Origin of the sequence: Dactylosporangium sp. NPDC050688, assembly GCF_040654515.1 — a bacterium.
In the GTDB taxonomy this organism is placed as follows: domain Bacteria; phylum Actinomycetota; class Actinomycetes; order Mycobacteriales; family Micromonosporaceae; genus Dactylosporangium.
Genome location: NZ_JBFAIC010000072.1, coordinates 1 through 56,792, shown reverse-complemented (window position 1 = coordinate 56,792; position 56,792 = coordinate 1). Strand labels below are relative to the sequence as shown.

Here is a 56,792-nt window from a genome sequence, read left to right as displayed (position 1 = left end):
CACCACCTGGCACACCCAGATCGACGTCCAACGAATCACCTTCACCGGCCACCCCCGCGCCAAAACCACCATCACCATCAACATCCCACCCGGCGGGGCCGCCACCATGCCACTCCCGGCCGACATCACCACACCCGACGACCCCCGGCAGGAACTCATCACCGCCGACGGCGCCTACCACTACTTCGCCGAGGACATCGACCTCACCTACCCACCCGCGGCTGTGGACATCGTCGTCCGCCCCACCACCAACGGCGCCGACGTCGACATCACCGCCCACACCTTCGTGCGGGACCTGACCCTCTTCGCCGACCGGCTCGACCCCACCGCCGACACCGACCGGCAACTCGTCACGCTCCTGCCCGGCGAGACCGTCACGTTGCACGTCACCGGCGGCACCAGCCTGCCCGCCCCCGCCGACCCCGCCTGGCGCACCGCCCCCGCACTGCGTACCGCGAACGACCTCATCACGCCCTGACCCCCGCAGGAAGGCGAACGATGATCAGACGCATCCTCGCCGTGTGCACCGGGCTCGCCGTCATGGCGAGCGCCGGCGCCGCGTCGGCAAGCCCTCGGCACGACAGCTTCGTCGTGCGCCACGGCGACGACCTGACCCTCGACGGCAAGACGTTCCGCTTCGCCGGATCCAACAACTACTACCTCATGTACCGCTCCCCGGCGATGATCGACGACGTGTTCGCCGACGCCGCCGGGGCCGGCTTCACCGTCATACGCACCTGGGGGTTCCTCGACATCGGCGCCCAGGACGACACCGGATCCGTGCACCACAAGGAGAACGGCGTCTACTTCCAGTACTGGGACGGCACGCGACCCGCGTACAACGACGGCGCCGACGGGCTGCAGCACCTCGACCAGGTCGTCAAGTCCGCCCGCGACAAGGGCATCAAGCTCGTCATCCCGCTCACCAACAACTGGAGCGCTTTCGGCGGCATGGACCAGTACGTGCGCTGGCGCGGCGGCACCCACCACGACGACTTCTACACCGACCCGGTCATCCGCGGCTGGTACAAGGACTGGATCAGCCACGTGCTGAACCGCACGAACAGCCTCACCGGCGTCAAGTACAAGGACGACCCCACCATCATGGCGTGGGAGCTGGCGAACGAGCCCCGCTGCGGCGGATCCGGCGTCTACCCGCGCTCGGCGACCTGCACGGACACCACGATCACCGCCTGGGCCGCGGACATCAGCGCGCACCTCGACAGCGTGGACCGCCGGCACCTCATCAGCCCCGGCGACGAGGGTTTCCTGTGTACGGACCGCGCCGGCACCGACTTCACGCTCAACTGCGCCGACGGCGTCGACTCGGCCGCCCTGGCCGCCCTGCCCGCGGTCGACTTCATGTCGTTCCACCTGTACCCGGACCACTGGAACAAGGACCCGGCATGGGGGACCGGCTGGATCAGCAACCACGCGCGGCTCGCCGACCGGCTGCGCAAACCCGTCATGCTCGGCGAGTTCGGGCTGCTGGACAAGGCCACCCGCAACGTCGTGTACCAGCAGTGGACCGACGCGGCGGTGCGCGCCGGCATCGACGGCTTCCTCTACTGGATCCTGTCCGGCGTCCAGGACGACGGCACCGACTACCCCGACTACGACGGCTTCACCGTCTACTGCCCGAGCCCGGTGTGCACCACGATCGCGAACGGCGGCGACGAACTGCGCCGCGGGCAGCGGTCCCGGCCGCCGGTCGCCGACCACGACACCGCCCAGACCCTGCGCGACGAGCCGGTGACGCTGATCCCCGCGGCCAACGACATCGCCTACCGCACCAAGATCAAGCCGTCCACGATCGACCTGGACCCGGCCGCCGCCGGCCAGCAGACCGCGGTGACGGTGCCCGGCGGCGCGTTCACCCTCGACCGGGGGGTGGTCACGTTCACCCCGGCGGCCGGGTTCGTGGGGCGGGCCGCGGCGCCGTACACCATCCGCGACCAGGCAGGGCGCACCTCGAACGTGGCGGAGCTGCGGGTCACCGTGAAGAACCGGCCCGGTGACGCGCTGGTCCTCGCGTCGTTCGAGACCGGCACCGAGGGCTGGGCTCCGGCGAGCTGGCAGGCAGGCGCGGGCACGGTCGCGCGGACCACCGAGTTCCACCCCGAGGGCGCGGCGGGGTTGCGGGTCACCACCGCCGACGGCGGCTGGTTCGGCGTGGCGGGCCTGCCCGAGCCCGTCGACCTGTCCGGCAGGTCCGTGCTGCGGTACGAGCTGCGCACCGGCTCGACCGGCACCTCGTACAGCATCGCGGTGCAGACCGGCGACGCCTGGACCTGGTGCCAGTCGACCTGGGGCTACGCCGGCGCGGGGAGCACCACCACCGTCGAGGCCGACCTGAGCACCGCGATGTCGTGCGACGCGGCCGCCCTGGCCGACGTCCGCGCCCTCTACGTCTGGTTCGACGGCAACGGTGTGCACGACATCGACCACCTGCGCGCCCAGTAACGGGGGCCACCGGCGGCGGCACCCCCCGGGGTACCGCCGCCGGACGGCTAAACTGAGCACAATGGACGGTCAGCTCGTCGCCGCGGTCACCTCGCTCGCCGGCGTCGTGCTCGGCGGCGGCCTGTCCTACCTGGTGCAGCACGCCGCGCAGCGGATGAGCGAGCGCGCCGAGCGGCAGCGGCAGGAGCAGGCCAGGCTCGAGGGCCGGCGCGCCGAACGCCTCAGCCACCTGGAGCACTTCATCACGGTGGCCGCCGCGGCGGACCGGGTCGCCTTCGAGCGCCCCGGCGACTGGACCACCGGCGAGCCCTGGCCCACCACCGCGCAGGAGACGATGCAGCGGCTGTGGGTCGCCGAGAGCATGCTGCAGGTGCTGTACCCGGCCGAGGTGCACGCCGCCGCCCGGGCGTACGTGCGCCGCCTCAACGCCGCCGTCTGGCAGGGCGTGCCGTCGCTGGAGGACCTGTACCCGGAGCTCGACGAGCTGCGCGACGCGTTCCTCGCCGCCGCCCGCGGCGCGCTGGACTGACCCGGCCTACGCAGATCTGCGTAGGCCGGGCCCGGACGGTCGCGCTTCCCGGCGTAGCCGGAGCCCCGGGCGCGGCGGCTAAGCTCGCGGCATGAGCGGGCCGTAGCGCAGCGGAGGGCCGCGAATCATGGGCTCAGGGTTGGTTCAGGCCGGCGCCGGAGCGCAGCGGAGGTGATGGCATGAGACGCCTGCCGGTCCTGGCGCAGGACGTGCTGCTCGGGGTCGCGGTCGCCGTGATGCAGGTCCAGGGGACCCTCGCCAAGCCCGCCGACATCGGATCCCGGCCGCTGGGCGAGCTCGGCCACCTCGGCTACGCGCTGCTCATCGGCAGCGGGCTGGTCCTCGTCGCGCGGCGGCGGTGGCCGGTGCCGGTGTTCGCCGCCGCCGCCCTGGCGAGCCTCGCGTACTACGCCGCCGGGTTCACCGACGGGCCCGGCTGGATCGGGCTGTTCGTCGCCCTGTACACGCTGACTGCGTACGGCGACGGGCGCCGGTCGCTGCTCGTGGCGGGGACCGGCATCGCCGTGCTCGGCACCTGCTGGCTCGTCCTGGCCGCCGGCATCGAGCCGGCCGCCGCGATCGGGTGGGTGTTCTTCCGCATCGCCGCGTCCGTCATGGCCGCCGCGCTCGGCGAGTCCGTCCGGTCGCGGCGGGTGGCCGCCGCCGACGCGCTGGAGCGGGCGCTGCAGGCCGAACGCACCAGGGAGGACGAGGCCCGGGCGAGGGTCGGCGCGGAACGGCTGCGGATCGCCCGCGAGGTCCACGACACCGTCGCGCACGCGATCGCCATCATCAACGTGCAGGCGGGCGTCACCGCGTACATGCTGGACCGGCGGCCGGACCGGGCCCGCGAGGCGCTGGTGACGATCGAGCAGACCAGCGCCCAGGCGCTGCACGAGATGCGGGCCGTCCTCGGCGTGCTGCGCGACAGTGACAACGGGCGGGTGCCGCACCCCGGCCTCGGCCAGGTCCACGAGCTCGCCGTGATCGCCCGCGACGCCGGCCTCGACGTCACGCTCGAGCTGGACCCCGCCGTGCCGCGGCTGCCGGGCGCCGTGGACACCACCGCGTACCGCATCGTGCAGGAGTCGCTCACCAACGTGATCCGCCACGTCGGGCCGGCCGCGGTGACGATCGCCCTCGACCACGGCGCCGACGCGCTGCGGGTCCGCGTCGCCGACGACGGCGGGCCGGACCCCGCGCCCGCCTCCTCGCCTGCCCTGTCGCACGAGCCGGGGCGCGGGATCACCGGGATGCGCGAGCGCTGCGAGCTGCTCGGCGGCGAACTGGTCGCCGGCCCGCGCCCCGGCGGCGGGTTCGAGGTCACCGCGCGACTACCGCTGGCGCACCGGTGAACGCCCCCGTCAAGGTGCTCCTCGCCGACGACCAGGCGCTGGTCCGGTCCGGCTTCCGGATGCTGCTCGACGCCGAGGACGACATCACCGTGGTGGGCGAGGCCGCCAACGGCGCCGAGGCGGTCTCCCGCGCCCGGGTCACCCGCCCCGACGTCGTGCTCATGGACATCCGCATGCCGGAGCTGGACGGCATCAAGGCCACCCGCCAGATCGCCGGCACCCGTGGCCTGGAAGCCGTGCGGGTGCTGATCCTGACCACGTACGACACCGACGACTACGTCTTCGAGGCGCTGGAAGCCGGCGCGAGCGGCTTCCTGCTCAAGGACGCCGGCCCGGCCGAGCTGCTGCACGCCGTCCGGGTGATCGCCGCCGGCGAGGCGCTGCTCGCCCCGCGGATCACCCGGCGGCTCATCGCGCAGTTCACCGCGGGCCGTGTCGCCGCGCAGCTCGCCGAGGACCGGCTCGCCGTGCTCACCGCGCGCGAGCATGAGGTGCTCGCCCTCGTCGGCCAGGGCCTGAGCAACGACGAGATCGGCGCCGCCCTGTTCCTCAGCCCGGCCACCGCCCGCACCCACGTCAGCCACGCCATGGTCAAGCTCGGCGCCCGCGACCGGGCCCAACTGGTCGTCGTCGCGTACCAGACCGGCCTCGTCACCCGCCGCCCGTGACGGCGAAGACTCCGGCACGGGCGCGTGTGCCGGAGTCCGCGGCGTCATGCCGGTGGGCAGGTGTTGGTCAGACCTCGGTCTGCTGGTGGAAGACGCTGCGCCACTCGTCGTCCTCGCGGGCGTAGACGCTGGTGGCGAGGACCTGGAACTTCTGCTGCTCGTCGTCGATCAGGGCGGTCACCGTCGCCTTGTACGTGACCAGGGCGCTGTCCTCGCCGATCTGCACGACCTTCAGGTGGCTCAGGTCCGTCTTGAGGAACGGGTTCTCGTTCTTGGTCACGTTCGGCACGATGTCGGCCTTGCTGGCGACGCCGTGTTTACTGACGGTCAGGGCGTCCTTGCGTACGACCCGATCGTAGAAGTCGCCGTCGCCTTCGCGGTTGGCGCGCCACATTTCCTTCTCGAGTTGCTTGAGCTCGCTGGCGATTGTCATGTTGGCCCCCTTCCGTTGCTGGTCGGGATACCCGCAGGTGTACCGGCTAAACTGGTTACGTGATCCCCGGCATCCACATGCTGGCCAGCGCGGGCGGGCAGCGCTTCTCGTTCGATCCGGGCAGCCTGAGCATCGAGCTGCTCGCCACCGGCGGTCCGGGTGAGGGCCGGCGCTGGGAGATCCTGCACCGCCCGGCCGACCTGGCGGACTGGCTCACCCGCACCCGGCTCGCGGCCGCGGCGCCGCTGTCGGCCGGCGACGTGCTGGTGCGGCCCGCGGAGCTGGCGCGGATCCGGCAGCTGCGGGACACGCTGTGGGCCGTCGCGCCGGCCCTCGCGCACGGGGAGCGGCCCGACCCGGCCGACATCGAGGTCGTCAACGGCTGCGCGGTGGATCCGCCCCGGCTCCGCGTCGACCCGGCGGACCTGGGCCGGCGGTGGGTCACGCCGGTCACCGGCGCGCAGGTGCTCGGCGCCTTCGCGAGGGACGCGCTGCACGTGATCGGCACGCCGGCGCTGCGGGAACGGGTGCGGGAGTGCGCCGACGACCGCTGCCGGCTCATCTTCCTGGACACGTCACGGCCGGGGAACCGCCGCTGGTGCTCGATGGAGCGCTGCGGCAACCGCAACAAGGCCCGCAGCCACCGCAACCGCCACACCACCCCGTCCAGCGCCACCCCGTCCGGCGCCGCCGCCGGCTGAGCCGTCACCCGGCGGCGGCCGGCGCACGTCGGCGGTGGGGCGCCGGCCGCCGGGCTCAGGTGGTGATGCGGAAGGTGGCGTCGGCCCGGTCGGTGGCGGTGCTGACGGGGTCCAGGCGCAGCAGGTAGCTGTAGTGGCGCAGGTACCGGTCGGGGAAGTTGTACGACTGGAAGGACGTCCACGACGCGTCGGCGAGGCCGGCCACCTGACGGAACGTGGCGTCGGCGGCGAACGTGCCCGTGCCGTCGTTGGCGGCCAGGACGAAGTCGTAGTTGTAGTGGCGCAGGTAGTAGCCGGGGAAGTTGACGGACTGGATGGAGACGGTGCCGGTGCCCGCCAGGCCGGGAACGAGGCGGAACTGGGCGTCCTGCGCGGGGGACACGTTGGCGTCGATGCGGACGTCGTAGTTGGCGTGCCGCACGTAGCGGTCCTGGAAGTTGTACGACTGGAGCCGGTTGACCGTGGTGGTGCTGGGCCAGCGGGCCAGCACGCGGCTCTCCTCGGCGGCGGTGAGGTTGAGCACGGCGCCGTGGCGCTTCTTGGTGCCGCCCATGGCGTACGAGCCGGACGCCGGGAGCTGGTAGGCGGAAGGGCTGGACGGGTTGGCGGTGAGCACCGGCAGGTAGCCGCGGCCCGACGCGTACTGGTCGAGGTACAGCGCCCACGAGTTGCCGGTGTTGAACTTCACCCACATGGGGCCCTCGACCTGCGAGCCGGTGAGGCCGATGCCGGACAGGTTGCCCAGCGTGGTCCACGTGCCGAGGATCGAGTTGCTGCCCTCGATGGTGATCTGGCCGTCGCGGGACGTGCGGACGTAGCGGTAGTTGCCGACGCCGGACGGGACCTCGACGATCTGGGTGTCGATGATCTCCTGTGCGCCGGGGCGGGTGATGTACGGCTGCGGCGTGGTGATCGAGCGGAAGTTCGAGGTGCGGGCGGAGTAGATGCGGTGCTTCGTCGCGCCGTTCAGCGGGACGTTCGTGGCCCAGTAGAGGACGTAGTCGCCGGTTGCCGGGTTCCAGATCGCCTCGGGGGCCCAGGCGTTGCGGCCGTCGGGGATGGCGCCGGCGACGTTGAGCAGCCACGGCGCGGACCAGTTCACCAGATCCGTGGACTCCCACACGACGAGGTTGCGGCTGCCGTTGTTGATGGCCGCCGGCCAGTCCTGGCCGCAGCCGATGCACAGGTCGGTGGCGATGATCCAGTACCGGTCCCCGGCGGGCGACCGGACCAGTGCGGGGTCACGCACCCCGCGGGTGCCGAGGTTGGAGCTGAGCACCAGACCGCCGTTGTTCAGGTCGGTCCAGTGCAGGCCATCCTTGCTGTGCGCGAGGTAGATCTGCTGGGCGGTGGACGACTCGCCGGTGAAGTGGGCCATGAGGTAGCCGGTGAACGGGTCCAGCGCGGCGGCGGGTTTCGGGACGGCGAGCAGCAGGCCCGCGGTGAACAGGGCCGCGACCGCCCGGATGAAGAGTTTGCGCATCGGAGTCCAGTCAGAGCGTAGGAGTGACGGGGTGGATGGTGCTCTCATGCGACGAGCCGGAACGTCGCGTCGGCGCGGGCGGTCGCCGTACTGATGGGGTCCAGGCGCAGCAGGTCATTGGCACCCGTCTCACGAGGTGACCTTGAAGGTCGCGTCCTGCCTGTCGGTGGCGCTCGACGAGGCGCTGAGCGGGTCGATGCGCAGCAGGTAGTTGTAGTGGCGCAGGTAGCGGTCGGGGAAGTTGTACGAGCGGAACGACGACCACGTCGAGTCGGCGAGGCCGGCGGTGCGGTAGAAGGTGGCGTCGGCGTGGAACGCGGCGGTGTTGTCGTTCGCGTCCAGGCGCAGCTCGTAGTTGTAGTGGCGCAGGTAGCGGGCCGGGTAGTTGACCGACTGGAACGACACGCCCGTGCTGTCGGCGAGGCCCGGCACCAGCTTCCACAGCTGGTCCTGATACGGGTCGAACGGGTACGGGTCGATCCGCGCCACGTTGTTGGCGTGCCGCACGTAGCGGTCGGGGAAGTTCGACGACTTGAGCCGCGCCCAGCCCGGCAGCCCCCACCGGGTGACGGCCGCGGTGTACTCGGCGGAGGTGATGCCGGCGATCGAGCCGTGCTTGGCGTTCAGCGGCGGGGTGTAGTCGCGCTGGTTGAGCACCGTCCACGCGCCGCCGCCGACGTTGCTGGTCGACCAGGCGTAGTAGTCGTTGTTGACGGGGCTGAACGAGTCGCCCCACAGCCACCAGCCGGTGCCGCTGTTGGCCTTCACCAGCATGGGCGCCTCCATGGCATTGCCCTGCTTCAGCCCGGCGGTGTACGTGGTGAAGCTGTTCGGCGCGCCGGTGGACGAGCGGGCGCCGTAGGTCAGACCGTTGGCGAGGTTCTTGTAGTACAGGTAGAACGTCGAGCCGTCCACGACCACGTCGCCGTCGAGCACCGCGAACCCGGGGCTGAAGTACACCTGGTTGGCGCTCACCGTGCGGAAGTCCGACGTGTAGTTGACCATGAACACGTCGCTGCCGTTGTTGGCGGAGTAGACGATGCCGTACTGGCCGCGCGCGGCGTCCCAGAAGGCGGTCGGCGCCCAGGTGTGGGTCGCCAGGTTGTGCATCTTGATCCGCCGGTAGCCGGTGAAGCTGGTCAGGTCCGTCGAGTCCCACACGTGCAGGTACTGGTTGTTCTGCCCGAAGTCGGTGCCGTTGAGGTCGGTGGCCAGGATGACGAACGTGCCGTCCTGCCTGCGCAGGATGAACGGGTCGCGCAGGCCGAGCGTGCCGGCGGTCGGGGTGACGACCGGGTTGTTCTGGTTCAGCGGCGTCCAGTTGAGCCCGTCGGTGCTCACCGCGACGTGCAGCCCGTAGTTGGCGCCGCTCTGGTTCGGCGTCTCGGTGAAGTACACGAAGACGTAGGCGCTGTTGGCCGCGAGCGCCTGCCCCGGTGTGGCGGTGACCCCGATCGCGGCAGCCGCGGCCGACAACCCGGTGAGCTGGACGAAGGTACGACGACGAAGGTGCACGATGGCAGACCTCTCTGCAGGAGTGCGTGTGAGCGCTCACATGGCGCATCGCGAGAGCCGCGCTGCGACTACGGCGCGGGCGGCGTGGTGCTGCGGAACGACGATGATGCATGCACCGGCGGGCGGGTGGCGGACGCCCGTCGATGCGTGACCTTTCGAAAATGTTAGCGATAACACCTCTGGTGTCAAGAGCGTCGATGGGTGCGCCCGTGCGGCTCGCCCATCGACGGCGTCAGGCCGCGATGGTGGCGGCCAGGGCGCGTACGGTGGGCGACTCGTACAGCGAGCCGACCGTCACCGGCGCGCCGAGGCGTTCACTGAGCGCCTCGGCCAGCTGCAATGCCCGGACCGAGTCGCAGCCCATGCTGAAGAACGAGTCCTCCCGCCCGATGCGGGGCACCGCCAGCACGTCCGCAGCGGCGCCCGCCACGAGCTCCTCCAGCCGGCCCTCGGGCGCCGCGTACCCGGCACCGCCGGACACGATCGCGGCGAGGAGTGCCGCCGGATCCGGGGCGCCGCTGCGGTCGCGCTCGATGCGGGACGTGACCGCGATCCGCGCGAAGATGCCTTCGCCGGCGAGCCGGGCGGCGACGGCGGAGCGGACCCGCTGCGGGTCCTCGCCCGGGCCGGGCACCACCGCGACGGCGATCGTGCCGCCGCGCAGCTGGTCCGCCGCCAGGAACGGCTTGATCTGCTCGTTCTCCGGGTCGGCGCCGATCAGCAGGTGCACCGCGCCGGCGTGCAGGGCGCCCAGCAGCGCGACCGTGCCGCGGGCCGGGTCGATGAGCGAGAGGCCGCGGTGCCGGGCGGCGGCCACCAGGGGGCTGCCCTGGTTCATGCCGGGCCCGTCCCACATGCTCCAGCCGATGCTCTGTGCCCGGCGGCCGGTCGCCGCCCAGCGCTGCGCCCAGCCGTCGAGGACCGCGTTCGCCGCGGCGTACGCGCCGAAGCCGGTGCCGCCGAAGACGCCGTTCACGGACGAGAACAGCACGACCGCGGTGTCCGGACGGGTGGTGAGGAGCCGGTCCAGGGCGGCGCAGCCGCCGGCCTTCGGCCGCAGCATCCGCGCCAGCCAGCCGGTGGACTCGGCGCGCAGCTCGTGCTCCGGCAGCCGCTGCCACTGCGGCGCGACCGGCGCGCCGGCGAGGTGCAGCACCAGGTCCAGCCCGCGGCCCCAGGCCCGCTCGGCCTCGGTCACCTCGCGGGCGAGGGCGTCGGGGTCGGCGACGTCGGCGGTGCGGTACCGGACCTCGCCGATCGTGGCGAGGACCTCCAGGGCCTCCCGGGAGCCGCCGGACAGCTGCGACGCCGGGGTCCGCCCGACGATCAGCAGCCGCGCCCCGTGCGCGACCACCAGGTGCTCGGCGACGGTCCGGCCGAGGCCGCCGAGGCCACCGGTGAGCAGGACCGTGCCGCCGCGCGGCAGCACCTGCGCCGGGACGTCGAACGCCTCCGGCAGCGCCAGGGTGCGCAGCCGCTGCTGCAGCGGGGCGCCGTCGCGGACCGCGACCACGTCACCGTCGTGCCGCAGCCCGGCCAGCATCGCCAGCTCGTCGTCGCCGGCGCCGGGCGGCGCGTCGATCAGCGCGGTGCGGGCCACCAGGCGCTCCGAGGCGGCGGTGCGCACCAGCGCGGTCAGCCCGGCCCGGCCCGGCACGATCCGGTCCCCGGGGGCGGCCTGGGCGGCACCGCGGGTGAGCACGGTCAGCTCCGCGTCGGGCCGCACGCGCGCCAGCTCGGCGGCGACCGCGACGAACCGGGCGAGCACGCCGGTGTCGCCGTCGGCAGGCGCCGCGGCCGGGTCCCCGCAGGCGACGAACAGCACCTGGGGCACCTCCCCGGAGTCCGCCGCGGGCAGCGCCGCCGCCAGCCGCGACGGGTCGGTGACCTGCGCGTCGGCGACCCGGTCCAGCCAGCCGCCGGTGGGGCCGCCGACGTAGGCGACCAGCGGGCCGGCGGGGCGGGGGCGCAGCGGCGTACCGGCGGGATCCCAGCCGACGGCGAGCGCCGGCAGGTCGGTGGCCGCGGTGCCCGCCGCCGCGTCGTCGGTGCCGCCGTAGCAGCGGTCGTCGAACACGCCGGCGCGCCACCCCTCCAGCAGCCGCTCCCGCTGCACCTTCCCGCCGTTCTGCCGGGGGAACTCCTGCTCGGTCACCGGCACCAGGTACGTGGGGCGCAGCGCCAGGTCGCGCGACAGGGCGGTGCGGATGGCGTCGACCACGGCCGGCACGTCGTCGGTGCCGGGCACGAAGAAGACCACGAGGGCGTCGGTGCCGGTGTCCTCGTCGGGCACCCCGGCGACCGCCGAGCACGCCGGGAGCACGCCCGTGACCTGCTCGACCACCGCCTCGATCTCGTGCGCGGGGAAGTTCGCCCCGTTGACGATGACCATGTTCTTCTGCCGCCCGGTGAGGAACAGCCGGCCGTCGCGCAGGAAGCCGAGGTCGCCGGTGTCGAACCAGCCGTCGGCGGTGAAACTTTCCGCGTTGGCCTGGTCGTTGTGCGCGTAGCCGTTCTGGACGGTGGTGCCGGACACGTGCAGCCGGCCGACCCGCCCCTCGGGCAGCACCGCCCCCGACGGGTCGACGATGCGCAGCGCGACGCCGGGGATGGGCGCGCCGACCTCGGTGACGACCACCGCGCCCGGCGTGCCGGCCGGCAGCTCGCGCAGGTGGCCGTCGAGCGACGCGGGCACCAGCGCGATCGTGCCGGCGCCCGGGTCGTCGCGGTGCATGTGGGTGTACGTGACGCCGGAGGAGGTCTCCGACATCCCCCAGCACGGCACCATGGCGTCTGCCGGCAGGCCGTGCGGGGCGAGCAGCTCCAGGAAGCGCCGGGCGGTGCGGGCGACCACGGCCTCGCCGGCGTTGCAGATGTTGGTGAGGCTGCGCAGGTCCCAGGACCCGGCGGCGATCTCGTCGGCGCGCTGGCAGACCAGCGAGAACGCGAAGTTCGGCGCCCAGGTGCAGGTGGCCTTGAACCGGTCCGCGCAGTCCAGCCACAGCAGCGGCCGGCGGATCACCGACTCGGTGCGCACGTTGACGTGCTCGCAGGTGAGGAACACGTCGCGCAGGTTGAACATGATCATGCCGCCGACGTGGTCGAGGGGCATCCAGTTGAGCGACACGTCGCGGTCGGTGAACCCGTTGGCGGCGATCGTCGCGTACGTGCGGGCCACGATCGTGCGGTGCCGGTGCTGCACGCACTTCGGGGTGCCGGTGCTGCCGGAGGTGAGCAGGTTGACGATGAGCGCCTCGGGGTCGGGCACGGTCCACTCGGCGGGCGCCGGGTCCGGCAGGGTCGCGGCGTCCAGCACGCGCAGCGCCTCGCCGCCGGGCAGCCGGCCGGCGAGGGAACGCACCCCGTCGAGCAGCTCCGGGTCGGCGATCACCGGCGGGCTGCCGAGCAGCTGCCACGCGGAGGCGAGCTTGCGCACGGCGGCGTTGTCGGTGCCGTACTCCGGCGCCGGGGCCACCGCGGTCGGCATGAACCCGCCCAGGACGCAGGCCCACCAGGCGGTGACGAACGTGCGGCTGTCGGCGCACTGCAGCAGCACCGCGTCGCCGGGGGTGAGGCCGTGCCGGCGCAGGCCGCCGAGCATGCGGCGGGCCTCGTCGTACAGCTCGGCGTAGGTCTGCCGGTCGGTGCCGCCGTCGGGCAGCACGTAGGTGGTGCCGCGGCCGGGGGCGATGCGGGCGGCCCGTTCCAGGGCCTCCGGCAGGGTCGCGACGGCGTCCGGCGGCAGCACCGGGTCGGGCCCGCGGACCAGGGCCGGGCGGTCGGCGGGGATCTCGACGCCGTCGGGGAGGCCGGTGGCGTCCGGCCCGGCCGACCGGCGGGTGCCCACGGCGCGCAACTTGCGGTCATAGACGGCGGCGGCGTCCTGGACGCCGGCCGCTCCGGCGGCGATGCGGGCGATGCTGTCCGACGGCAGGCGGGTGGCGGTGGCGGTGCTCACGGTGCGGTCCTTCCGTCCAGCGCGGCGGGGGGTCCGGCGCCGGGGTCGCCGGGCAGCTGCCCGGCGATCTCCCGGGCCGCCGCCGCGGTCAGTCCGACGATGAAGTAGTGGCCGCCCTCCACGGTGATGCCGGTGCGCCCGGCGCTGGTCTGCTCGTCCCAGCCGGCCAGGTCGGCCGCGCCGACCGAGCCGGTGGTGCCGCGGACGGTGGTGATCGGCACCGGCAGCGGCGGGCGGGGCCGGTGCCGGTAGTTCTCCCAGAGCTCGAACTGGCTGCGCAGCACCGGCAGCAGGAACTCCAGCAGTTGCGGGTTGGCGGCCACCGCGCCGGGCAGCCCGCCGCGGTCGCGGATCGAGGCGACGAGCTGCTCGTCGGGCAGCCGGTGCAGCGGCCGCGCCGGGGGCGGGGCCTGCGGTGCCGGCTGCTCGCCGGCGATGAGCCGCCGGGGCCAGGTGCCGAACCGGCCACCCATCTCGTGGGCCAGCTCGTACGCCAGCAGCGCGCCGGCGCAGTGGCCGTACAGCGCGTAGGGCATCGTCGTGTACGGCCGCAGCGCGATCGCGCACGCCGTGACCAGCCCCGGGACGCTGGCCGGCAGCGGCTCGCGGGAGCGGTCCTCGTGCCCGGGCGGCTGCACCGCCAGGACCTCGACCCAGGGCGGCAGCAGCGCCGCCATCGCCTGGTAGACCGACGCCCCGCCGCCGGCGAACGGCAGGCAGACCAGCCGGAGCCGGGCGCCCTCGCGGGGCACCCGGCGCACCCACTGCGAGTCCGCGGTGAAGGTGACGGTGCCGGTGCTCATCGGGCGTCCAGCTCGGCGGCGAGCTCGGCGATCTCCTCCTCGCTGCGCCCCTCGACCAGCTGCAGCGCCTCGGCGAGGGCGTCGCGCTGCGTGCCCTGGGTCGAGCTCGCCGCGTCGACGAGCGCGGACAGCCCGGAGACCGTCGGGGTGGCGAAGAACTCGGCGATCGGCACGGAGACGCCGAAGACCGCGTTGACCCGCGACGACAGCTGGATGGCCTGCAGGCTGGTGCCGCCGGCGGCGAAGAAGTTCACGTCGTTGCCGATGCGGGCGCCCAGCAGCGGGGCGAAGACCTCCTCGCGCATGGTGCGCTCGGTGGGGGTGCTGTTCTCCTCGTCGGCCTCGGTCAGCTCGTCCACGGCGGCGAACTCCACCGCCGGCAGGCGCCGCCGGTCGATCTTGCCGCTGGGGGTGAGCGGTACCGCGTCCAACGGCACCAGCACCGAGGGAACCATGGCGGCCGGCAGCCGGCCGGCGACCGCGGACCGTACGGTGTCCAGCTGCAGCTCGCCGGGGCGCTCGGGGACCACGTAGGCCATCAGCAGCGCGCCGGTGCGCGGGTCGTTGGCGACCTCGGCGACGGCCTGGGCGACGCCGTCGACGGCCTGCAGCGCGGCCTCCACCTCGCCGAGCTCGATCCGCACGCCGCGGACCTTCACCTGGCGGTCGGCACGGCCGACGAAGACCAGGTCCCCGGCGTCGTCCCAGACGGCGAGGTCGCCGGTGAGGTACCGGCGGGAGCCGGGCGGCCCGTCCGGGTCGGGGCGGAACCGGTCGGCGGTCAGGTCGGGCCGGCCCAGGTAGCCGCGGGCCACGCCGAGCCCGGCGACGGCGAGCTCGCCGATCGCGCCGGCCGGCAGGACCTGCGCGCCGGCGCCGTCGACCACGTACGCGCGGTGGTTGGCCATCGCCCGCCCGATCGGCGGCGACGCGGTCCACTCGCCCTCGCACAGCTTGGCCACGACGGTCACGGTGGTCTCGGTCGGGCCGTAGCCGTTCCAGAACGCGCGGCCGCGGGCCCACCGGGTGGTCAGCTCGCCGGTGAACGCCTCGCCGCCGACGAACGCGACCCGCAGCTGCGGGTAGTTCGACGGGTCGAGCAGCTCCATGACGGCCGGCGGCAGGTCGACCACGGTGATGCGCTCCTCGCGCAGCACCGCGTCGAGGGCGTCGATCGAGCGGCGCTGGTCCTCGTCCACCACGTACAGCTCGGTGCCGTTGAGCAGGGATCCGAAGATCTCGAACACGGACACGTCGAAGCCGGGGGAGGCGAAGTGCAGCACCCGGTCCTTCGGGGTGAGGTCGAACATGTCGCGCACGGTGCGCACGAAGTTGGCCGCGTTGCGGTGCTCGACGATGACGCCCTTCGGCCGGCCGGTGGAGCCCGAGGTGTAGATGACGTACGCGGCGGAGGCGGGCGGCACGACCGCCGGGGCGCACCGGTGGCAGGCCTCCTCCTCGTCCGGCGCCACGTCCGCCGGGTCGGTGCCGACGATCAGCCGCAGCGGCTCCGGCACCCGCCCGGCGGTCCCGGGGGAGACCACGACGGTGTCGGCCGCGGTGTCCTCCAGGATCATCGCGAGCCGCTCGTCGGGCTGGCCGATGTCCAGCGGCACGTAGGCGGCGCCGGCCCGCATGACGCCGAGCACGGCGGCGATGAGCGCCGGGCCGCGCTCCATCACGACCGGCACCAGGTCGCCGAGGCCGACGCCGGCGCCGGCGAGCTGGTCGGCGATGCGGCAGGACCAGCTGTCCAGGGCGCGGTAGGTCAGGCTGCCGCCCTGCCACACGAGCGCGGTGCGGCCCGGGCCGGCGGCGACCACCTCGGCGAACAGCTCGTGCAGCGTGGTGTCGGCCGGCTCGCCGATCGGCGCGTTCCAGCGCTCCAGCACGTCGGCGCGCTCCTGCGGGGTGCCCAGCGGCGCGTCGCCCACGGGGCGGCCCGGCTGGGCGGTGAGGGCGCCCAGGGTGTGCAGGAAGCGCTCCAGGATGCGGGTGGCGGTGGCGCGGCCGTAGAGGGAGGTCGCGTAGCGCACCGCGACGGTGGGCCGCTCGCCGCCGCTGACCTCCAGGGCCAGCTCGAACGTCCCGGCGCCGGCGTCGACCTGCTCGCAGCCGATGCGCACCCCGTCGGCCTCGACGGGGGCGGCCGGGGCGCCGGTGTCGGCGAAGCCGATCTGCACCAGCGGCAGCCGGCCGGCGTCGGGCTCGACCCCGAGCGCGTCCAGGACGAGCTTGAAGGGCAGCGTGGCGTGCTCGGCACCGGCCAGCCGCGCGGCGCGCACCTCGGCCACGACGGCGGCGAACGGGTCGGCCTCGTCCAGCTCGACGCGCAGCGGCACCAGGTTGCCGCAGTCGCCGACGAGCCGGCCGGTGTCGAACGGACCGGCGACGTCGGCCGGCAGCCCGACGGTGAGGTCCGTGCGGGCGGTGTGCCGGGCGACGACGACGAGGAACGCGGCGAGCAGCACGTCGCGCCGTTCGTGGCCGGCGGCGACCAGAGCCTCGGTCGCGGCGCGCAGCTGCGGCGGCAGCGGCGCGCGGACCACGTCGCTGCTCAGGTCGAGCAGGCGCGGGCGGGCGCCGTCGGCGGGCAGCTCGGTGCCCTCCCAGCCGGCGAGGGCGCCGCGCCAGTGCTCGGCGGCGTCGCGCGCCTCGTCCTGGGCGGCCCATTCGCGCTGCCAGCTCGCGTACGCGCCGAAGTCGACCGGATCCTGCGGCCACTGCGGCGCGGTGCCGGCGACCCGGGCGCGGTACGCGACGGCCAGGTCGCGCTGCAGCACCCGGGCGGAGCGCGGGTCGAGCACGATGTAGTGGCTGGTGAGCACCAGCAGGTGCCGCTCGGCGTCGGCGCGCAGCAGCCGGAAGCGGGCCATCGGGCCGGAGTTGAGGTCCAGGCCCCGGCGCAGCTCGTCCTGCACGACCTCGTCGGCGCGGGCGCGCAGCTTGCCCTCCTCGACGTCCTCGACGGGCAGCGGCACCTCCGCCGGGGCCGGCTGGACGTGCTGGGTGCCCTCGGTGTCGTCGTCGGGGAACGTGGAGCGCAGCACGGTGTGCCGCTGCAGCAGGTCGGTCAGTGCGGCGTGCAGCGCGCCGGGGTCGAGCGGGCCCTCGATCGGGTAGGCGAACCCGAGACCGTACGCCCGGCTGCTGGGGGCGAACCGGTCGAACAGCCACAGCTGCTCCTGCCGGAACGACAGCGGGGCCGATCGGATCCCCGAGGAGACGCCTTCCAGCCGGGCCAGCAACTCGTCCCGGCGCTCCCCGGGGAGCTGGCGCAGTCGACGAAGCAACTCGCTCTGTTGAGGCATGCCACGGTCCTCCCAGTCAGCGTTCGATTCAATACAGACTATACAGACTTCACAGCATCTGCGCCGTGGAGTGGATAGATACTCCACAGTCGACACTGCGCAGATGGGGGAACCCCGGCACCGTGGACCGTGCCGGGGCTCCAGTGGGGGCCGGAACCGCTCAGCCGAGTTTTCGCTCCAGCAGCGCCAGCAGGTCCGGCGGCGCCTCCAGGAACGTGTAGTGGGTGCCGCGCAGGACCTCTTTCTCCGTCGGCGCCCACAGCGGCCAGCCGGTCATCAGCTCGTGCGGCACCTCGACGTCGGCGTCCCAGCCGATCGCGGTGATCCGCCCCGGCACGGTGCCGGCCGGGCGCCAGTACACCCGGTTGGCCTCCACGTCGGCCTCCATCACGTCGATGAACAGGTCGACCAGCTCGTCGGCCTGCGCGGCGGCGCCCATCGCGGTCAGCAGCCCGGCGATCTCCGCCCGCAGCCCGGCCTCGTCCAGGCCGAGGAACCGGCCCCACGGGCCGTCCTGCGGCGCGACCTGACTCGACATGAAGATCTGCCGCGGCCCCGGCAGGCCACGCTCGGCGGCCTGGATCACCAGCTCGAACGCCGGCAGCGCGCCGCCGCAGTGGCCGAACACCGCGTACGGCCGGGCGGTGATCAGCTCGCCGACGTCGTCCAGCATCGTCTTGGCGAGGTCCTGGTAGGTGCCGAAGTGCGGCTCCCGCATCCGGTTCTCCCGCCAGGGCAGCTGCAGCGGCACGACCTCGGCCGGGCCGACGCGGGCCGGCCAGGCGCGGTACATCGAGGCGCCGCAGCCAGAGTACGGCATCGCCAGCAGCAGCATGCCGGCGTCGGCGGACGGCTCGTTGAGAAACCAGCGGCGCTGGTGCGGCTCCATCATGCCTTCTCCCCGATCACCACACCGTTCGCGCCGGGCGAGTCGAAGCGGACCGTGCGCACCCGGGCGCACCCGGCGTCGCGCAGCCAGCCGGCGTACTCGGCCGCCGTGTAGTTGCGCCCCCAGGTGCCGACCAGCATGTTCATGCTCATCAGCGCCGCGTCGACCGGGCCGGACTTGTCGTCGTCCACCAGCAGCTCGCTGATCAGCAGCGTGCCGCCGGACGGCAGCGCGTCCAGGCAGCCGGCGATGATCCGGCGGTTCTGCGCCTCGTCCCAGTCGTGCAGGATCATCGACAGCAGCACCGCGTCGTGCCCGGACGGGATGGGGTCCTTGAAGAAGTCCGCCGGCACGGTGCCGATGCGCTGCGCCAGGCCGGCCGCGTCGATGCGCTGCCGGGCCAGGCCGCACACGTGCGGCAGGTCCAGCACGGTGCCGGTGAGGTGGGGGTACCGCCGGTGCAGCTCGATCAGCGTGGCCCCGGCACCACCGCCGACGTCCAGGATGCGCCGCACGCCGGAGAGGTCCACGGCGGCCGCCATCCGGCGGGCGGTGAGGGTGGAGAACGTGAAGAGCCCGTCCCAGAAGGACTCCGGCCGGTTGCCGTCGGCGAACATGTTGCGGTCCGGATCCGGCACCGGCTTGGTGGGCGCGTCGGTGCGCACCGCCTCGGTCGCGCGCAGCCAGCCGGGCGCGGTGTACCGGGCCACCATCAGCACGTAGTCGGCGAAGTAGTCGGGACGCCCCGGCACCAGGTACCGGTCGGCGACGGCGCCGTTGTGGTAGCGCCCGCCGCGCTGCTCCAGCAGCCCCAGCGCGGTGCATGCGGTCAGCAGCACCTCCGCCGGGCGCGCGCCGATGCCGAGCCGGTCGGCCAGTTCCGGGGCGGTGGCGCCGCCGTCGTCCAGGGTCTCGAACAGGCCGGTCTCGATCGCCGCGGTCAGCGTCTGTGCCCGCCACAGTCCGGTCGCCAGGTCGATCAGCAGCGTCGGCGGCGGACCCGTCTGCGCGGCCGGCGCGATGGTTGTCTCTGCGGTCATGTCAGCGCTCCTCACCGGCGCGGAAGCGCACCTGCACCTGGTCGAACATGATGTGGCGGCCGTTCTCGAAGTGCAGCGCGCTCGGCCCCGCCAGCTCGTACACCGGAAGCTCGGCCAGCTCGTCCAGCACCGCGGCGAACTCGGCCCGCGCCAGGTGCACCCCCATGCAGTGGTGGATGCCGTGGCCGAAGCCCAGGTGCTGGTGGGAGTTGCCGCGGTCGGGGTCGAACGCGTCGGGGTCGGGGAACTTCTCCGGGTCCCGGTTGGCCGCGTCGAACAGCAGCACCACCCGGGCGCCGGCCGGGATCGTGGTGCCGGCGACGGTGACCTCGCGGGTGGTGACCCGGGTGAACCGGTCGGTCGGGCACCAGCGGCGCAGCGCCTCCTCCGCGACGGCTGCGCGCAGCCCCGGCTCGCGGCGCAACCGCAGCTGCAGCCCCGGATCCTGGCCCAGCGTGTGCACCAGGCGGGTGATCGAGTTCATCGTGTTGTCGTGCCCGGCGACGCAGAAGCTGACGATGATCGAGTACAGCTCCTCGTCCGGCAGCGGCTCGCCGTCGCGCCGCATGGCCGCGAGCTTGGCGATGTAGCCGCCGTCGGGCTCGCGCCGGACCCGCTCGATCTCCTCGGCGAGGATGTCGTGGAACGCGGGCCAGAACTTGCTCGCGTCGCGGTCGGTGGAGATGTACGTCCACATCGTCTTCGTCGCCGCCCGTACCCGGCTGCGGCAGGCGTCGGACAGCCCGAAGGCCACCCCGAGCACCTCGATCGCGAACGGCTCGGCGAGCTCCGCCATCAGGTCGCCGTGGCCGCGCCCGGCCACCGGCGCCAGCAGCCGGGCGGCGATGCGGCGCAACTGCGGCGCCAGGTCGCCGACCGCCTCGCGGGTCACCGGATCCGCCATCCGGTCGCGGATCTCGCGCTGCTGCGGAGGGTCGAAGTCGATGGGGGAGAACATCGGCATCCCCTCGGCGCGCGGGAAGTGCACCCCGCGGGCCGAGCTGAAGGTCTGCCAGTCGGTGAGCGCGGCGCGCACGTCGGCGTAGCGCGACAGGATCCAGATCCCGCCGTACGCCGGCGAGAACGTGACGCCGCGCTCGCGGATCTCGCTGTTGACCAGCTGCGCGGTCTGCGGGGTGTAGTCGGGGTCGTGATGGTCGAACGCGGTCACCAACCTGTCGGTGGCGTTCGCGGCCTCCATGGTCACGCCAGCTTCCATGCCAGCCTCCAAGCCGGGTCCGTGGGCCCATGGGGGTTCCCATGGGCCCGTGACGTTCTTGGGGTTCTGCGGTACCGCGGTGCCTCAGCGCCGCCGCGGGGTGATCGGGGGGAGTGAGGGCGCGGCGGCACTGTCGGCGGCCGCGTCGGCGGCTGCGCCGGAACGGATCAGCCGGGCCAGGCCGCGCACGGTCGGGTCGCTCACCAGGTCGTTCATCTCGACCCGGGTGCCGAGGTCCTGCTCGATGTGGCCCTGCAACCGGGCCAGCAGCAGCGAGTCGCCGCCGAGCTCCAGGAAGTGGTCGTCGGCGCCGACCCGGTCGACGTGCAGCAGGCCGGCGAAGAGCGCGGCCAGCCGCGTCTCCGCGCCGGGGGCCGGCGCCCGCCAGGCCCGCGCCGGCCGGCCCCGGGCCCAGTCCGCCGGGGGCAGCCGGCGCCGGTCGATCTTGTTCGAGGTGTTCAGCGGCAGCTTGTCCAGCTGCACGTACGCGACCGGGACCATCCAGTCCGGCAGCCGCTCGATGGCGTAGTTGCGCAGCTCCAGCGGCGCGACATCGCGCTCGGCGACGAAACACGCGACGAGCCGGCGCTGGTCGCCGTCCATGGCCGGCACCACCGCGACCTGGCGGACGTCGGGGTGCCGGCCGAGCACCCAGTCGACGTCGCCGAGCTCGACGCGGTGGCCGCGGATCTTCACGATGTCGTCGATGCGGCCGTGGTGCTCCAGGATGCCGTCGGGGCGGAACCGCCCGGCGTCGCCGGAGCGGTAGAGGCGGCTGCCGGGCGCGCCGAACGGGTTGGGCCGGAACCGGTCCGCGGTCTGCGCGGGGTCGCCGAGGTAGCCCAGGCTCAGGCAGTCCGAGTCGATCCACACCTCGCCGATGCCGTCACCGACCGGGGTCAGCCCGTCCTCCTCCAGCAGGTGGACGGTGACCCCGTCGATCGGCCGGCCGACGGGCGGGGCGGCCTCCCGGTCGGCGGCGGTGGCCGTCGACGGGGTGCACCGCAGCGGCCACGGGTGGACGGAGTTGGCGATCTGGAAGGCCTCGAGGCTGCCGTACGACACGGCGACCTCGAACGGCAGGCCCGCCGGGCCCCACCGGTTGAGCCGGTCCCCGCCCAGGGCCAGCAGCCGCAGGTCGCACCCGTCCGGCCAGGGCAGGTGCTGCAGCACCTCGCCGACCGGGGTGATCACGAAGCTCAGCGTGATGCGCTCCTCGAGGAGCCAGTCGCGCAGGGCCGGCGGGGAGGCGATCACGTCGTGCTCGCCGATCACGATCTGCGCGCCCTGCCAGAGCAGCCCGCCGACCTCGTGGATGGCGATCCCGGCGCCGGCCGCGCCGAGCCAGGAGCCGCGGTCGGCGGCGGTGGTGCCGTTGATGGTGGCGCTGCGGGCGGCGCTGAGCGCCAGCCACGAGTGCTGGGCGAGGACGATCTTCGCCGCGCCCGTGGAGCCCGAGGTGAACATCGCGTAGGCGAGCTCGTCACGCCGGGGCGCCGGGGCGGGGTCCGGCAGGTGTTCCCGCGCCGGCGCGCCGGCGTCGATCGTCACCACCGGCAGCCCGCCGGGCACCGGCGGCGTCGGGTTGCCGCCGCCCGGGCAGGGCGCCACGGGCACCCCGACCGGGACGGGCGGCACCTCCGCCGCGTTCGGGCAGTGGGCGGCGGCCACCACGGCGGTGGGGCGGCCCGCCGCGATGGCCCGGTTGAAGCGCTCGACCGGCACCGACGGGTCCAGCGGCATGCAGACGCCGCCGGCCTTGAGGCAGCCGAGCATGCCGACCACCCACTCGATCGAGCGGCCCAGGTACATGGCGACCATGTCACCGCGCCGTACCCCCAGGACCGACAGCTCGTGGGCGAGCTGGTTGGCCTGCTGGTTGAGCTCCCCGTAGGTCAGCTCGCGCGCGCCGTGCCGGACGGCCGGCGACCGCGGTGCGGTCCGGGCGAACTCCTCGATCCTGGAGACCAGGGTCGCCGTGCCGGTATCGCGCTCCCGCGCGACCGGGGTGTCCTGCTGGGTGATCATGTCTACCTCCCTGGTGACTCCGCGGCGCTGCCTTCCTGGTGACTCCGCGGCGCTGCCTCCCTGCTGACTACGCGGCCGGGACGACCACCCGATCCTGCTCCGGGACGTCGTCGACGAGCGTGTGCACCCGGCCCGCCAGGACCCAGAGCACGGCGACCACGGCGAGGCCGGCGGCCAGGTAGAAGGCGGTGACGTTGGTGAACGCCACGGCGATCGCGCTGCCCAGCAGTGGCCCGGCGGCGTTCGCGCCCCAGACGAACGGCAGGGCGACGCCACCGACGCGGCCCATCGCCTGCGGCGGCGTGGCCTTCTGGATCAGCGTCATCACACCGACGTTGCCGACCGGCGTGGTGAACGACGAGATGCCCTGCGAGATGATCAGGATCGTCACGGCGGTAGCGGTGTTGCCGAACTGCGCGAAGGGCAGCAGCAGGAACGCGGCCACCAGCATCGAGTGGGTCAGCAGCAGCGTGCGGCCCATGCCGAGGCGCTCGTTGATCCGCCGGGACAGGATCGCGCCGAGGATGACCGGCGTGCCGCCGATGCCCAGCACGAGCCCGATCTGCGCGGCGCTGAGATCCAGATCCTGGTAGCCGAACACGATGATCATCGCCAGGACCATGGACACGGCCGTGTTGCCGAACGTGGCCATCAGCGTCAGGTACCGCAGCAGCCGGTTGCCGAAGGTCATCGACACCCCGCCGCGCAGGTCGGCGAGGGTGGCCTTCACGCCGCCCGGGCGGGGCTGCGGCGCCGGCTCGCGGAACTTCACCAGCATCAGCGACAGCCCGGCGAACAGGTAGGTGACGGCGTCCGCGGTGATCGCCCGCGCCGCGCCGAGCGCGCCGACCAGGGCACCACCGGCGCTACGGCCGAAGATGAGCGCGACGGACCGGCTCAGCTGGGTCTTGGCGTTGCCGTCGACCAGGTCCTCCCGCGGCAGCAGCTGCGGCAGGTACGCCTGGTAGGCGAGCTGGAAGACGACGTCGAAGACGCCCTTGAGCACCGCCGCCACGTACAGGTGGCCGATCGTCAGCCCGTCCAGCGCCCACAGCAGCGGCAGCGAGCCGAGGATGACGAACCGGGCGAGGTTGGCGACCTGCATCATCGTGCGCCGGTTCAGCCGGTCGGTGAGCACCCCCATCACCGGGGCGAGCAGCACGAACGGGATCCACTGCAGCGCGATCAGCAGACCCACGCCGAGCGCGCCCTCGCCGAACACGAGGACGGCGAGGGACGGCAGCGCGATGACGCTGATCTCGCTGCCCAGCAGGCTGATCGACTCACCGCCCCAGACGAAGGCGAAGTCGCGGTTGCGCAGCACCGACGGGCGGCGGCCGCCGTCGCCACCTCCGGCGGTGGGTGTCGCGGTGCCGGAGGGACCCGGTGGCGTCTTGGGCGATACCGTGTCGGGACGCTCAGCCCGGGTGGTTGCTGTCCTGTTTTGCGAGTTTGTTGAGGTCATGCCCCATGGCTCCTCTGCAGGAATTCGTACGGGACGCCGGTATCCCGGTGTGGTGTATGCGTATGTCGGCGCCGAGTCTTTGCCCACACACCACAAATGCCGACGGCCTCACCGTACAACCGGTCTGCAGACAGCGCATCTCCAGGCCGGTCTTCAGCCCTGAAAGCCACTCGAACCGGTCACTCCTGCGCATCGGACGCGCAGTGAGTTATCGTATTTCCATGAGAGACTACGAAGACTTCATGCCTCTTGCGGCCATCCAGGAGCACTTCTGGTCCTCGGACGGCTCGGCGGCGGAGCAGGCGCCGCTGACCGAGTGCGTGGCCCTGGCCGTGCCCGGCCCGCTGGACCCGGCGGCCCTGCGCACCGCGGTCCGGGCGCTGCTGTCCCGCCACGAGATCCTGCGCAGCGCCGTGCGGCTGCACGACGGCGAGCCGGGCCAGGTCGTGCTGCCGGTCCCGGATCCGCTGCCGGTGACCGAGATCGACCTGCCGCACCGCGACACCGGCACCGACGCGGATCAGGACCGCGACCGGGAGCTGACCCGGTTCGCGGGCACCGGCATCGACCCCGCGGCCGGCTGCGGGATCGCGTTCCTGCTGCTGCGCGGCGGCGCCCCGGTCCGCGAGGACGTCCTGGCCGTGGCGGTGCACCACATCGTCGCCGACGCCACCACCGTGAACCTGCTGCTGGCCGAGCTCGCCGCGGACTACGCCGCCGCCCTGGCCGGACAGGCGTCGCCGGTGCCCGAGCCGGAGCTGCAGTACGGCGACTTCGTGCAGTGGGAGCGCGACGCGCTGCTGCCCGCCTCGCAGGACGCCGACACCGCCTGGTGGCGCGAGACCCTGCGGGCCGCGCCGACCAGCCTGGACGTGCGCCCCGACCGGCCGCGCCGGCGGATCCGGCGCGGGGTCGGCGGCCGCATCGAGTTCGTCCTGCCGGGCGTCGACGGCGCCGCCCTGCGCCGCACCGCCCGCGAGCTGCCATGCTCGCCGTACGCGCTGTGCCTGGCCGGCTGGGCGGCCACGATCGCCAGCTCCACGGGCCGCGACGACCTGATCCTCGGCGTGCTGGCGGCGAACCGGGGCGTGCCGCAGCTGGAGTCGCTGATCGGGCAGGTCTCCAACACCGTGCCGCTGCGCCTGGACCTCACCGGCGCGCCAGACCTCGCCGAGCTGGCGGCCCGCTGCTCGGCGCGGGTCGCCTCGGCCATCGAACACGTCCGGCTGCCCTTCACCCGGATCGTGCAGGCGGTGTCCGCGCCGCGCCCGACCGACCGGACCCCGCTCATCCAGCACCTGTTCCTGCCCCGCGTCGACGCCGTCGGTGAGCTGCGCCTCGGCGGGCACCCCGTGCGGGTCCTGGACGTCGAGCGCGGCCGCGGCCGGTTCGACACCGTCGCCGAGGTCGAGTTCTCCGGCGAGCGGGTCCGGCTCTGGCTTGAGTACGACGGCGACCTCTACACCCCCGAGGGCGTCGAGGCGCTCGTCGAGGATTACGCCGGGGTACTGCGGCAGTGGCTGGCCCGGCCGGGACTGCGCCTGCCCGACCTGCGGCTGCGCGAGCCGGACCCGGCGCCCGCCGGTGACACCGCGGAGGAGGCGGTGCCCTTCGAGCTGCCGGACGGCACGCCGGTGACGCTGCGGCTGGACCGTTCGCGCGGCGAAGGGTACTGGCCGGTGCTGACCGGCCTGGCGGGCGCCCGCGCCGAGGACCTGCGGCCGGCGCCCGGGCGGTCGGCGCACCAGCCGGCCCCGCTGCTGCTGGCCGGGGCGCCGACGGGCTTCACCGCCCGGCGCGACGTGCGGGGCCGCCTGGAGATCGTGGACGGGCTGCCCGCCCCGGCGACGGACACCGCCGCGCCCACGCCCGGCCCCGGCGGCACGGACGGACCCGACCGGCTCCTCGCGCTGATCATCGAGATCTGGGCGCAGGCCCTGGAGCACCCCGGGCTCGCCCCGGACGACGACTTCTTCGCCTGCGGCGGGCACTCGCTGCTCGCCACCCGTCTGGTCGCGGACGTCCAGGAGGCGCTCGGGGTGCGGGTCCGGGTGCGGACGCTGTTCGAGAACCCGACCCCGGCCGAGCTGACCGCGAGCCTGCGCGCCGCCAACCCGGAGCTCGACGCCATGCTGGAGCTCGTCGCCGAACTGCCCGACGACGCCGGGGCGGCGGACACCGCCGGCGGCTCGGGCGACGCCGACGGTCCGCACGTCGCCGGATCCGACGTGGCGGTGGACGTGCCGCTGCTGTCCGGCCAGCGCCAGCTGTGGCTGGCCGAGCAGGCCGACCCGGGCTCGCTCACCCACACCATCCCGCTGGTGCTGGACCTCACCGGGCCGCTGCGGACGGACGCGTTCGCCGCCGCGGTCAACGACGTGGTCGCGCACCAGCCGGGGCTTCGCGGCACATTCGTGGAGGTGGACGGTCAGCCTGTCCAGCGGATCCAGCCCTACACCGGTATCGACGTGCAGGTGTGCGACCTCAGCGGACTCGACGAGGCCGCCCGCGCGGCGGAGCTGCTGCGCCTGGAGCGGGACATCGCCTACACCGGCTTCGACATCACCCGCGGCCCGCTGCTGCAGGCCCGCGTCGTGCGCCTCGGCCCCGAGCGGCACCAGGTGCAGCTGCTGCTGCACCACCTGGTCACCGACGAGGTGTCGATGACGCTGCTGATGCAGCAGCTGTGCATCGCGTACGAGGCCAGGGCCGCCGGGCGCGAGCCGGCGCTGCCCCGCCACGAGGTCGACTTCGCCACCCTGGCGCGGGCCGAGCAGCGCATGCTGGACGGCCCCGAGGGCGACCGGCTGCGCCGCTTCTGGGCCCGCGAGCTGGCCGGCGCGCCGCAGCTGCGGCTGGAGACCGACCATCCGCGCGGCGACCGGGCGCGCTTTCGCGGCGAGTTCCTGGAGCGCCCCGTCTCCGCCGAGGCGGCCGGCACGCTGCGCGAGCTGGCCGGCGCCGGGCGCACCACGCCGTTCACCGTGTTCTGCGCCGCGGTCTCGGTGCTGCTGCACCGCCTCAGCGGTCAGGACGACATCGTCATCGGCATCCCCACCGCGAACCGCACGCAGCGCGGCGCCGAGCAGCTGATCGGGTGCTTCCTCAACGTGGTGCCGATCCGGCTCGACCTGTCCGGCGACCCCCGCTTCGACGAGCTGGTGCAGCGGGTCGGTGCGGCGGTGCTGCGCGCGTACGAGCACCAGCAGGCGCCCTTCGCCGACATCGTGCAGACCGTCCAGCCCCGGCGGGTCGCCGGGATGCACCCGATCTACCAGGTCACCTGCGAGCTGCAGCTGGAGTCCTGGATGCCGGCCGAGTTCGCCGGCCTGGGCTGCGAGTACCGCTTCGTCTCCCACGGCACCGCCCGCTACGACATGGCCTTCCACGGGCTGCTGCGCCCCTCGGGCCTGTCGGCGATGCTGGAGCTGAACACGGACCTGTGGGACCGCGAGTCCGGCCACCGGCGCATCGACCAGGTGCTGGAGCTGCTCGCCGCGGCGGGCGAGGCGCCCGGCACGCCGATCAGCGCCCTGGCCGCGCGGCTCGCCGGCCCGACCGGCGCTCTGGCCGCGCGGCCCGACGGCGCGCCGTTAGCCGCCGCGCCGGGCCGGGCCTGAGCCTCGGCGAGCGGCGCGACCGGTGCGGCCGTCACCCGGCGGAGCGTTCCGGTCGCGCGGAGTCGGCAAACCGCAGTCACGCTGTGTCATCGCTACGTTGCAGACTTCAGTGCGTCAACGGTTGGGTAAGTGGTAGCGGAGCCGGTGAATTCCCAGGTCGGGTGCGGTGCGGCGGGGCTTGCGTCGCCTTTGAAGTGTCACTGTTCGGGTGACGCTGCCAAGATTCGACGGGAGTATAGTATTGGCACAATTGCTGCGCCACTCCACACGCACCTTTCCCTCGGCTTGCCCGGGGAGCGCAACCGAATAAGGCGGTCTCGATGAACACCGGTCAGGAGTACGCTGAAACGCACTACACGGTCAAGATCGTGGCCGAGAGTCCGGACGGTGACAAGATGCCCGCCACCATCACCGCCAGGGTCCGGATCAACAAGAACCTCGAGGCCCAGGTCGTCGAGCTGTCGGTGATGGCGCCCGAGGGCGGCGCACTGCCGACCAACGCGGCCCGGTCGATCGACTTCGACATGCTGGCCCGCTCGCTCAGCAGCGCCGTGGCCGCGACCGTGCTCACCGGAGCGCCGGCGGACGCCGAGGACGCCACGCCCCGCCGGGCCAAGCCCGAGCGGCCCTACCGGCGCATGCCCGACCCCGAGCTGGTCGCCGCCGAGCTGCGCCGCACCGGCAGCGTGGGCCAGCTGGCCCGGCACTTCGACGTGCCCCGTTACACCGCCCAGGCGTGGGTCGACCGGCTGCGCCGCAACGGCCTGCTGGAGTTCCTCGACACGTGACCCGGCGCGTGGCTCCGCGCCGATCGGGGCCGGTCGCGACTCTGCAGAGTCTCGTAGACACTGGGATACTTGACGCATGACGACGGAAACGGTGGAGCAACGCCTCGGACCCTATGTCGAGCACCTCGGCCTGCAGTTCGGGCAGGTCGGTCCGGACCGGGTGGTCGCCACCTGGTCGGCCCGCGGCGACCTGCTGCAACCGCACGGCATCCTGCACGGCGGGGTGCACTGCGCGGTCGTCGAGTCCGTCGCGAGCGTGGCCGCGGACCGCTGGATCGGCGAGCGGGGCACCGTGGTCGGCGTCAGCAACACCACCGACTTCTACGCCCCGGTGACCGCCGCGAACGGCCGGCTCACCTCGACGGCGCTGCCGGTCCACCGGGGCGCGACCCAGCAGGTCTGGGCGGTGGAGACCCTGGACGCCGCGGGCAACCTGGTCGCCCGCGGGCAGGTCCGGCTGCAGAACCTGCGCTGAGCCGCGAGCCGCCCGGGGTGATCACGTTCGGGGGACCCGGCGCCGACCCGATGTGGTGTCCGCCGCCGCCGGCCTACGGTGGCTGAGTCATCCTCATCAACCGACGGGAGCCGCGGATGATCTGGCGCGCCGAGGTGGTCGACCAGCTCGACCTGTACTGGGAACACCACCTGGCGCCGCGGCTGGCCGGGCTCACCGACGACGAGTACTTCTGGGAGCCGGTGAAGGACTGCTGGTCGCTGCGGACCGCCGCGGACGGCGGGGCGACCCTCGACGGGCAGCAGCGGGAGCAGGACCCCGACCCGCCGCCGGTGACCACCATCGCGTGGCGCATGACGCACGTGTCGTTCCACGTGCTCGGCATCCGGACCAGCGCGCACTTCGGCGACGGCACGCTCACCATGCAGACCGCGCAGCTGCCGGTGACCGCCGAGGCCGCCGTGGCGACCCTGGAGCGGCACTACCGTGGCTGGCGCGACGCGGTGGCCGGCCTCGACGGCGCTGCCCTCGCGCGGGCGATGGGCGACGCCGAGGGCCCGTGGAGCAAGCGGCCGATGGCCACGCTGCTGCTGCACGTCAACCGCGAGGTGATGCACCACGGCGCGGAGATCTGCCTGCTGCGCGACCTCTACCGGGCCAAGTTCGGCTGAGCCCGCCGGCCAGGCCACCGGTCACGGCACCGGTCAGGCCAGGCGAACCGTCAGCCCGCTGAGCCCGTTGGCCTTGCCGACGTGCGTGGCTTCCTTCTGCAGGTCCTTCTCCGGCAGGCGGACGCCGTCGAATGGGGTCACCACGAGCTCCTGGCCGTCGATCTCCCACACCGCCTCGACCCTGCCGTCGACGACGACGATCGGGGAGATCCAGCCGGCCGCCCGGCTCACCGCGGTGCGGTGCTTGGCGTCCAGCAGCGCGTCGTCCTTCGTGCCCGGGCCGAGGATGTACTGGTCGAAGTGGCCGAGCAGCTTGATGCTCTGGCACGGCTTGGCGTCGGCGAGCGCGTCCGCGTGCTCGGTCAGGATCAGCGCCTTGCGGCCCTCGACGTCGACCTCGGTCAGCCGGTCCTCCAGCGCCGCGAACCACTTGCGCAGCTTCGGTTTGCTGGTGCTGTTGAGCGTGAGCCAGCGGTCGAAGGTGTCCGGCGTCGCCGGGCCGTACGCGCCGAGGTAGGCCTCGATCGCCACCCGCGCGGCGTCGTCGGGCTCGGGGATGCCCTTCCAGTCGGCGCCGAACTTCTTCGCCGGCGACGTGAACGTGATCTTGTTGCCCTTGTTCGGCCCATGGCACAGGGCGCCGCGCCAGGCGAGGGGCTTGAGCACCGAGCCCCAGCCGGAGCGCAGCCGCTCCTCCATGCCCTTGAACCGTTTGTCGGCGATGAGGCGGGTGACCAGCTCGTCGCGGGTCAGCTCGGCGCCGCCGTCGAGGATGCCGGACACCTCCTCGGTCAGCTCGTCGACCTGCTTCGGGCTGACGCCGGACGCCTTCGTCCACGAGGGTTTGAGCCAGCTGCCCGCATCGGCCATCAGCGACAGGTAGGCACCGGCGTCGTCGGGGCGCAGCAGGTGCAGGGTGCCACGCATGGCCCACGTCTTCATCAGCGTGAGGTCGGCGACGTCGCGGTCGACGGTGTCGCCGTCGGGTGTCGCCTGGCGCAACGCGACGGCCAGTTCGGCGGCGCTCCACACCTGCGCCTGCACACCACACAGTCTGCCGACGATCTCGCTCGCGGTCCGCTTCGTGCGCGGGTGCACGTACTGGCGCTGCATCCGCCACGTGGCGACCTGTTTCCAGGTGACTTTCACGTCGTCCCCTTCTGCAGTCAACAGATACTCACCGTACAACGAGTCTGTATACCCGGCAGCAGACGCGACGAAGCTCCCACCATCCGTGGTGGGAGCCCCGTCGCGTGCGTTCAGCCGGTGTCCGCGGTCCTGGCCTCGAGCGTGTTGCGTTTCGCGGCGGGGCGGCTCCACCGCCGCATGATGGGCCGCTCCACGAACGTGTACAGCAGCCAGGCGAGCACCAGGCTGGTGACGATGGTCAGCCCCGCATAGGTGAGCACCGTCGCCCACGTCGTCGGCGCCTGCGCCGGGTCCGCGCCCCAGGTCGGGGAGTGCCGGCCGATCCAGCCGTAGACCACGACGAGCCAGTGCACCAGGTACAGCGCGAAGGAGATCTCACCGAGGAACACCATGACGCGCCCGCCCAGCGAGCTGCCGCCCCGGTTGATGTCGGCGTTGGCCGCGGCGCCTACCAGGAACACCAGCGGCAGCGCGGAGACCGCGACGAAGCCGAGGACCGGCGGGGTCGCGCCACCGGCGGCGATGGCCCCGACCGCCGCGACGGCGAGCGCCACGGGCAGCGGCCACCGCTTCACCCAGCGGCCGTGGATGACGATCAGCGCGGTGAACATGCCCAGCACGAACTCGAGCATCCGCACCGGCGGGAAGAACGTCATGAACCACATGTGCAGCCACGGCAGCCCGGTGCCGCGGTGCAGCCCGCCGCCGGGCAGCAGCAGCGCCACGAACGGCACGGCGCAGATCGCGGCGAACGTGATCCAGAAGCCGCGCCACAGCCGCTCCGGGCGCACCTTGCGCAGCAGGTTCAGCACGAACGGGAAGGCGAGGTAGAACAGCAGCTCACACGACAGCGACCAGGTCGGCGTGTTGGACCACAGGTTGAACAGCAGGTCCTGGTCGGGGATCCACGCGTGTACCAGGAACAGCGTGGCGAGCGCGTCGCGGGTCGACAGCGCGTGCGCCGCGCTCACCGCGAGCAGCACCGCGGCCAGCAGCGTCACCAGGTGGTTCGGATAGATCTTGAAGAACCGTCGGCGCCAGAACTGCGGCACGGTGTCGGTGTCGCGGGCGACCCAGGTCAGCACGAAACCGCTGAGGATGAAGAAGAACGACACCCCGACGGAGCCGAACCCGTAGAACACGTGCAGCACGAACACCTGGTCCCGGGCGACGTTGGGCAGCAGGTTGATCCCGACGTGGCAGAGCACGACGAGGAAGGCCGCGACGAAGCGCAGGCCGGTGAGGGAGTGCAGCTTGTCGCTGCGCCGCCGCTCGGTCCCCGGCCCGGGGCCGGCGACCGTCGCGACCTGGTGGTCCGCGGCGGTGATCTCCGCGCTGGAGACGTGCGTTCTCGGTGTCATGGTCAGGCACCTCCGGTGGAGTCGGCGGCCGGGTCGAGTTCCCCGGCCAGTTCGCGGACCACGGTCGCCTGATAGAAGTTGCGCACCGGCAAACGCCGTCCCTGTTCGGCCTCGATCAGGTCGATGACCTCCATTGCGGTCAGTGAGGTGCCGCCGAGAGCGAAGAAATCGTCGTCGGCGGACACGTCCCGGTCGAGCTTGAGCACCCGCTGGTACACACCGCTCACGTAGCGGATCCGGTCCTCGTCGTGGATCAGTGCCGTCGTGGCCATCGTCATCACCTCGTCCTCGTGGCGGCGGCCCCGTGGCGCGCCGGTCGCTCGTGCTGGTCGTAGGTCCGGGCGAGCAGGTCCCGCGCGGCGTCGACCACCGCGGCGGTGCTCACCCCGTGTGCGGCCAGCGCGTCGCACTGGCCGGCGACGCGGGCGCCGGGGCTGCCCCGCACCGCGAGCCGTCGCATCGGCACCGCCAGGTCGGCGGCCACCACCTCGGCGACGGCGTCGCCCATGCCGCCCTGCGGCCGGTGCTCCTCCACCGTCACCACGCCGGCCCGGCCGCGGCAGCCGGCGAGCAGCCCGTCGCGGTCCAGCGGGTGCAGCGTGTGCAGCTCGAGCACCTGGACGGCGATGCCGTCCCCGGCGAGCTCCTCGGCGGCCTCCAGGGCGAACAGCAGCGGCAGCGCACCGGTCGCCACGACGGTGGCGTCGGTGCCCTCGCGCAGCACCCTGGCGCGGCCGAGCTCGAAGCCCGGCGCCGCGTCGCCACCACCGGCCGGGGCCGCCGCGCCGCCGTCCGGGGGCACCGGCGTGGCCGAGCGACCCAGCCGCAGGTACGCGGGGCCGGGAAGCTCGTGCAGCTGCCGGGTGGCGGCGGCGATGTGCCGCCCGTCGCCGGGCACGACGACGGTCAGGTCCGCCAGCGCGCGGGCGACCGCCAGGTCCTCCAGGGCGAAGTGGGTGGTGCCGAAGTGCGCGGCCGACAGCCCGCCGTGGGTGGCGATCACCCGCACCGGCAGCCGGTTGCCGACCACGTCGAGCTTCAGGAACTCCGCCGCACGCATGGTCGCGAACGTCGCCATCGTGTGCACGTACGGGATGAAGCCGCGGCTGGCGAGGCCGGCGGCGACCGTCATCAGGTTGGCCTCGGCGATGCCGATGTTCACGTACTGGCCGGGGAACCGCTTGGCGAACGTGTCCTCCAGCCCGCCGGTGTCGGAGTCCAGGCAGATCACCCGGGGGTCTGCGGCGGCCAGCTCCAGCAGCGCCTCGCGGTAGGCGGCGCGCGGGTCGGGGCCGAGCGTGACCTCCTCGGCGGCCTTGCTTGCGGCTTCTTCGGCGGTGGCGGCCGGTGCGGCACTCATGACGCACCTCCCGCCGGCCGGGCGAGCGCCGCGAGGGCCCGCTGCACCAGCGCCGGCTTGAGCTTGGCGTAGTGCCCGGCGACCCGCTGCTCCAGGAACGGCACGCCGCGGCCCTTCACGGTGCGGGCGATGACGGCGACCGGCCCGTCGGCGGATGGGCGCAGCGCCTCGCGCAGCGCGGGCAGGTCGTGCCCGTCGACGGTGCGCGCCTGCCAGCCGAAGGCCGCGAACTTGGCGTCGAGGGGCTCCAGGGCGACGCAGTCCTCGGTGCCGCCGGTGATCTGCAGCCCGTTGCGGTCCACGGCCGCGACCAGCCCGGGCAGCCGGCGGTGGCCGGCCAGCAGCGTGGCCTCCCAGACGCTGCCCTCCTGCAGCTCGCCGTCGCCGAGGACCGTGTACACGCACCGGTCGCCGCCGCGCAGCTGCTCCGCGAGGGCCAGCCCCACCGACAGCCCGAGCCCGTGGCCGAGCGAGCCGGTGGCGAACTCGACGCCGGGCAGGTCGTGCCGCGGGTGGCCGAACAGCCGGCTGCCGGGCTGGGCGTAGCCGTCCAGCTCGTCTGCCGGGAAGCAGCCCAGCTGGGTCAGCGCGCTGTACAGCGCCGGCGCGGCGTGGCCCTTGCTGAGCACGAAGGCGTCGCCGGGGCGCAGCAGCTCGGCGTGCAGCACGGCCATCAGGTCGGCGCAGGACAGGCTGCCGCCCGCGTGCGCGCCCTCGGGCCCGCCGGCCATCCTGATGATGTCCTGGCGGATCCGCTGTGCCATGGACGCCGCGTCAGGCCTGCGTCCGGGCGCCGGGCCCGGCGCCGCTGGTGCGGGCGGGGCCGCGGGGGAGTGCGGAGGGCCTGTCGTGGTCGGCACGGCCATGTCTGGCTCCCTTCGTGGTGGTGGTCGAGTGGGATTGGGTCAGCCTCGGCGCAGCACCTCCCGCCAGCCCGGGGCCGGCCGGGAGCGGGCCATCCGGCGGATCAGGTCGAAGTGCTGCCAGACCTTCTCGAATGCGTCGGCGTAGCGCTGCAGCAACGGACCGGCGTCCGGGTCGAGGTGCCGGCGCTGCAGGCACAGCGAGCCGTCCACGACGTCGGCGGTGGCGGGGAAGCGCTCGGCCACCCGGTCCAGCGCGGCGTCCTCGGACAGCCCGGCGGGGCGGAACGCGGGGTGCGCGGGCAGCGGCGCGACCTGCCACTGGGAGACCGGCACGCCCTCGGCGCGCAGCGCCCGGTGCAGGGCGGCGCGCAACCCGGCGCGGTGCTGCGGGTCCAGGCCGAGCTCCTCCGGCTCGGGCATCAGGCGCAGGATGTGCCAGGTGTGGGTGCGTCCGGCGGGCGCCCGCGGCACGTGCAGCCCGGGCAGGTGCGCCAGCCGGTCCAGGAAGGCGCGGATGCCGGTCTCGCGCCGGCGGGCGTCGTTGTGGAAGCGGGCCAGCTGCGAGCGGGTGAACGCGGCCGCGACCGGCGCGATGCGGGCGTTGAGCGCCGTGCGGTGGGAGATGTACGTGCGGGACCCGGTCGGGGTCAGCTCGCCGAAGTTGCGCAGCCGCACCAGCTGCTCGTGCAGCTCGTCGTCGTCGGTGGTGACGAGCCCGCCCTCGCCGCAGGTCGGCAGGTTCTTGTGCGGGTGCAGGCTGAAGCAGCCGGCGGTGCCGAGCGCGCCGGCGCGCCGCCCGTCGTGCAGCGCGCCGTGCGCCTGGGCCGCGTCCTCGACCACGGGCACGTCGAGGCGGCCCGCGAGCCGGTTCAGCGCCGCCATGTCCGCCGGCAGGCCGTGCAGGTGCACCGGCAGCAGCGCCGCGGTGCGCGGCCCGGCGGCCTCGGCCGCGGAGTGGGGGTCCATCGTGTACGTGTAGGTGTCGGGCTCGATGTCGGCGAACACCGCGGTGCCGCCGGCGGCGTGCACGGCGTGCGCGGTGGCGTTCATGGTCAGCGCCGGCACGATCACCTCGTCGCCGGGGCCGACGCCGCAGGCGCGCAGCGCGACGTGCAGTGCGGCGGTGCCGGAGGCGACGGCCACGCAGTGCCGCACCTCGGTGGTCTGGGCCCACGACGCCTCCAGCCGGCCGACCTCGAGCTCGCCGGGCGAGGCGGCGTTGAGGTGGCCGCTGCGCAGCACGCGCAGCACCGCCTGCTCGTCGGCCTCGGTGACGATCGGCCAGTTGCCGTCGGCGCAGTCCTTGGGCACGGCCCTGGGACCGCCGAGCAGCGCCAGCTCCGCACCGGCGCGTTCGGACACCGGACGGCTCGCGGTGCGGGTCGTCTCAGACATGGGTGGACACCTCCGGACGGACGGAACACGGACGCGGGCCGGCGGACCTTTGGTCATCGCAGACACTCGATAGACAAATGTAGACTCTTCGCCCCGCCGGTGCAGTGTCAGCCAGTCGGCACGGTGGTCCGACGGCCAGCATCGTCCCGGTCGCCGGCATCCGCAACTTGATCTCCGCGGGTCCGGTGCGGGCGCAGTTGTGGTCCCGAAAGGCTTGTGGAGCAGCACTTTTCTTTCCTGTGCCCGGATCCGGCGATCCTCGCTGCTGGCGGCTGCCAGTGATCGGTGCCGATCTGTCCTTGCCTCGCGACAAGAATGTCTCTCGGGGTGTGCGGTCGTGAAGCATGTGTTAGCTTCTGCAGTGTTAGCAAACAGTAATCACACAATCTGCGGGAGGCAACTATGACTGTTGCGCTGAGTGTGCAGTGCCCCGAGTGCGCGGGCGCGGTACCCGTCTCCGACGAACTGATGGTTGCCGAGATCGTGATCTGCCAGCACTGCTCCAGCGAGCTCGAGGTGGTGGCGACCGGGCCGGTGGTCCTCGCGCTGGCGCCCGAGGTCGAGGAGGACTGGGGCGAGTAGCCCCCGCGGGCGGGGCTTGCACCTTCAGAACCCTGCACGTCCTTCAGCGAATGCGATACGACGACCACGAGCGGGAAGGAACTGCCCGGTGAAGGTGAGTGTTCTCGGCGCGGCCGGCTACACCGGCGGGGAGCTGCTCCGCCTGGTGCACACCCACCCCGAGCTCGACCTCGTGCAGGCGGTCTCGCGCCGGTACGCCGGCCGGCCGGTCGCGGAGGTGCACCCCAACCTGCACCATCTGGGGCTGACCTTCCAGCCGCCGCAGGAGCTGAGCCCGGTGGACACCGCCTTCCTGGCCCTGCCGTCGGGTGCCTCCGCCGAGGTGGAGGCCGGCGTCGCGGAGGTCGCCGGGACCATCGTCGACCTCAGCCCGGACTTCCGGGCCGGCGCGAGCTCCGCGTCGGGCGAGACGTACCGGACCGGCCTGCCCGAGCTGTACGGCGACGAACTGCCCGGCGCCGCCCGGATCAGCGTCCCCGGCTGCATGGCGACCGCCGCCGTGCTGGCCCTGGCCCCGCTGCAACGGGCCGGCCTGGTGGCCGGCGACGTCGTGGTGGACGCCCGGACCGGCTCGTCGGGCTCCGGCGCCGAGCCGGGATCCGCCTCGCACCACGCCGAGCGCGGGCAGGCCTTCCGGGTCTACCGGCCCACCGGGCACCGGCACGAGGCCGAGATCGCCGCCCACGCGGGGGTACGCCCCCGGATGACCGTGACCGCGGTCCCGGCCGTCCGTGGCGTGCAGGTGATCTGCCATGTCACGCCGCCGGAGCCGGTCACCCGCCGGGACGTGCTGCGGGTGCTGCAGCACGCGTACCGGGACCGCCCGTTCGTGCGGGTGGTCGCCCGCAGTCGCGGCGTGCACCGGCTGCCGGACCCGCAGTTCCTGTCCGGCACCAACTTCACCGACGTCGGCTGCGCGGTCGACGAGGACGGCCGGCGCATCGTCGTGGTGGCCGCGCTGGACAACCTCGTGAAGGGGGCGGCCGGCGGTGGCGTGCAGAGCCTCAACGTCGCCCGCGGCCTGCCGGAGGACGCCGGCCTGGAGTTCCCGGGCCTGCACCCGGCCTGATCGGGGCCTGACCGCGGGCCCTGACCGCGGCGGCCGGACAGCGGCGGCCTGACCGCGGCGGCCGGACAGCGGCGGGCGGACTGCGGCGGCCTGACCGCGGCGGGCGGACTGCGGCGGGCGGACCGCGGCGGCACGGCGACAACACGACGGGACACGACGGGAGGTGAGTGAGGACATGGCGCAGGACGGCAGCCGGGACCCTTTGAGGGGCGCCACCGGCGGGGTGATCGTGGTCAAGATCGGTGGCGGCGCTGACCCGGAGGCGTTGCTGGACGAGGTGGCCGAGCTGGCCGTGGCCGGCCGGCCGGCCGTGCTGGTGCACGGCGGCGGGGTCGCCGCCGACGAGCTGGCCGACCAGCTCGGCGTGGAGCGCGAGGTGATCAGGTCGCCGGACGGCACGCACAGCCGGCGCACCGACCAGCCGATGCTCGAAGTGATCACGATGGCCCTGCTCGGGCAGGTGAAACCGGAGCTCGTCAGCGGGCTGCGGGCCCGCGGCGCCCGCGCGGTCGGCCTCAGCGGCGCCGACGGCGAGATGCTGACGGCGACGCGCAAGCCGGCGATCCGGTCGGTGCAGGACGGGCGGACCGTGCTGATCCGCGACGACCGGTCCGGCCGGATCGAGCGGGTCGACCCCAGCTCGGTCCAGGCGGTGCTGGATCGCGGCGACGTCCCCGTGGTGTCACCGCCGGCCAGCGATGCCGAGGGCAACCTGCTCAACGTCGACGCCGACGAGACCGCGGCCCGGCTCGCCGTTGCCCTGCAGGCCGACGCGCTGATCCTGCTCACCGACGTGGTCGGGGTCCTCAGCGACCCCGCCGACCCGTCGACCCGGCTTGCGGAGGTCGGCCCGGAGCACCTCGACGGGGACCTCGTCCGCGGGCGGATGCGGCACAAGGTCCGGGCCGGGCTGCGCGCCAGCCGGACCGTGGAGCACGTCGCCATCGCCGCCGCGAAGCAGGACCAGCCGATCCGCCGGGCCCTCGGCGGCGCCGGCACCTTCGTCCGGGACGGGGGCCGGGCATGAGCGGTCCGGAGCGCAGCGGAGGGCTGCGAGTCATGGGCTCAGGGTGGGGCTCGGGCCGGCGCCGGAGCGCAGCGGAGGTGGCGGCATGAGCGGTCCGGAGCGCAGCGGAGGGCTGCGAGTCATGGGCTCAGGGTGGGGCTCAGGCCGGCGCCGGAGCGCAGCGGAGGTGGCGGTATGAGCGGTCCGGAGCGCAGCGGAGGTGGCGGCATGAGCGGACCGAAGCGGAGCGGTGGGCTGCGCGCAGACTACCCGGCGTGGCTGCTGCGCGCCGCGCTGAGCATCCCGTCGGTCTCCGGGCAGGAGCTGCCCCTCGCGGGGTTCCTCGCCGAGCAGCTGGACACGCTCGGCTTCGACGCGCACGTCGACGAGGTCGGCAACGTCCACGGCGTCATCGGCCCCGGCGGCGGGCCCACCGTGATGCTGCTCGGCCACATCGACACCGTGCCCGGTCAGGTCCCGGTCTGCCAGGTCGGTGACCTGCTCTACGGCCGCGGCTCGGTGGACGCCAAGGGCGCCTTCGTCACGATGATCTGCGCCGCCGCGCGCAGCCGCGAGGTGCGGGTGCACGTCGTCGGCGCGGTCGGCGAGGAGGTGGCCGGCTCGCGCGGCGCCCGGCACGTGATGGCGACCGTGCCGCGCCCGGACGCCGTCGTCATCGGCGAGCCGAGCGGCTGGGACGGGGTCTGCCTGGGGTACAAGGGCCGCATCGGCCTCGGGTACGAGATGCACCAGCCGCCGCTGCACACCAGCAGCCCGGAGCCCACGGCGGTGGAGCGCGCCGCCGCCTTCGCCCGGGACGTGCAGGACTACCTGCGCGGCCTGTCGGCGGAGCAGGACCCGGTCGCGTTCGGCGTCGCGGCGGGCACGCTCATCCGGCTGTGCGGTGACCTCGCCTCCGCCGAGGCGTTCCTGACCTGCCGGGTGCCGCCGGGCTTCGACTTCGCGGCGCTGGAGCGCTTCGCCCGCAGCCGTACGCACAGCCGGATCTGGGTCGACGAGCGGGTGCCCGGGGTGACCCGGACCCGGTCGGACCCGGTGGTGAGCCAGCTGCGCGCGGCGATCGCCGCCCAGGGCGCCCGCCCGGCGTTCAAGCGCAAGGCCGGCACCTCCGACATGAACACCCTCGACCCGTGGGGCGTGCCGATGGCCGCCTACGGCCCCGGGGACGCCCACCTGGACCACACCACCGACGAGCACATCCCGATCAGCGAGCTGTACCGCGCGATCGACGTCCTCGCCGTCGCCCTGCCCCGGCTCGGCCGTCAGCTGGCCACGACGCCGTCCTGCCCGCTCGAACCGGCGCTCGCCGGGTCAGCCGGATCCCTGCCGTCCGACCGTTCGCATCCCCTGGAGGCATGATGCTGCTCGACGGGAACGTCGCCATGATCACTGGCGCGGCCCGTGCGCTGGGCCGCTCCCACGCGCTGACCTTCGCCCGCGAGGGCGCCGACCTGATCCTCGTCGACCACTGCGATCCGGAGGCCGGGCCGTACCCGATGTCGGGCCGGCGCGACCTGGAGCAGACCGCCGACGCCTGCCGGCGCTTCGGCAGCCGGGTGCTCACCGGCGTCGCCGACGTGCGCGACCAGGCCGGCGTCGACAAGGTCGTCGACGAGGGCATCGACGAGTTCGGCCAGATCGACGTGCTGCTCAACAACGCCGGGGTGCTCGGCCCCGGCGGGCGGCGGGCGCACGAGCTGACCGAGGAGCAGTGGCAGCTCGCGCTGGACGTCAACCTCAGCGGCACCTGGCGGTGCTGCCGGGCCGTGCTGCCGCACATGGTCGCGCAGGGCGGCGGGCGGATCGTGAACACCGCGTCGACCGGCGGCCGGGTCGCCTTCGAGCTCTACTCCAACTACGTCGCGTCCAAGCACGGCGTGGTCGGGCTGACCAAGTCGATCGCGCTGGAGTACGGCCGGCACGGCGTCCGCGCGAACGCGGTCTGCCCGAGCACCGTCGCCGACGACGCCCAGCTGGGCACCCGTAGTACCCGCGCGGTCGCGGAGTCGCTCGGCTCCGGGTTGGAGGACTACGAGGACACGTCCGCCGCCCTGCACGCGATCGGCCGGCTGGTCACCGCGGCCGAGGTGTCGGCCGCCTGCCTGTGGCTGGCGAGCCCCAACTCCGGCGGCGTCACCGGCACCGAGCTGGTCGTCGACGGCGGCTTCACCGCCCGCTGAACCAGCCGCGATCCGCAGACCACGCGAGCAGATCACGCGAGCAGACCACGCGAGCAGACCACGCGAGCAGATCACGCGAGCAGATCACGCGATCCGCGGACCACGCGGCCCGCACAAAGGCCCTCCGACGGTCAACCCACGACGGACAAGGAGTTCCCTGTCATGGATCAGCCGACCGAGCTGCAGACCCGGCCGGACACGCCGGTGGACGGCGCCGCCGCCCCGCAGGACCTCGCCGCGCTGCGGTCGCGGCTGGCCGCGCTGAGCCCGGAAAAGCGCCGGCTGGTCGAGCGGATGCTGGCCCGCCAGGGCGCGGACCTCGGGATCACCCGCCGCGCCGGCGACGCGCCGGAGGCGCCGTGCTCCTTCGAGCAGGAGCGGCTGTGGTTCATGTACGAGCTGCTGACCCGGCGCGAGATCTTCCACGTCCCGGTCGCGCTGCGGGTCGACGGCGACCTGGACGCCGACGCGCTGCAGCGGGCGCTGCAACGGCTCGCCGACCGCCACGAGGCGCTGCGCACGGTCTTCCGCCAGCGCGACGGCAAGCCGTTCCAGCTCGTGCTGGACCGCATGCCGATCCCGCTGGAGCGGGTCGACTGCCGTGCCGAGGCCGACCCGGCCGGCACCGCCCGGCGGCTCGCGTCCGGCCTCGTCGTCGAGGACTTCGACCTGACCGAGGGCCCGCTGGTGCGCTGCACGCTCTACCGCACCGGGGCGCGGGAGCACCTGCTGGCGCTGGTCCAGCACCACATCGTGTCCGACAACTGGTCGCTGGGCATCCTGCTGGACGACCTCGGCCGCCTGTACGCCCGCGAGTGCGGGATCCCGGTCGAGCTGGCGCCGCTGGAGCTGCACTACCCGGACTTCGCCGAGTGGCAACGGGCCACTGTGGACGGTGTGTCGATGCGGCGCACCCTGGAGCACTGGCGGGAGCGGCTCGACGGCGCCCCGGACGCACTGGACCTGCCCACCGACCGGCCCCGGCCGGCGATCCGCGGCAGCCAGGGGCAGTTCCACCACGTGCGCTTCGGCGCCGACCTGGTCGCCGGGCTGCGCGAGCTGGCCGGCAAGCACGACACCACGCTGCTCGGCGCGTTCCTCGCCGGTTACGTCGCCCTGCTGTCCCGGCTGGTGCGCACGGAGTCGCTGGTTGTGGGGGTACCGGTGGCCGGCCGCCCGCAGGCGGAGACGCAGCGGATGATCGGCTACTTCCTCAACTGGCTGCCGATCCACGTGCGGGTCGGCGACCGGCCCGATCTGCACACCCTGGTGCGCCGCACCGGCGCGGCCCTGGCCGACGCGCTGGCCCACCAGCACATCCCCTTCGACATGCTGGTCCGCGAGCTGGCCCCGTCCCGCCGCCCCGGCGTGACACCGATCTTCCAGACCTCGTTCTCGCTGCGCGACGGCGCGCCCACCCCGCCCCGCATGCCGGGGGTGGAGGTCGGCTTCGCCGAGCTCGACGGCGGCGCCACCCACTACGACCTGATGGCCGAGCTGTGGTGCGAGGGCGACGAGGTCGTCGGCTACCTGCCGTTCGACGACGAGCTGCTGGACGCGGCGACCGTCGCGCGCTGGGCGGGCTGGCTGGAGACGCTGCTGCGCGCCGGTCTGGCCACCCCCGACGTCCCGGTCGCCGACCTGCCGATGGCCGGCGCCGACGAGCGGGCCGTCATCCCCGCCCGCGGCCTGTCCGCCGCGGCCCTCACCGGCGCGGGTACCCTGCACGCCGCGTTCGCGGCCCGGGCCGCCGAGCGCCCCGACGCGGTGGCCGTGTCCGGCGACGGCGAGCAGGACCGGCTCACCTACGCGCAGCTCTCCGAGCGGGCCGGCCGGATCGCCGCCGCGTTGCGCGAGCGCGGCGAAGGGCCGGGCAGCATCGTCGGGCTGGTCCTGGAGCGCGGCGTGGACCTGCCCGCCGCCGTCCTCGGCGTGCTGCGGGCCGGCGCCGCCTACCTGCCGATCGACCCGGAGAACCCGGCCGACCGCACCGCCGACCAGTTCGCCGAGTGCCGGGTGCGCACGGTCCTCGCCGGCCCGCAAACCGTGCACGCGCCGGCGCTGGGCACCGACGGCGGCCCGCACGTCATGGTGCTGGACTGGCAGGACCCGGCCTGGTCCGGTCCCGCGCCCGAGCCGGTCGCCGCGGACGTCTCCCCGGACGCGCCCGCCTACGTCATCTACACGTCCGGCTCCACCGGCAGGCCCAAGGGCGTGCTGGTCGCGCACCGCCACGTGCTGCGGCTGCTGGACGCCTGCGACGAGCACATGCGCTTCGGGCCCGACGACGTGTGGACGCTGTTCCACTCCTACGCCTTCGACTTCTCCGTCTGGGAGATCTGGGGCGCCCTGCTGCACGGCGGCCGCCTGATCGTCGTGCCGCAGTGGGCGACCCGCGCCCCGGACGTGTTCGCCGACCTGGTGCGGCGCGAGGGCGTCACGGTGCTCAGCCAGACGCCGTCCGCGTTCGGTCAGGTCAGCGCCGCGCTGCCGGAGCGCGGCGGGCCGACGGCGCTGCGCTACGTCGTGTTCGGCGGCGAGGCGCTCGACCTCGGTGCGCTGCGCCCGTGGGTCGCCGCGCACGGCGACCGGCAGCCGGAGCTCATCAACATGTACGGCATCACCGAGACCACCGTGCACGTCACGGTCCGGCCGGTGCGCGAGGCCGACCTGGCCGAGACGGCGTCGCTCATCGGCCCGCCGCTGCCGGACCTGTCGCTGTACCTGCTCGACGGGGCGCTGCACCCGGTCGGCACGGGCGTGCCCGGCGAGATCTTCGTCGGCGGCGACGGCGTCACCCACGGCTACGTCGCGAACCCGGCGCTGACCGCCGACCGCATGCTGCCCGACCCGTTCGGCGACCGCCCCGGCGCACGCATGTACCGCAGCGGCGACCTCGCCGTGCGCCGCGCCGACGGCGAGCTGGTGTACCTCGGCCGCGGCGACGACCAGGTGAAGGTGCGCGGCCACCGCATCGAGCTCGGCGAGGTGCAGGCGGCGCTCGGCGCGCTCGACGGCGTCGCGCGGGCCGCGGTGGTGCTGGAGCGCGACCGGGTCGGCGCCGCCACCCTCGCCGGGTACGTCGTGCCGGCCGCGGACGCCCATCCCACCGGTGGCGCGCTGCGCCGGGCGCTGCTGCGCACGCTGCCCGAGTGGATGGTGCCCGCCTCGGTCACGGTCGTCGACGAGCTGCCGCTGACCCGCAACGGCAAGCTGGACCGCAAGGCCCTCGCCGCCCGCGCCGACAAGGCCGCTCCGACCGGGCCGCGCGGCGAGGCACCCCGCGGCGACACCGCCGCCGCCCTAGCCGCGATCTGGACCGACCTGCTCGGCGTGCCCGCGGTCGGCGGCGACGACAACTTCTTCGAGCTCGGCGGCCACTCGCTGATGGTGATGCACCTGGTCGCCCGGATCCGCACGACGCTCGGCGTCGACGTGCCGATGGAGACCCTGTTCCGCAACCCGCAGCTGCAGCCGCTCGCCGACGCCGTCGACGAGGTCGCGACCCCGGTCGCGGACGGCGCCGGGCCGGCCGGCGACATCGACGCCGCACGGGCCGAGGTGCGGCGGCGGGCCGCCGGGATCCCGCGCCCCGGGCCGCGCGAGGCCGCCGCCCGGGGCACCGTGCTGCTCACCGGCGCGACCGGCTTCGTCGGCCGGTTCGTCCTGGCGGACCTGCTCGCCGGCGGTGCCCGGGTGGTGTGCCTGGTCCGTGGCGGCGACGCCCGCCGCGACCAGCTCGTCGCCGGCATGACCGGCCTCGGGCTGTGGCGCGAGGAGCACGCGGACCGCCTCGACCTGGTGGACGGCGACATCGCCGCGCCCCGGCTCGGACTGTCCGCAGTGGACTTCGACCGGCTGGCGGAGACCGCGGGACGCATCGTGCACGTCGCGGCGTGGGTCAACCACGTGTACCCGTACGAGCAGCTGGCCGACGCCAACACGCACAGCACGGCGGGCCTGCTGGAGCTGGCCGCGGCCGGTCGCCGGGCGGCGCTGACCGTGGTGTCCACCAGCTCGGTGCACGACCCGGCGGGCGGCACCGTGGCGCCCGGCCCGCTGCGGGACCTGCCGTCCGCGGCGAACGGCTACGTGCGGTCCAAGGCGGTCGCCGAGCTGTACCTCGAGCTCGCCGCGGAGCTGGACGTGCCCGCCGTCGTGGTGCGGATCCCGAGCGTCTTCGGCGACCAGCGACGCTTCCAGATCAACGCCGCGGACGCGGTGTGGAGCTGGTCCCGGGCGATGATCGACACCGGCTGCTACCCGGAGAGCTTCGGGCTCGCGGGCAACGAGCTCTTCCAGGCGCTGCCGGCCGACGCCGCCGCCCGCGTGGTGACCCGCGCCGATGAGGGCCACACGGAGCCCGGCACCCGCTACCTCGACGCCGTCCCGGCAGCGATCGGCAGCACCCAGGACCTGGTGGACGCGATCCGCGCCGCCGGACACGAGCTGCGGCCCTGCCCGGACCGCGAGTGGTACTCGCGGGTCGGCGAACTGGACCCGGGCCGGGTCTGGGTGGCCGGGCTCGCCGGCCGGGTCGCGGCCCAGCTGGCGGCGGATCCGTCCGCCGCGGCGCCCCGTACCCTGCGCCGCTTCGCCGTCCCCGACGACGCGGGCGAGCTGAGCGAGCTGCTGCGGACGCGGGCCCTGCACACCCCGGCGCACCTGGCCGGGTACATCCGGACGCTCGACGCGTCCTGACCTGCCGGCCGCGCCCGGCGGTGCCGCCGCCGGGCCGCGACCGGAGCCACACGTCCACGACGGGAACGGACCGGGAGGATGCCCAGGCCCCAAGCCCATGCACGGCCAAGGACGAGACCCACACGTCGAACGATGGGAGTGACAGTGAGCACGGACGAGCGCACGTACCTCGTGGTACGCAACCACGAGGACCAGTACTCGATCTGGCCCGCCGGGCAGGACGTCCCGGCCGGCTGGGCCGCGGAAGGCTTCGACGGCCCGAAAGACGCCTGCCTGGCGCACATCGCCGAGGTGTGGACCGACCTGCGGCCGCTGAGCCTGCGCCGGGCCGCCGTCGTCGAAGGGGGTGTGCACGTTGGCTGAGATGGTGTACACGCCGCCGACAATGACGGACCCGACCGAAGAGCCGCTTGCGGTGATCGGCATGAGCTGCCGGTTCGCCCCCGACCTCGACACCCCCGGCCAGCTGTGGGAGTTCCTGCGCGCCGGCCGCAGCGCGGTGGGCGAGATGCCCGCCCGGCGCTGGGACCCGTACGAGGCCGACCCGAAGACCCGCGCGATCCTGCGCCAGACGACCCGCAAGGGCTCGTTCATGCGCGACATCGAGGGCTTCGACGCGGAGTTCTTCCAGATCACGCCGCGCGAGGCCGAGTACATCGACCCGCAGCAGCGCATCATGCTGGAGATGGCCTGGGAGGCGCTCTGCGACGCCGGGCTGCCGCCGACCTCGCTCGCCGGCACCGACGCCGGCGTCTACGTGGCGGCCAACACCAACGACTACGGCCGCCGCCTCCTGGAGGACCTGGACCGCACCGGCGCCTGGGCGGTCAACGGCACCACGTTCTACGGCATCGCCAACCGCATCTCGTACTTCCTGGACACGCACGGCCCGAGCATGGCGGTCGACACCGCCTGCGCCGGCTCCCTGACCGCGCTGCACGTGGCGTGCCAGAGCCTGCGCAGCGGCGAGACCAGCGTGGCGATCGTCGGCGGCATCAACATCATGTCCTCGCCGGCGCTCGTGGTGGCCCTCGACGCGGCCTCGGCGACGTCGCCGGACGGGCGCAGCAAGGCGTTCGACAAGGCCGCCGACGGCTACGGCCGCGGTGAGGGCGGCGGCGTCGTCATCCTCAAGCGCCTCTCCGACGCGGTCCGCGACGACGACCCGGTCTACGGCCTGGTCATGGGCAGCGGCGTGTTCCAGGACGGCCGCTCCGACGGGATGATGGCGCCGAACAGCGAGGCGCAGCAGCGCATGCTGGAGGAGACCTACCAGCGGGCCGGCATCGATCCGAACACGGTGCAGTACGTCGAGGCGCACGGCACCGGCACCCAGCTCGGCGACACCGCCGAGGCGCGGGCCATCGGCAGCGTCTTCGGCCCCGGCCGCGACAGCGACGACCCGCTGCTCATCGGCACGCTCAAGCCGAACGTGGGCCACGTCGAGGCCGCCTCCGGCATCGCCGGCGTCATCAAGGTGCTGCTCGGCATGCGCCACGGCGAGCTGCCGCCGAGCCCGCACGAGGAGGTCAACCCCGAGCTGGGCCTGGAGTCCAGCAAGATCCGCCTGGTCGAGGAGCCGACGCCGTGGTCCGGCGGCGAGCACGGCAAGCGGGCCGGCGTCTCCAGCTACGGTGTCGGCGGCTCGATCGCCCACGCCATCCTGCAGGAGCCGCCCGTCCTGCAGCACGAGGCCGACGGTCGCCACGGCACCGCGGCGGACACCGCGCGCCCCTGGGTGTTCCCGGTGTCGGCCGCCGCGGGCCAGGGCGTGCGCGACCTCGCCGGCGCGGTCGCGGAGTGGGTGCGCGAGCACCCCGACACCGACCTCAACTCCCTGGCGCACACGCTGACCGGGCGCCGCTCGCACCTGGCGCACCGCGCCGCCGTGGTCGCCGGCAACCGCGACGAGCTGCTCGCCGGCCTCGACGCGCTGGCCGGCGGGGACCACTCAGCGGCCGTCGCGATGGGCGCCGCGCGCACGTTCGGCGACACCGGTGCCCCCGGGCCCGTCTGGGTGTTCTCCGGGCACGGCGCGCAGTGGTCCGGCATGGGCCAGGAGCTGCTGCGCACCGAGCCGGCGTTCGCCCGGGTCATCGACGAGCTGGGCCCGGTCTTCGCCGAGGAGCTGGGCTGGACCCCGCGCGAGGCGATCGACGCCGGCGGCCCGTGGACGGTGACCCGCACCCAGGCGATGACCTTCGCGATGCAGGTCGCGCTCGCCGAGGTGTGGTCGGAGCTGGGCCTGAGCCCCGGTGCCGTGATCGGCCACTCGGTCGGCGAGATCGCCGCCTCGGTGGTGGCCGGCAGCCTGGACCGGGTCGACGCGGCCAGGTTCGCCTGCCGCCGGGCCCGGGCCCTGGAGCAGGTGGCCGGGCGCGGCGCGATGGCGATGGTGCCGATGACCTTCGAGGAGGTCGAACGGCGGCTGGCCGGCCGGGCGGGGGTCGTGGCCGGGATCGCGGCCAGCCCGCTGTCCACGGTGATCTCCGGCGACGTCGACGCGGTCGAGGCCGTGGTCGCCGAGCTCGAGACCGAGGGCATCCGGGCCCGCAAGGTCAACACCGATGTCGCGTTCCACAGCCCGCACGTGCGCGGGGCGGTCCTCGACGAGGTCCGGGCGGCGGCGGACCAGCTCCACGCCCGCACCCCGCAGGTGACGCTGTACAGTACCGCGCAGACCGACCCGCGCTCCGGCGCGCCCCGCGAGGGTGAGTACTGGGCGACGAACCTGGCCGAGCCGGTGCGCTTCAACCAGGCCGTCCGGGCCGCGCTGGACGACGGCAACCGGGTGTTCCTGGAGGTCTCCTCGCACCCGGTGGTGGCGCACTCGATCACCGAGACCGCGCTGGACGCCGGGATCGCCGACGCCCAGGTCGCCATCACCCTGCGCCGGGACGAGCCGGAGCAGCGCACGGCCGTGTTCAACCTGGCGAAGCTGCACTGCCTGGGCACGCCGGTGAGCTGGTCGTACCCGGGCGAGCTGGTGGACGTGCCGGCGGTGCGCTGGCAGCACCGGCCGTTCTGGATCTTCCCGGACACGCCGGACGAGCACAGCGCGGGCCGCGGCCACGACCCGGAGACGCACACGCTGATCGGCGGCTACACCACCGTCGCCAGCGCGCCTGTGCAGCGGGTGTGGCAGACCGAGCTGGACATGACGAACCGCCCCTACGCCCAGTCGCACAAGGTGGTCGGGGTCGAGACGGTGCCCGCCTCGGTGGTGCTCAACTCGTTCATCGGTGCGGCCGCCGCGGCCGGCGAGGGCGACGTACGGTACGGGCTGCGCGACATCGTGTTCCGCATCCCGCTCGCCGCGCACCCGACCCGCGTGGTGCAGGTCGTCATGGAGCAGGACAAGGTCCGCCTCGCCAGCCGGATCAAGCGCGAGGACAACGGCGGCGGCGTCCACGACGACGAGTGGCTGACCCACACCACCGCGACGGTGGTGCCGGAGCCGGTCGTCGGGGCCACCCCGATGGAGGACCCGGACGTCATCCGGGCCCGCTGCCCGGTGTCCTGGACCTGGACGAAGGTCGACGACATCTTCCGCGCGATGGGCGTGGACGGCTACACCTTCCCCTGGGAGGTGGAGGAGCTGCTGCGCGGCGACGACGAGCAGATCGCGACGGTCACCGTGGACCACACGCCGAAGCGGCACCCGTCCAGCTGGACGGCGGTCGTCGACGCCGCGCTGACCGCCAGCGGCGTGCTGGTGATGAGCGAGGACTCCACGGTGCTGCGCACCTGCTCGCACCTGGAGTCGCTGGCCTACCGTGGCGCGCCGCCGCCGCGCATCTCCGTGCACACCACGCGCGACCCCCGTACCCCCGACACCATCAACATGGTCGTGGCCGACGAGCGTGGCGAGGTCGTGTGCGAGGCGCGCGGGCTGCGCTACGTGAAGGTGCAGGACATCGGCTCCGGCGCGGTCGGCCCGCGCGACCTGGTGCACGAGCTGGCCTGGGAGCGGGTCACCGTCCGCCCCGACGCACCCGCGCCGCGCCGGGCCCTGCTGGTCGGGCAGCCCGGCGGTGCCGCCGGGCTGGTCGAGGCGCTCGCCGCGCAGGGCGTGGAGACCCGGGCGACGGCCGACCCGGCCGCGATCGGCGACGGCCTGCTGGCCGCCGGTGACGTGGTGATCGTGGCGCCGCCGGCGCTGCTGGACGGCGAGGCGCCCGAGCAGGGGGCCCGGCGGTGCGCGCTCGCGCTCGTCGACGCCGTGCAGCGCATCGCGGAGATCCCCGACGAGCAGCGCCGGCCCACCGTGTGGGCGCTGACCACGGGGGTCCGCGAGGGCCGGACCGAGGCCGCGCTGGCGCACGCCCCGCTGTGGGGCGCCGGCCGGATCGTCGCCGGGGAGCGCCCCGACCTGTGGGGCGGCACGATCGATGTCGGCGGCGACGGTGAACTGGCCGAGGTGGCCGGCGTCATCGGTGCCCTTCCGCCGAACGAGGACGTGCTGTCCTGGACGCCGGACGGGCTGTTCGCGGCCCGGCTGCAGCGGGTCGAGCGGCCCGCCGAGCGGGAGACGGTGGACTGCCGCCCCGACGGCACCTACCTGGTCACCGGTGGCCTGGGCGCGCTCGGTCTGGAGGCCGCGCGCTACCTGGTCGAGCAGGGTGCCCGGCGCCTGGTGCTGGTCGGCCGGCGGGGCCTGCCGCCGCGCTCGGAGTGGGGCCAGGTCAGCGACCCGGCGGTGGCGGCACAGGTGGCCGAGGTGGTCGCCCTCGAGGCGGCGGGTGCCACGGTACGGGTGCTGCGGCTGGACATCGCGGACGCCGAGGCGACGGCGAAGGCCCTCGACCCGGGCGCGCTGGACCTGCCGCCGGTGCGCGGCATCGTGCACTGCGCCGGCGTGGTGTCCGACGCGCTGGTGGAGAAGACCGGCGCGGCGAACCTCGACACCACCATGGGGCCGAAGGCCGACGGTGCGATGGTCCTGCACCGGCTGTACCCGGCCGGGACGCTGGACTTCTTCACGATGTTCTCCTCGTGCGGCCAGCTGGCCCGGCTCACCGGCCAGGTCAGCTACGCCTCGGCGAACTCGTTCCTGGACGCGCTCGCCGCGCTGCGGCGGGCTCAGGGCGAGGCCGGCGCGACGAGCTTCGCGTGGGCGCAGTGGATCGGCCGCGGCATGGGCGAGACCACGGGCAAGGCGACGATCCTGGAGGCCGAGTCCCGCGGCCTGGGCGGCATCACCGTCTCCGAGGCGCTGCGCAGCTGGAGCTACGCGGACCGGTACGGCCTGCCGTACGCCGCGGTGATGCGGGTGATGCCGGGCCACACGCTGCCGGTGTTCTCGCACCTGTCGGTCACCGACGCCGGCGCGCAGAGCGCCGTGGACGGTGCGGTGGACTGGTCCGCCGTGCCGGCGGGCGAGCTGCAGGAGAAGGTCCTGGCCGAGACGCACCAGCAGGTGGCTGCGGAGCTGAACCTGGCGCCGGAGGACATCGCGATCGACCGGCCGCTGCTGGAGCTCGGCGTCGACTCGGTGCTCACCGTGGCGCTGCGGGTGCGGCTGCACCGCTGCTTCGCGGTGGACCTGCCGCCGACGATCCTGTGGAGCAACCCGACGGTCCGCGCGCTCGCCGCGTTCCTCGCCACCGAGCTCGGCGGCGCGGAGGAGGAGGCCGCAGCGCCGGCACCCGCCGACGGCACGCCGGGTGACGACGGCACGCCGGTCGACGGTGCGCCGGCGACGGACGGCGGGGCCGGCCTGACCCGGCACGTACCGCAGGTCCGGCTGGAAACCCCGGTGGCCGCCGGATGAGACCGGACCGGGGCGGAGATGATCTCGCCGCCCCGGTCCACCCGGGCCCGGGACGGTGCGACCCACCCGTCCCGGGCTCGTTGTGTCCTCAACACTCTGCACATACTTCGCGCTGGCCAGAGGGACACCTTGACCTGCTGAAACATGGCGGACATGGGTGATTCCGCACCGATCCGGCGGAAGAGTCAACAGGACACGGTGCAGGGTTCACGCTATGATGCTCGTAATGACTGTGGGGTCTGTACGGCACGGCCTGCAGGTTCCTGCCCCGAGTGCGCGTGAGAGGCCACCGGCCCGCAAGGCACTCGTTCACGTTGACCCATCGAGGGGAAGCCACTGATGGACAACTCCGAAGACCTCCGCGCCGACGACGTCGCGCAGCACGGTTGGGCACACGGCCGCCTGCCGCTGCCGACCGAAGGACGTGACTGGCAACGGTTCGCGTCGGCGTGGGACGACCTGGTCCCGGACGCCTACCTCGGCCCCGCGCGGTGCCGCCGCAACCGGCGGTACGGCAGGGTCCTGGCGCACCGCGACGGCACGCTGGAGCCGCTCGTCGGCACCGAGTTCTTCCAGAGCAAGCAGATCAACCGGGCGTTCGGCGACCAGCTGCGCGTCTTCGAGCCGCTGACCGACGAGGCCCTGGCCAGCACGCGGTTCACCGAGATCCTGCGCGAGTCCGTCGCGCTGGTCAACGAGGCCGCGGGCAAGCGCGACTGGGAGCTCGGCATCCACTTCATCCGGGTGATCGCCGACGCCGACGAGGCGTCCGAGCCCGCACCCGAGGGCCGGCACAGCGACGGGCACGAGTACGTGGCGATCCACCTGATCGACCGGCACCACTGCGTTGGGGGTGAGAGCCAGGTCTTCCGGCGCGGCGAGGAGCGGGCGCGGCACCGCGTCACCATGACCGAGCCGCTGGAGGCCCTGGTCCTGTCCGACACGACGATGGAGCACGCCGTCAGCGAGATCCGCACCGAGGGCGCGTGCGACTGCGGCTGGCGCGACACCATGATCGTCGACTTCAACACGGTGTCCGACCTCACCGAGGTGCCCGGGCGCACCCACAGCTCGCTGCAGTGATTGGAGGGCTCCATGAGCCAGGTTTCAGACCGTCCGGTGCTCGTCTCCGGCGCGTACGACCGTCTCGTGCAGCGGCTGCCCGGCACGACGGCACCCCCGGACTTCTGCCTGATCGGCATCGACGACCTGCTCAACAACCGCGCCACGACCGGCACCGCCGACCTGGACTCCGGCCGCCTCAACGCGTGGGGCAACTCGTTCCCGTCGCGGGAGCTGCCCGGGCCCGGCGCGGTCGTCGAGATCGCCGGCATCCCGTTCGTGTGGCCGAACGCCAACCCCGACGGGGACAACGTCCGCTCCGAGGGGCAGGTCATCGACGTCCCGCCGGGCCGCTACGACTGGATCTACCTGCTCGCCGCGTCCGAGCGGCGCAGCGAGGACACGCTGTGGGTGCACTACGACGACGGGCGCGCCGACCCGCTGCGGCTCGGGGTCTCGGACTTCCTCGACGGCACGCCGGCCTTCGGTGAGCTGCCCGCGTTCCGCACCGCGCGGATGCACTACCCGCACCACGTTCAGGAGAACCTGCCCACCACCATGTGGCTGGCCCGGGTCGGGCTGCCCCGGCGCGGGCGCGCCCGGGCGCTGCGGCTGCCGCGCCTGGTGGCCCTGCACGTCTTCGCCATCACCCTGGTGACCGGCAGCGACGTGCGGCTCGCGGACGGCGCGGCGGCATGACGAGCACCGCGACCCCCGTCCAGCTGTGGACCCGCGACCTCGGCAGCTGCCTGCACGGCACCCTCGCCACCGTGCTGCTGCACGACGGCCACGACCCGGTGACCGTGCTCGGCGCGCCGTGGGAGTTCCGCCGCCGCCCGGGCGCGTGGACCACCGAGGAGTACTACTTCCACGCCGAGCCGGACTCCCTCGCCGGACGGCTCGCGCTGTTCCACCCGTTCGAGTCGACGTGGCACCGCAGCGGCGGCGACGCCGGCGGCGGGACGGGCGACGGCCTGGACGAGCTGCGGGAGGCCCTCGCCGCGGGCGTGCTGCCGATCGCCGCGGTGGACAACTTCCACCTGCCGTTCCGGCCCGCCTTCCACGACGTGCACGCCGCGCACCTGCTGGTGGTGTACCGCATCACCGGCACCGACGTGTACGTCTCCGACGCGCAGCCGCCGGCGTTCCAGGGGCCGATCCCGATCGCGGACTTCCTCAACAGCTGGGGCTCGGCGAACCCCGCCGACGACGCCGACGTGTTCTTCAGCTCCAGCCCGAGCGACCGGCGCTGGCTGCACGCCCGCATGTCCGGTGCGGTGCCGGAGACCGGCCTCGGCTGGCTCGCCGGCGTGATCCGCGACAACGTCGAGCGCTACCGGCGGCCGTCCCCGCCCGGCACCCAGACCGGGGTGGACGGGCTGCGCGGGTACCTCGCCGAGCTGTGCGCGCTGGAGCCCGGCTCCGCCGCGGCCGGCGAGGCGCTCAGCGAGCTGTACGTGATCAGCTGGAACATCCAGGCCCAGGCCGGGCTGCACGCGGAGTTCCTGCGGGCGCAGGGCCTGCGGTGGCGCATCCCCGAGCTCGCCGAGGCCGCGGCGCGCGTCGACGCCGTCGCGCACGGCTGGACCGGGGTGCGGATGACCGGCGCGCACTCACGCGTGTGGCAGCGGCACCGGTTCGACGAGCTGCGCGCGCACGGCGCCGAGCTCGTCCGCCGCCTCGAGGTCGCGCTCGAGCAGCTCGACCTCGCCGCGGACGCCGTGGGCCGGCAGACCGAGGAGGAGCATCGTGGACACCACTGACCTGCCGATCGCCGTGGTCGCCTCCCGGGTCCGCCGGGAGGAGCGACTGATCCTGCAGACCTTGCACCGCCGTGGGCTGCGCTTCGAGCACGTCGACCCGCGCCGGCTGACGGTGCTGCTGGCCGACGGCCGCCCGCCGTACCGGGCGGCGCTCATGCGCGAGGTCAGCCACAGCCGGGCCAGCTCGGTCGCCTCGACCCTCGCCGCGCTCGGGGTGCCGACGCTGAACCGGCCCGAGGTGCTGGACACGTGCGGCGACAAGCTGCGCACGGCGCTGGCGTTCCACCGGGAGGGGCTGCCGATCCCGCAGGCGGCCGTCGCGTGGGGTACCCCCGCCGCCCTGGACGCCATGCCCAAGCTGGGCTACCCCGTGGTGGTGAAGCCGGTGACCGGCTCGTGGGGGCACCTGACGGCGCGGGTGCACGACGAGGAGCAGGGCCGCACTGTGCTGGAGCACCGCGCCGCCCTGCCCAACCCGCAGCAGCACGTGTTCTACCTGCAGGAGCACATCGACAAGCCCGGCCGCGACATCAAGTCCTACGTCGCCGGCGGCGAGGTGGTCTGCGCGATCTACAAGAACGCGGTCGACGACTGGCGCACCAACACCGCCATCGGCGGCGCGCCGACCCCGTGCCCGATCACCGCCGAGCTCAACGACCTCGCGGTCGCCGCGGCGCGGGCGGTCGGCGGGGGCTTCCTCGGCGTCGACATCCTCATCGACCAGCAGGAGCGGATGTTCGCCAACGAGGTCAACCACACCCCCGAGTTCCACGGCGCGATCGACGCGACCGGCGTGGACTTGGCAGGCTGCATCGTCGACTGGCTGCTCGCCGCCCTGGAAGAGCTGGAGCGCTGATGGGACCGGCACTGCTCGCCCTGTGGAGCGCGCCGCGCTCCAGGTCCACGGTGTTCTTCAGGATGATGCTGGAGCGCGACGACCTGCTGCCGCTGCACGAGCCGTTCTGCAACATCGCCAATGACGGCCGGACCGAGGTCGGCGACCGGACGGTGACGTCCAGCGACGCTCTGGTCGACGTGCTGCTCGAGCTCGCCGGGCGGCGCACGGTGTTCTTCAAGGACACCACCGACTGCGAGTACGACACCGTGTTCGACCGCCAGGACTTCCTCAAGCGCGGGCGGCACACGTTCCTGCTGCGGCACCCGCGGGAGATCATCCCGTCGTACGCGGCGATCAAGCCGGACATGGCGCTGCGCGAGGTCGGCGTCGAGTACCTGTGGCGCATCCACCAGGCGGTGCTGGACGCCGGCGGCGAGCCGGTGGTGGTCGACTCCGACGACTTCGTCGACCAGCCGGAGCGGACCGCGCGTGCGTACTGTGCGGCGGTCGGGCTGCCGTTCCGCGACGACATACTGCACTGGCAACCGGGGGAGCGGTCCGAGTGGCGCCAGTCAGCGCGCTGGCACACCGACGTCAGCAACAGCTCGACGGTACAGCGTCAAGAGCGCGCCTACGACCGCACGATCGAGACGGATCCCTTGCTGCGTAAGTACTACGATCACCACCTGCCGTTCTACGAGCGGTTGTGGGATCGACGGATCCAGATCTGATCCGGCGCGCAGCGGTTGCCGCCGGTAGGGCCCGAGGCTACTGTAGCCTTATTCGACACTCGACATATACGACATGCACAGGCGATATCGAGAGGCATGGTCGATGATTATCTCAACGCCGCCGTTCTGTCCGGTGCAGTTCGACGACCCGGATCTGCTCCGGTCCGCCTTCCACGCCACGACCGACATGCACGCGCTGTGGGCGCACCTGCGTGACGTGGCTCCGGTGTACAAGGCGGATCCGGGCGGCGGGCGGGAACAGTTCTGGGTGGTGACCCGGCACGCCGACGTGAGCCGTGTGCTGCGCAGCCACACGGAGTTCTCCTCCCGGCGCGGCACGATCCTCAGCGTGCTCGACCTGAACACGCCGGACATCGCCACCGACGACATGCTCGCCGACACCGATCCGCCGCGGCACCGGGAGCTGCGCGAGCCGCTCAACCCCGCGTTCGCCCCGTCACTGGTTTCCACGCACGACGAGATGATCCGCGGGCTGGCGCGCGACGCGATCCAGCGGGCACTGGACGCCGGCGTCTACGACATCGCCCACGACACGATGATGTTCGCGATGTCGATCACCGGCACGCTCATGGGGCTGCCCCCGGAGTCCTGGGAGCGGCTGATGCACGTGGTGATGATGACGATCGCCTACGAGGACCCGACCTATGCCGCCGGCAACGCGATGGCCACCGTCCGCCAGGCGCGGCACCAGATGTTCGAGGCGTTCAAGGAGCAGTTCGCGCTGCGGTCCCGCGACGACGAGCACCCCGACGCGATCGGCGTCATGCGGCAGATGGACCTCTCCGAGGGGCCGATGACGGAGCAGCAGGCCATGGTCAACGGCTACGTGCTGCTCATCGGCGCCAACGTGACCACGCCGCACACCCTGTGCACCCTGTTCACGCAGATGGCCGAGCACCCCGACCAGTTCGAGCGGCTCCGGCACCATCGCGAGGACCTGCAGATCGCCCTCGCCGAGGTGCTGCGCTGGGCGTCGCCGGTCACCGCGCTGATGCGGTACGCCATCCAGGACGTGGAACTGCAGGGCCAGACGATCCGGGCCGGCGAGCCGGTCAGCGCCTGGCTCGGCTCGGCGAACCGCGACGAGCGTGTCTTCGACGATCCCTACACCTTCGACCTGACCCGCCGGCCGAACCGGCACGTCGCCTTCGGTGTCGGCCCGCACTACTGCATTGGCGCCGGCATGGCGAAGGTGACCCTGCAGATCTTCATGGAGGAGCTGCTGGACATGGTGGAGACCGTCGAGATCGCCGGCGAGGTGCAGCACGTCGCGTCGCACTTCGTGCCCGGGTACAAGAGCCTCCCGGTGCGCTTCACGCCGCGCAAGACGGTGGCGGCGGCGTGAGCGGGCCGGAGCGTAGCGGAGGAGCCGCGAACCATGGGTGCAGTTTTGGCTCAGGCCGGCGCCGGAGCGTAGCGGAGGTGACGGCGTGAGCGGGCCGGAGCGTAGCGGAGGAGCCGCGAACCATGGGTGCAGTTTTGGCTCAGGCCGGCGCCGGAGCGTAGCGGAGGTGACGGCGT

At 73.7% G+C, this 56,792-nt stretch carries 40 protein-coding genes and 1 pseudogene; 24 read left to right on the top strand and 17 right to left on the bottom strand.

Annotated elements, in window-relative coordinates; genetic code table 11:
- The 5 genes and pseudogenes from AB0H83_RS42960 to AB0H83_RS42940 form a co-directional block, all read left to right on the top strand.
- A pseudogene (locus tag AB0H83_RS42960) lies at window positions 1-478 on the top strand (glycoside hydrolase family 2 protein); the annotation flags it as partial.
- Between the two features lie 20 nt (window positions 479-498).
- Entirely contained in the window at window positions 499-2,463 is a 1,965-nt protein-coding gene (locus AB0H83_RS42955) for a cellulase family glycosylhydrolase (protein ID WP_360106590.1), read from the top strand.
- 61 nt (window positions 2,464-2,524) lie between these two features.
- The gene (locus AB0H83_RS42950; RefSeq protein ID WP_360106587.1) at window positions 2,525-2,992 is read left to right on the top strand and encodes a hypothetical protein; all 468 of its coding nucleotides are present in this window, start codon (window positions 2,525-2,527) and stop codon (window positions 2,990-2,992) included.
- 179 nt (window positions 2,993-3,171) lie between these two features.
- On the top strand, window positions 3,172-4,347 hold the full coding sequence (locus AB0H83_RS42945) for a sensor histidine kinase (protein ID WP_360106584.1): 1,176 nt from the start codon (window positions 3,172-3,174) through the stop codon (window positions 4,345-4,347).
- Window positions 4,344-5,015 (top strand): response regulator transcription factor, encoded by a 672-nt coding sequence (locus tag AB0H83_RS42940; RefSeq protein WP_360106581.1) that lies wholly within the window; start codon window positions 4,344-4,346, stop codon window positions 5,013-5,015. The genes AB0H83_RS42945 and AB0H83_RS42940 overlap by 4 nt, the downstream gene beginning before the upstream one ends.
- Window positions 5,016-5,082: 67 nt before the next feature.
- On the opposite strand, the gene AB0H83_RS42935 is transcribed toward AB0H83_RS42940, so the two are convergent.
- The gene (locus tag AB0H83_RS42935; protein WP_360106578.1) at window positions 5,083-5,448 is read right to left on the bottom strand and encodes a nuclear transport factor 2 family protein; all 366 of its coding nucleotides are present in this window, start codon (window positions 5,446-5,448) and stop codon (window positions 5,083-5,085) included.
- 59 nt (window positions 5,449-5,507) lie between these two features.
- Between AB0H83_RS42935 and AB0H83_RS42930 the strand changes: the two genes are divergently transcribed.
- Window positions 5,508-6,149, top strand: coding sequence for a CGNR zinc finger domain-containing protein (locus AB0H83_RS42930; protein ID WP_360106575.1), 642 nt, complete (start codon window positions 5,508-5,510; stop codon window positions 6,147-6,149).
- Between the two features lie 55 nt (window positions 6,150-6,204).
- On the opposite strand, the gene AB0H83_RS42925 is transcribed toward AB0H83_RS42930, so the two are convergent.
- The 10 genes from AB0H83_RS42925 to AB0H83_RS42880 form a co-directional block, all read right to left on the bottom strand.
- A complete protein-coding gene (locus AB0H83_RS42925; RefSeq protein ID WP_360106572.1) occupies window positions 6,205-7,632 on the bottom strand; it encodes a glycoside hydrolase family 43 protein in 1,428 nt (475 codons plus the stop codon).
- Between the two features lie 129 nt (window positions 7,633-7,761).
- The gene (locus tag AB0H83_RS42920; RefSeq protein WP_360106569.1) at window positions 7,762-9,147 is read right to left on the bottom strand and encodes a glycoside hydrolase family 43 protein; all 1,386 of its coding nucleotides are present in this window, start codon (window positions 9,145-9,147) and stop codon (window positions 7,762-7,764) included.
- A 232-nt stretch (window positions 9,148-9,379) separates the two neighbouring features.
- On the bottom strand, window positions 9,380-13,105 hold the full coding sequence (locus AB0H83_RS42915; RefSeq protein ID WP_360106566.1) for an SDR family NAD(P)-dependent oxidoreductase: 3,726 nt from the start codon (window positions 13,103-13,105) through the stop codon (window positions 9,380-9,382).
- Window positions 13,102-13,908: a thioesterase domain-containing protein gene (locus tag AB0H83_RS42910; protein ID WP_360106563.1), complete on the bottom strand. Its 807-nt coding sequence runs from the start codon at window positions 13,906-13,908 to the stop codon at window positions 13,102-13,104. Before AB0H83_RS42910 ends, AB0H83_RS42915 begins: the two co-directional genes overlap by 4 nt.
- Complete coding sequence (locus AB0H83_RS42905; RefSeq protein ID WP_360106560.1) at window positions 13,905-17,219, bottom strand: amino acid adenylation domain-containing protein; 3,315 nt, start codon at window positions 17,217-17,219, stop codon at window positions 13,905-13,907. The genes AB0H83_RS42910 and AB0H83_RS42905 overlap by 4 nt, the downstream gene beginning before the upstream one ends.
- Before the next feature lie 160 nt (window positions 17,220-17,379).
- On the bottom strand, window positions 17,380-18,111 hold the full coding sequence (locus AB0H83_RS42900) for a thioesterase domain-containing protein (RefSeq protein ID WP_360106557.1): 732 nt from the start codon (window positions 18,109-18,111) through the stop codon (window positions 17,380-17,382).
- Complete coding sequence (locus tag AB0H83_RS42895) at window positions 18,108-19,148, bottom strand: methyltransferase (protein WP_360106555.1); 1,041 nt, start codon at window positions 19,146-19,148, stop codon at window positions 18,108-18,110. The genes AB0H83_RS42900 and AB0H83_RS42895 overlap by 4 nt, the downstream gene beginning before the upstream one ends.
- A 1-nt stretch (window position 19,149) precedes the next feature.
- Window positions 19,150-20,367, bottom strand: coding sequence for a cytochrome P450 (locus tag AB0H83_RS42890; RefSeq protein ID WP_360106552.1), 1,218 nt, complete (start codon window positions 20,365-20,367; stop codon window positions 19,150-19,152).
- A gap of 84 nt (window positions 20,368-20,451) precedes the next feature.
- A complete protein-coding gene (locus AB0H83_RS42885) occupies window positions 20,452-22,395 on the bottom strand; it encodes a non-ribosomal peptide synthetase (protein WP_360106549.1) in 1,944 nt (647 codons plus the stop codon).
- 67 nt (window positions 22,396-22,462) lie between these two features.
- A complete protein-coding gene (locus AB0H83_RS42880) occupies window positions 22,463-23,719 on the bottom strand; it encodes an MFS transporter (protein WP_360106546.1) in 1,257 nt (418 codons plus the stop codon).
- A gap of 362 nt (window positions 23,720-24,081) precedes the next feature.
- On the opposite strand from AB0H83_RS42880, the gene AB0H83_RS42875 reads away from it, so the two are divergent.
- The 4 genes from AB0H83_RS42875 to AB0H83_RS42860 all read left to right on the top strand — a co-directional run bounded on the left by AB0H83_RS42875 (window position 24,082) and on the right by AB0H83_RS42860 (window position 29,393).
- Window positions 24,082-27,480 carry a condensation domain-containing protein gene (locus AB0H83_RS42875; protein ID WP_360106543.1) on the top strand — a complete coding sequence of 1,133 codons (3,399 nt, stop codon included), beginning with the start codon at window positions 24,082-24,084 and terminating at the stop codon, window positions 27,478-27,480.
- Window positions 27,481-27,800: 320 nt separating this feature from the next.
- A complete protein-coding gene (locus AB0H83_RS42870) occupies window positions 27,801-28,268 on the top strand; it encodes a hypothetical protein (protein WP_360106540.1) in 468 nt (155 codons plus the stop codon).
- 76 nt (window positions 28,269-28,344) lie between these two features.
- Entirely contained in the window at window positions 28,345-28,743 is a 399-nt protein-coding gene (locus tag AB0H83_RS42865; protein WP_360106537.1) for a PaaI family thioesterase, read from the top strand.
- Window positions 28,744-28,859: 116 nt separating this feature from the next.
- Window positions 28,860-29,393 carry a DinB family protein gene (locus AB0H83_RS42860; protein WP_360106534.1) on the top strand — a complete coding sequence of 178 codons (534 nt, stop codon included), beginning with the start codon at window positions 28,860-28,862 and terminating at the stop codon, window positions 29,391-29,393.
- A 33-nt stretch (window positions 29,394-29,426) separates the two neighbouring features.
- On the opposite strand, the gene AB0H83_RS42855 is transcribed toward AB0H83_RS42860, so the two are convergent.
- From AB0H83_RS42855 to AB0H83_RS42830, 6 genes are all read right to left on the bottom strand, one after another.
- Window positions 29,427-30,542, bottom strand: coding sequence for a winged helix DNA-binding domain-containing protein (locus AB0H83_RS42855; RefSeq protein ID WP_360106531.1), 1,116 nt, complete (start codon window positions 30,540-30,542; stop codon window positions 29,427-29,429).
- Between the two features lie 110 nt (window positions 30,543-30,652).
- Entirely contained in the window at window positions 30,653-31,903 is a 1,251-nt protein-coding gene (locus AB0H83_RS42850; protein ID WP_360106528.1) for an acyltransferase, read from the bottom strand.
- Window positions 31,904-31,905: 2 nt separating this feature from the next.
- Window positions 31,906-32,175 carry a phosphopantetheine-binding protein gene (locus AB0H83_RS42845; protein WP_360106525.1) on the bottom strand — a complete coding sequence of 90 codons (270 nt, stop codon included), beginning with the start codon at window positions 32,173-32,175 and terminating at the stop codon, window positions 31,906-31,908.
- A 5-nt stretch (window positions 32,176-32,180) separates the two neighbouring features.
- Window positions 32,181-33,263, bottom strand: coding sequence for a transketolase C-terminal domain-containing protein (locus AB0H83_RS42840; RefSeq protein WP_360106522.1), 1,083 nt, complete (start codon window positions 33,261-33,263; stop codon window positions 32,181-32,183).
- Window positions 33,260-34,027: a transketolase gene (locus AB0H83_RS42835; RefSeq protein WP_360106519.1), complete on the bottom strand. Its 768-nt coding sequence runs from the start codon at window positions 34,025-34,027 to the stop codon at window positions 33,260-33,262. The genes AB0H83_RS42840 and AB0H83_RS42835 overlap by 4 nt, the downstream gene beginning before the upstream one ends.
- Before the next feature lie 141 nt (window positions 34,028-34,168).
- Complete coding sequence (locus AB0H83_RS42830) at window positions 34,169-35,524, bottom strand: DegT/DnrJ/EryC1/StrS family aminotransferase (protein ID WP_360106516.1); 1,356 nt, start codon at window positions 35,522-35,524, stop codon at window positions 34,169-34,171.
- Between the two features lie 402 nt (window positions 35,525-35,926).
- On the opposite strand from AB0H83_RS42830, the gene AB0H83_RS42825 reads away from it, so the two are divergent.
- From AB0H83_RS42825 to AB0H83_RS42760, 14 genes are all read left to right on the top strand, one after another.
- Window positions 35,927-36,106, top strand: coding sequence for a lysine biosynthesis protein LysW (locus AB0H83_RS42825; protein ID WP_360106513.1), 180 nt, complete (start codon window positions 35,927-35,929; stop codon window positions 36,104-36,106).
- Window positions 36,107-36,194: 88 nt separating this feature from the next.
- Complete coding sequence (argC, locus tag AB0H83_RS42820; RefSeq protein WP_360106510.1) at window positions 36,195-37,175, top strand: N-acetyl-gamma-glutamyl-phosphate reductase; 981 nt, start codon at window positions 36,195-36,197, stop codon at window positions 37,173-37,175.
- A 163-nt stretch (window positions 37,176-37,338) separates the two neighbouring features.
- Window positions 37,339-38,202, top strand: a complete 864-nt coding sequence (locus AB0H83_RS42815; protein WP_360106507.1) for a [LysW]-aminoadipate kinase — start codon at window positions 37,339-37,341, stop codon at window positions 38,200-38,202.
- 207 nt (window positions 38,203-38,409) lie between these two features.
- The gene (locus tag AB0H83_RS42810) at window positions 38,410-39,561 is read left to right on the top strand and encodes a M20/M25/M40 family metallo-hydrolase (RefSeq protein WP_360106504.1); all 1,152 of its coding nucleotides are present in this window, start codon (window positions 38,410-38,412) and stop codon (window positions 39,559-39,561) included.
- Window positions 39,558-40,382: an SDR family oxidoreductase gene (locus AB0H83_RS42805; protein WP_360106501.1), complete on the top strand. Its 825-nt coding sequence runs from the start codon at window positions 39,558-39,560 to the stop codon at window positions 40,380-40,382. The genes AB0H83_RS42810 and AB0H83_RS42805 overlap by 4 nt, the downstream gene beginning before the upstream one ends.
- Window positions 40,383-40,544: 162 nt before the next feature.
- A complete protein-coding gene (locus tag AB0H83_RS42800) occupies window positions 40,545-45,083 on the top strand; it encodes an amino acid adenylation domain-containing protein (protein WP_360106498.1) in 4,539 nt (1,512 codons plus the stop codon).
- A 138-nt stretch (window positions 45,084-45,221) separates the two neighbouring features.
- Complete coding sequence (locus AB0H83_RS42795; protein ID WP_360106593.1) at window positions 45,222-45,446, top strand: MbtH family NRPS accessory protein; 225 nt, start codon at window positions 45,222-45,224, stop codon at window positions 45,444-45,446.
- A 22-nt stretch (window positions 45,447-45,468) separates the two neighbouring features.
- Entirely contained in the window at window positions 45,469-50,856 is a 5,388-nt protein-coding gene (locus AB0H83_RS42790; protein ID WP_360106495.1) for a type I polyketide synthase, read from the top strand.
- A 339-nt stretch (window positions 50,857-51,195) separates the two neighbouring features.
- Window positions 51,196-51,939: a 2OG-Fe dioxygenase family protein gene (locus tag AB0H83_RS42785; RefSeq protein WP_360106492.1), complete on the top strand. Its 744-nt coding sequence runs from the start codon at window positions 51,196-51,198 to the stop codon at window positions 51,937-51,939.
- Between the two features lie 12 nt (window positions 51,940-51,951).
- On the top strand, window positions 51,952-52,617 hold the full coding sequence (locus AB0H83_RS42780; RefSeq protein ID WP_360106489.1) for a hypothetical protein: 666 nt from the start codon (window positions 51,952-51,954) through the stop codon (window positions 52,615-52,617).
- Complete coding sequence (locus tag AB0H83_RS42775) at window positions 52,614-53,681, top strand: BtrH N-terminal domain-containing protein (RefSeq protein WP_360106486.1); 1,068 nt, start codon at window positions 52,614-52,616, stop codon at window positions 53,679-53,681. The genes AB0H83_RS42780 and AB0H83_RS42775 overlap by 4 nt, the downstream gene beginning before the upstream one ends.
- A complete protein-coding gene (gene lysX / locus AB0H83_RS42770) occupies window positions 53,668-54,537 on the top strand; it encodes a lysine biosynthesis protein LysX (protein WP_360106483.1) in 870 nt (289 codons plus the stop codon). Before AB0H83_RS42775 ends, lysX begins: the two co-directional genes overlap by 14 nt.
- Window positions 54,537-55,250, top strand: a complete 714-nt coding sequence (locus AB0H83_RS42765; RefSeq protein ID WP_360106480.1) for a hypothetical protein — start codon at window positions 54,537-54,539, stop codon at window positions 55,248-55,250. Before lysX ends, AB0H83_RS42765 begins: the two co-directional genes overlap by 1 nt.
- Before the next feature lie 103 nt (window positions 55,251-55,353).
- Window positions 55,354-56,616 carry a cytochrome P450 gene (locus AB0H83_RS42760; protein ID WP_360106477.1) on the top strand — a complete coding sequence of 421 codons (1,263 nt, stop codon included), beginning with the start codon at window positions 55,354-55,356 and terminating at the stop codon, window positions 56,614-56,616.
- Window positions 56,617-56,792: the final 176 nt, after the last annotated feature.

What these genes read in the sequence shown, in the direction of transcription:
- AB0H83_RS42825 (WP_360106513.1), top strand. Translation starts at nt 35,927, where the DNA reads ATGACTGTTGCGCTGAGTGTGCAGTGCCCCGAGTGCGCGGGCGCGGTA.
- AB0H83_RS42935 (WP_360106578.1), bottom strand. Translation starts at nt 5,448, where the DNA reads ATGACAATCGCCAGCGAGCTCAAGCAACTCGAGAAGGAAATGTGGCGC.
- AB0H83_RS42860 (WP_360106534.1), top strand. Translation starts at nt 28,860, where the DNA reads ATGATCTGGCGCGCCGAGGTGGTCGACCAGCTCGACCTGTACTGGGAA.
- AB0H83_RS42785 (WP_360106492.1), top strand. Translation starts at nt 51,196, where the DNA reads ATGGACAACTCCGAAGACCTCCGCGCCGACGACGTCGCGCAGCACGGT.
- AB0H83_RS42885 (WP_360106549.1), bottom strand. Translation starts at nt 22,395, where the DNA reads ATGATCACCCAGCAGGACACCCCGGTCGCGCGGGAGCGCGATACCGGC.
- AB0H83_RS42910 (WP_360106563.1), bottom strand. Translation starts at nt 13,908, where the DNA reads ATGAGCACCGGCACCGTCACCTTCACCGCGGACTCGCAGTGGGTGCGC.
- AB0H83_RS42905 (WP_360106560.1), bottom strand. Translation starts at nt 17,219, where the DNA reads ATGCCTCAACAGAGCGAGTTGCTTCGTCGACTGCGCCAGCTCCCCGGG.
- AB0H83_RS42875 (WP_360106543.1), top strand. Translation starts at nt 24,082, where the DNA reads ATGAGAGACTACGAAGACTTCATGCCTCTTGCGGCCATCCAGGAGCAC.
- AB0H83_RS42890 (WP_360106552.1), bottom strand. Translation starts at nt 20,367, where the DNA reads ATGGAAGCTGGCGTGACCATGGAGGCCGCGAACGCCACCGACAGGTTG.
- AB0H83_RS42765 (WP_360106480.1), top strand. Translation starts at nt 54,537, where the DNA reads ATGGGACCGGCACTGCTCGCCCTGTGGAGCGCGCCGCGCTCCAGGTCC.
- AB0H83_RS42955 (WP_360106590.1), top strand. Translation starts at nt 499, where the DNA reads ATGATCAGACGCATCCTCGCCGTGTGCACCGGGCTCGCCGTCATGGCG.
- AB0H83_RS42805 (WP_360106501.1), top strand. Translation starts at nt 39,558, where the DNA reads ATGATGCTGCTCGACGGGAACGTCGCCATGATCACTGGCGCGGCCCGT.
- AB0H83_RS42845 (WP_360106525.1), bottom strand. Translation starts at nt 32,175, where the DNA reads ATGGCCACGACGGCACTGATCCACGACGAGGACCGGATCCGCTACGTG.
- AB0H83_RS42945 (WP_360106584.1), top strand. Translation starts at nt 3,172, where the DNA reads ATGAGACGCCTGCCGGTCCTGGCGCAGGACGTGCTGCTCGGGGTCGCG.
- AB0H83_RS42810 (WP_360106504.1), top strand. Translation starts at nt 38,410, where the DNA reads ATGAGCGGACCGAAGCGGAGCGGTGGGCTGCGCGCAGACTACCCGGCG.
- AB0H83_RS42835 (WP_360106519.1), bottom strand. Translation starts at nt 34,027, where the DNA reads ATGGCACAGCGGATCCGCCAGGACATCATCAGGATGGCCGGCGGGCCC.
- AB0H83_RS42925 (WP_360106572.1), bottom strand. Translation starts at nt 7,632, where the DNA reads ATGCGCAAACTCTTCATCCGGGCGGTCGCGGCCCTGTTCACCGCGGGC.
- AB0H83_RS42895 (WP_360106555.1), bottom strand. Translation starts at nt 19,148, where the DNA reads ATGACCGCAGAGACAACCATCGCGCCGGCCGCGCAGACGGGTCCGCCG.
- AB0H83_RS42830 (WP_360106516.1), bottom strand. Translation starts at nt 35,524, where the DNA reads ATGTCTGAGACGACCCGCACCGCGAGCCGTCCGGTGTCCGAACGCGCC.
- AB0H83_RS42865 (WP_360106537.1), top strand. Translation starts at nt 28,345, where the DNA reads ATGACGACGGAAACGGTGGAGCAACGCCTCGGACCCTATGTCGAGCAC.
- AB0H83_RS42840 (WP_360106522.1), bottom strand. Translation starts at nt 33,263, where the DNA reads ATGAGTGCCGCACCGGCCGCCACCGCCGAAGAAGCCGCAAGCAAGGCC.
- AB0H83_RS42800 (WP_360106498.1), top strand. Translation starts at nt 40,545, where the DNA reads ATGGATCAGCCGACCGAGCTGCAGACCCGGCCGGACACGCCGGTGGAC.
- AB0H83_RS42760 (WP_360106477.1), top strand. Translation starts at nt 55,354, where the DNA reads ATGATTATCTCAACGCCGCCGTTCTGTCCGGTGCAGTTCGACGACCCG.
- AB0H83_RS42870 (WP_360106540.1), top strand. Translation starts at nt 27,801, where the DNA reads ATGAACACCGGTCAGGAGTACGCTGAAACGCACTACACGGTCAAGATC.
- AB0H83_RS42950 (WP_360106587.1), top strand. Translation starts at nt 2,525, where the DNA reads ATGGACGGTCAGCTCGTCGCCGCGGTCACCTCGCTCGCCGGCGTCGTG.
- AB0H83_RS42790 (WP_360106495.1), top strand. Translation starts at nt 45,469, where the DNA reads ATGACGGACCCGACCGAAGAGCCGCTTGCGGTGATCGGCATGAGCTGC.
- AB0H83_RS42850 (WP_360106528.1), bottom strand. Translation starts at nt 31,903, where the DNA reads ATGACACCGAGAACGCACGTCTCCAGCGCGGAGATCACCGCCGCGGAC.
- AB0H83_RS42900 (WP_360106557.1), bottom strand. Translation starts at nt 18,111, where the DNA reads ATGATGGAGCCGCACCAGCGCCGCTGGTTTCTCAACGAGCCGTCCGCC.
- AB0H83_RS42780 (WP_360106489.1), top strand. Translation starts at nt 51,952, where the DNA reads ATGAGCCAGGTTTCAGACCGTCCGGTGCTCGTCTCCGGCGCGTACGAC.
- AB0H83_RS42775 (WP_360106486.1), top strand. Translation starts at nt 52,614, where the DNA reads ATGACGAGCACCGCGACCCCCGTCCAGCTGTGGACCCGCGACCTCGGC.